We start from the raw sequence: 57,671 nt of genomic DNA, 5'->3' as shown, positions 1-57,671 counted from the left end.
GCATGGTGATGAGCGCCCGACGAGCGAGAGGCAGGAGAGTCGCGGATGAAGCAGGAAATTGATCAGCCACGTTGATCTTCTGCGCCCGACATCTCGCTTTGGATGCGCGGAAAATTTTGTTCACCGGCTTGCGCCCATTCGATTCCGCTCCGGCGACGCATCCAAAAGTTGCTGTCATCCGCAGTATAAACGTAATGAAGATCTCGCATCTCGTTCGTTATATGTCGTTTCTCGCTTTTCTAGGACTGAAAACTGCCGCTGCCATCGATATCGGGGCGCCGGCTCCAGCGGTCACGGCTCCCGATGAAGCCGGCCAACCGGTGCATTTCGCGGATTACTACAGCAAGGGGGTGACCCTCGTTTATTTCTATCCCAAAGCCGACACCCCGGGCTGCACCAAGGAAGCGTGCAGCCTGCGCGACTCGTTCGATGGATTGAAGGCGCGCGGTTTGCAGATCCTCGGAGTGAGCGAGGACCAGCCCGACGCGCAAAAGAAGTTCCGGGACAAATACCATTTGCCGTTCGTGCTGGTGGCCGATTCCGATGGCGCCGTGGCGAAAGCCTTTGGCGTGCCGACGTTCCTCGGGTTTGCCAAGCGGCAGTCCTTCCTCGTGAAGGAAGGCAAGATCGTCTGGCGCGACCTGAGTGTCTCGCCGGGGACGCATGTCGCCGAGGTGAACAAGGCGCTCGATACGCTGAAGTAAGCAAATTCTACGTCCCCGCGACAGCGGTGGCCTGGTCGGGATAGATGCTGAAGATCTGGTCGAGTCGAGCGATCTCGAAGATGTTGCGCACGCTGTCGCGCAGGCCAAACATGGCAAACTTTCCGCCGTAACTTTGGATGCGCTGCAGCGTCTCGATCATCGTCGCGAGGCCTGAGCTATCGATGTAAGTGACCTGCGAAAAGTCCACGAGGATGCGGGGCACTTTCTGCGAGACGAGCGGTTCCAGCGTCTCCTTGACCTGCGGAGACCGATGCAAATCGATTTCCCCCTCCAGCGCGAGGATTCCGGTCTGGTTTTGAGGAGCGGTGGGCATGCGGTCGGAGTGTTAGCAGCAAAACCCGTACGCTGCAACGCCGTTGCACGATGCCCCTTATCGGACCGCTAGGCGAAGATCAGTTCGATTCGCAAGCCATTTCCCAAGGCGCTACTTCTTGGGCATTTTCGCCCGCCGGGAGGTCCGCACGTGGCCGTCGGCGTACAAAGCGTAGATCATTTTGCCCGCGCCGACGTTCCCGTCCGAGGCGTAATGCACCGCGCTCCAGTCGGTGCACAACTGGAGACGCGAAGGCGGAATCTGCATGAGGACGCCGCGGCGCCGGGAGAGAATCGACGGCGTGTTTTCGTTGTTATCCTCGGAATAGGGAGACCACATGTAGCTCGAGTGCGGGGTCATCTGCGCGTATAAGTTCGGGCCCCTCAAATCGGCCGGGCACTGGAGATTGACCGGAGTGATGCCATAGGGCGCCAACGCCTGATCAATCGGCTTGGCCGGAACGCCCAAGGCATCCGAGACCACGTTGCCACTGGGATCGATCTCCACGATCGGGTAGACGTTGTCGTTATCCGTGGCCGCGGCATTGGCCGAGACGCCAATCTGCCGCAGGTTGTTCATGCACTTCGTATCGTACGCCTTGGTGGTCATGTTCTGCACCACCGGCATGAGAATCCCGGCCAGGATGGCGATGATGGCAATGACGCACAGCAACTCGATGAGCGTGAAGCCGCGATTCTTGGATGACTGCAACATAGGACGCTTCATTACTTGCCGGTGGCCGCCGCCATGCGCCCGAGATAGGCGCCGGCGCGCTGAATGCGCTGCTGCGGGGTGCGACGGGAATCGCGGTTATTGCTCGCGTTATCGATCTTATCCTGCACGGTCGGATCGCTCATCATCTGCTGGATCGCGGCGGCCCGCTGCTCGGGCGTCATGTCGCGGAGCGAATCAAAGAACTGCTTGCGTTGCGCATGTTCCGCAGCAAGGGCGTCGTGCTCGGCCTTGGGCAACTTGGCGATCTCATTTTGGAAGCGCTCCTCCACGGCGTCACGGTCGAAACCGCCGCGGCCACGGCCGCCATCTCCGAAATTACCGGCAAAACGCGGCTCGCCATCGTCCGCCCCACGGTCACGGCGATCCTCGCCCCGGTCGGCACGCCGCTCGGAACCCTGCAGCAAAAAGACCTCTTCATATTTGCCATGCGCGGAGCTGACCAGCTTCGGCAGGGCGGAAGTGATCGCGCCCGACTTCGGCGCTTTCACCGCCGGATTGAAATTCTCCGGCACATAGAAAGTGGCGGACACATTCTTGGCCGCTTCCTTCAGGTAACCTTGCAACGTCGCATCCGAAATGGTTTTGACCGTCCACGTATCCTTGCGCGGATCGGGCAGCACGTCCGGCTCCTCGCCCGTAGGTTGGAGCGGGACGAAAAGGCGGTGCCAGCCTTCGGTTTTCTGGCCGGCAGTGAAATTGGCCAGGGCGCTGGAGACGGAACTCTTATCCGGCCCGATGTAATAGGTCAGCTGCCAGCGCGAGTCCGTGACCGTGGAAAGCGTTTCCATGGCCTCCGCGACGGAAACGTTGTCCACCCACATGGCTACGGCCTTGTTCAGGTCCATGTTGGTCTTGATCGTGACGTGCCCCTGCTTCTCGATCGTCCGAATCACCTGGCTGAGCGGCTGTCCCTTGGAGTGCACGGTGACGAGCCCCCAATGGGTCCAGAAATAATGGACGACTTGACCTGTGAGGAGGAGCAACAGGACCACGAGCACCCACTGATTTCGGGTAAGTTTTGGCAGCTTCATATGGAGATTACGAGGGATTAACGTCGTACAACCCCCAAGCTGCCTATAAAGTTGCAGGTTTTTTCGCCTCAACCGGCGACGACGATGTTCACCAGTTTGCCGGGAACGACGACCACTTTCTTGATCTCTTTCCCAGCAGTCCACTCGGCGATCTTGCTGGAAGCGCGGGCGGCGGCCTCGACCTCCTCCTTGGAGGCCTCTTTCTTGACGATAATCTTGTCGCGGACCTTGCCGTTGACCTGCAGAACGATCTCGATCTCGTCCTCGACCAGCAGCGCTGCGTCGTAGGCCGGCCAGGGCTCGGTCGCCAGCGGTTTGGCGCCGTTTTCGTCGAAGCCCAGCCGTTCCCAGAGCTCTTCGGTGAGATGCGGGGCAAAGGGGTTCAGGACCTGCAACAGGCTGCGCAAAGCCTTGCGTGGACGCGGGTTGGCGTTCGTGAAGGTATTCACGAAGATCATCATTTGCGAGATGGCCGTATTGAAGCCCAGCGACTCGATGTCTTCGCCCACCTTCTTGATGGTGGCATGGATGACCTTGAGCTGCGCCTTGTCGGGCTCGATGTCCTGCAGGGCGGACGAGAGGACCCATTCGCCAGCCTGGTTTTCTTCCACGGCCAGACGCCAGACGCGGGCGAGGAAGCGGGCCACGCCCTCGACCCCCGCCATGCTCCAGGGCTTGGTCTGCTCCAGCGGTCCCATGAACATCTCATAGCAGCGCAGGGCGTCCGCTCCGTATTCGGTGATGACGTCGTCCGGATTGACCACGTTCCCGCGGCTCTTGGACATCTTCTGCCCATCCTCACCGAGGATGATGCCTTGGTTGACCAGTCGCTGGAAGGGTTCCGGCGTGCTGACGTAGCCGAGATCGAAAAGCACCTTGTGCCAGAAACGGGCATAGAGCAGGTGCAACACCGCGTGCTCCGTACCGCCGACATACAGGTCGACGCCGCCGGGGCGCACTTTGGCGCCGGCCGGTTGCTCGACGGTGCCGGTCATCCAATAACGCTCGGCATCCACCCCGACGAAGCGGTTGTGGTTCACGGGGTCGCAATAGCGCAGGTAATACCAGCAGGAACCCGCCCACTGGGGCATGGTGTTGGTCTCGCGGGTCGCCTTGTCGGAGTAGCGGACCCATTGCGTGGCCTTGGCCAGCGGCGGCTCGCCGGTGCCGGTCGGCTTGAAGTCGTCCAGCGGTGGCGGGTTCACCGGCAGATGGGTGTCCGGCAACGCCCGGTGCTTGCCGTCCTCCCAGACGATCGGGAAGGGCTCGCCCCAGTAGCGTTGACGCGAGAACAGCCAGTCGCGCAGCTTGTAGTTGATCGTCTTCCGGGCGAGCCCGCGGCCGGTGAGCTGCCGCACGATCTCGACCTTGGCGTCCGCTGTGGACAGTCCATCCAACGGGCCGGAATGGATCGCATAACCCTCGCCGACAAAGACTTCCAGCGGCTCCGCCTGGCACGGGCTCGAGCCTCCGCCCAAGCCCAGCGTCGGCGTATCCGAAACGACCTCGCGGATGGGCAGCGCATACTTGCGGGCAAACTCCCAGTCGCGCTCATCGTGCGCTGGCACCGCCATGATCGCGCCGGTGCCGTAGCCCAGCAGCACGTAATCCGCGATCCAGATCGGGATGCGCTCGACGTTCACCGGGTTGATGGCAAAGGCGCCGGTCCACACACCAGTCTTTTCCTTGGAAAGCTCGGTGCGCTCCAAGTCGCTCTTGCGGGCGGTTTTCTCCTTGTATTCCTCCACGGCGCCCGCCTGCTCTTCCGTGACGATGCGTTCGACCAGCGGATGCTCCGGTGCCAGCACCATATAAGTGGCGCCGTACAGGGTATCCGGCCGGGTGGTGAAGACGGTGATCTTCTCTTCCGAACCCGCGACGGTAAATTGCACCTCGGCGCCTTCGCTGCGACCGATCCAATTGCGTTGCAGCAGCTTGATCGACTCCGGCCAGTCCAGCCCGTCGAGCTCATCGATGAGCCGCTGGGCATAGGTCGTGATGCGCAGCATCCACTGGCGCATGGGCCGGCGCTCGACCGGGTGGCCGCCGACCTCACTCTTGCCGTCGATGACTTCTTCGTTCGCCAATACCGTGCCCAAGGCCGGGCACCAATTCACCGGCGCCTCGCTCACATAAGCCAGGCGATGATGATCGATGATGGCCTCGCGCACTGCGCGGCGGCGCTCCGGCGGCAGGTCGCCGCTGTGGGCGCGCAGGCCGGCCAGGTAGTCGTCGTCCTTCCATTCGTCGGTGCGCTTCGGCTCATCGGCCAGCGCATCCTCGAGCAGCGAAATGGGGCGCGACTTCTGCAGGAAAGGATCGAAATAGCTGTGGTAGAGGCGCAGGAAGATCCACTGAGTCCAGCAATAGTAGCCAGGGTCGGTGGTGTTCACCTCGCGCTGCCAGTCGTAGGCAAAGCCAATCTTTTTCAGCTGCGTGCGGAAGCGCCCAACATTCTCCGCGGTCGTGACCGACGGATGCTGTCCCGTCTTGATCGCATACTGCTCCGCCGGCAGGCCAAAGGCGTCCCAGCCCATCGGGTGCAGCACATTGCAGCCACGCATCTTCTTGTAACGCCCGATGATATCCGTGGCAGTGTAGCCTTCCGGATGACCCACGTGCAGCCCCGCACCGCTGGGGTAAGGGAACATATCGAGCACGTAATACTTCGGCCGCGCGGGATCGAACCCGGGGTCCCCGGGATTGGGCGCGTGAAAGGTGCGCGCCGATTCCCAGCGTTCCTGCCACTTGGGCTCAATCTGATCGTAAGGATATGGACGGCGGCGCTCGGTGCTCATGACGGAAAAAGGGCTGAAACTCTGGCGGGGGTCGCCACAAGATGCAAGCAAGCGCAATATTGTTGTCCTCGTTCATGGTCCGTGGTCTCCGTCCGCTTGCCTTGCGGCGTCCCTCTTCGGCATGCTCAGCCATCATGCCTCGTCTCCTCATCGCCACGAAGAATGCCCACAAAACGGAAGAGATCCGCGCGATCCTCGGTGCCGATTGGGACGTGACCGATCTCAACGCGCATCCCGAAGTCCCCGCGCCCGAGGAGACGGGGGCGACCTTCGCGGAAAACGCAGCGATCAAAGCCATCGCCGGCTCGCAGCTCTTCCCGAGCTACGTGTTGAGTGATGATTCCGGCCTTGAGGTCGATGCCCTCGGCGGTGCACCGGGCGTGATCTCCGCGCGCTACGCCGGGCCAGAGGCGACCGACGCCGACAACCGCGCCAGGCTCCTCGGCGAACTCGCCGCCGATTCCGTGCGTGGCAAGGCGCGATCCGCGCGTTTCCGTTGCGTGATGTGCGTGGCCCGCGATGGCGCTGTGCTCGGCACTTTCGACGGCGCGGTCGAAGGGGTGATCATCAACCGGGAGCGCGGCGAAGGTGGATTCGGTTACGACTCGCTGTTTGTGCCTGCGGGATATTGCGAGACCTTCGGCCAGCTCTCCGCCGAGACCAAGAACAAGGAAAGCCATCGAGCGCGGGCACTGGCCAAGGCACGGGAGTTTCTGCAACGATTGAACGCCTGATCTATTGCCGCTGCTGCATTTAAGCGCAGAGGACCGAGGCGGAGGTGGGGAATAGTGGTAGCCGGTAATGGGCGAGCCGCCGAGAACGCAGAGGGCCGCAGAGGAAGAAAAGGATGAAGGCGGAAGGATGAAAAAGCGCGGAACCCGGCGGCGAGGAACCCGGCGGCGAATGTCGATCCCAAAAAAAACGCGTAGCGCACTTCACTTCACTCTTCCTCTGGGGCCGTCTGCGTTCTCGGCGTCCTCTGCTCCGAAAATAGATTGGAGGAAGAAAAAACCCGTCACGGAGGTTTACCAAGGATGAGGTGCATGGCGGCTTCTTGGTTATGGAAACGACCGGACTGGCCAGACCTCGCTTAAGGAGACAATCTGCTCCGCGTGCTCATGGCAACAATCTGTGGTTCGACTGCGAGGCCCGGGTCAGACTGCGTTGCAGGTTCTATCACACCACAGAGATTACGACCTCGGACCAGCCAGGACGTCCCGTAACAGCTTAACCCATTTTCATCCACTGTGCTGAACGAAGTTCATGTGGACTGCGTTAAAACGGGGGGCCGGTCTTAGCAGAGCGCCGCGTTGCTGCACCGAAGGTGCGCGTCGAAGAAATGCAACGCCTGCCGGACGGCGACCAGGCCCGCGCCGGCTGAAAGTAAATGCCGTTCGCCCGGGAGAAAGAGCGTCTGCACCGGCGTGTGTAATTTCTCGCAAAGGCTTTGCAGCTCGAGCGCATTGGTAAACGACACACGCTGATCCTCGCGGCCATGCACGATCAACATCGGCGGCAACCGCCGCACGCCCGCGGCCGTCTCCGCATCGACGCCACCCGCGAGTTCCACGATGGCTTTGACACGCTCGTCCCGCGCGGCCTGCGCCACGGCGAGGTAGCCGCCGAGCGAATAGCCAAACATGCCGATGTGCTCGGTATCGACATCCTCTCGAGACGAAAGGAAATCGATCGCGTCGTGAATCGTCTCCAGCCAGGCCGGCCCATTCGTCTTGATGAGTGTCTCGGTGGCGTACGTAGTTCCCGTCCGGTCGAAATACTCCACGAGGAAAGTGTCGAACCCTTGCGTCGCGACGGCGCGCCCCATGTGCGAGATGTAGCGGTTCCCGGCGTCCGCTCCGCCGGCACCACGCAAGACGAGCACCGCCGGCGAATACGCCCGCTGGCTACGCCATGCCTGGATGCCAATTCTTCGGCCGCCACTGGTAAAGGATAGCTCCTCCTCCTGGATGCGAGCAGAGTCTTTCATGTCCTGCATTCGCATGTCGACAAACCTCTGCGCGTCTCAAAGATGACGGCGCACCGCTCGACAAATAGGAGGAATGGGAAGAATAGGAGGTATAGGACTCCCATAACTCCCATCGCCCCCGCCGACGGCGAAGATCGCCGCCCGCCAATCATCCTCCGGCCAACGCTGCGCTTAAATCGTTTGCGGCCACATGCCCATTCCCTCCGCGCGTTGCCAGGGCCTCACGGACGGTTTGCAGCAGAGTGTCGCTGCCGTAGGGCTTGTTGAGCAGCGCCTGGATATTCATTTGCTCGAGCTCGGCGAGTTGCCGCTTTTCCGCCAGGCCCGTGGAGCCGACGATCGGGATGCCGGGCCTGATCTTGCGCAGCGCGTGGATGAGCGCCACGCCGCCCATGTAAGGCATCATGAGGTCGGTGATGACGAGATCGATGCGGCCCACATTTTGGGCGAACGTGGTGAGCGCCTCCGTGCCATCGGTCGCGACCAACACGGTGTAGCCACTGGCTTCGAGCGACAATTGCACCAGCCGGCGCACGTGTTCCTCGTCATCGACCACGAGCAGGCATTCGCCATTGCCGCGCGGCAATCCGTTGAGCGGTTGGCTGGCCCTGGCGTCCTCGCTTTCCTGGCCCATGGCAGGCAGGTGAATGCGGAACGTCGTCCCGAAGCCGGTTTGGCTGGAAACCCCGACGTGCCCGTGATGACTCTTGATGATGCCCAACACCGTGGAAAGGCCAAGGCCGGTTCCCTTGCCCAAGCCCTTCGTGGTGAAAAAGGGATCGAAGATGCGCTCGACGATTTCCGGGGGGATGCCGGTCCCCTCGTCCTGCACTTCCAGGATCACATTGGGCCCGGCCGTGGCGCCGGGCAGCATGCCCGCGTAGCTGCTGTCGACCATGGCATTTTTACCCCGGATACGCAGCTTGCCGCCGGTGGGCATGGCATCGCGCGCGTTCACGCAGAGATTGAGCATCACCTGGTGCAACTGCGTGGAGTCGCCGACCACCCGCCAGAGGTCCGGAGCGAGTTCCGTCTCGATGCGAATGTCTTTCGGGAAGGTCTGGCCGAGGATCTTGATGATTTCCTGGATGATCGACGCGAGCGATGTCGGACGGCGCACGCCGTCGAGCCCCCGGCCGAAAGTCAGCACCTGCTTGACGATTTCCGCGCCACGGGTGGCGCTGAGTTCGATGGTGGAAATCACGTTCTCGAAAGTTTCCTTTTCCAGGTTCCGGCGCAGCAGCGGCACGGACATCATGATCGGCGAGAGAATGTTGTTGAGATCGTGGGCCACGCCGCTGGCCAGGGTGCCGATGCTCTCCATCCGCTGGGCGCGCAAGAAACGCGCCTCGAGTTCGCGTTGCTCCGTCATGTCGGCGTGAATGAGGAACACCGACTTCGGTTTGCCCCTCTCGTCGCGCACCAGCGTCGCTCGCGAGTTCACGATCACTTTCTTGCCCTGGCGATCGGTCTGGATGATTTCTCCGTGCCACTCATCCTTGATCAGGAGTTCCGCGTTCCGCTGCTCGAGTTGGGCGGAATCGATGTCAATGAATTCGCGGAAATGATTTCCCAGCGTTTCGTCCGCGCTCCATCCGTAGAGATTCTCGGCGCCCTTGTTCCAGAAGGTGATGAGCCCGTCGTAATAGCCGTGCACAAAAATCGCATCGTGCGCGAGATTGAGCATTGCCGCCTGCTCGCGCATGCGTTCCTCCGACAGCTTCCGCGTAGAGATGTCACGAATCACCGCCACCACATACGGCTTTTCCAACTGGACCAATTTCCCATTGAACTCGATCGGGTAGGCAGTGCCATCCTTGCAATAGTGGCGCGCTTCGCCGGTCACCGCCTCGCCGGCTTGCATCTGCTCCATGTACCGGCTCCACACTGACGGTGGGATATCCGGGTTGATATCGAAGACCCTCATCTTGAGATATTCCTCGCGGGTGAAACCGGACTCCGCCGGCCCTTTGGCGCTCACGTCCAAAAAGCGCCCGGACTCCGGGTCGATGACTTCGAAAGTATCGTTGGAGGCGTCGACCAGCTTGCGGAACAACTGGAGATCGAATTGCGCCTGGCGGCGCTCGGTGACGTCCTCCGAAATGCCGGCCACGCGGTAGACATTGCCATCCGCATCGCGCACGGGGAATGCACGGTCGCTGATCCAGCGCACCGCGCCATCGGGGCGAACGATGCGATATTCTTCCTGGTAGCTCCCGTCCACCTGGCGGGTCAGCGCGGCCGCCAGCACGCGCTCGCGATCCTCCGGATGGATCGCTTCCAGCCACTGCTTCGGCGAGGCGTACAAGCTTTCACAGGTGTGACCCCAGATTTTTTCATACGCGTCACTGACGAAAAGCATTTCAGTCTTTTCGACATTGGTCATCCAAAAGACCTGTTCGATGTTTTGCACTACCTCGCGAAACCGTTCCTCGCTCTCGCGCAATTGCGCCACGGTTTTGAGCTGCTCATGGCGCAATCGCCTTTGGGAAATGGCTTGGGTCACGGCGGACTCGAGCCGGCTCAGACACCCCTTCAGCAGGTAATCCGTCGCGCCGCGGCGCATTGCTTCCACGGCCATTTCTTCGCCGATGGAGCCGGAGATGATGATGAAGGGCACATCGATCTCGGCGAGTTGCTTGAGCTCGAGCGCGCGCATGCCGCCGAATCCCGGCATCTCGTAGTCGGAAATAATCAAGTCCAGCGAAGGACTTAGCCAACGAAGAAAGTCCTCTTCCTTGGAGACAACGTGATACTCAAACTCGAACCCCGCACCGCGCAGGGCCCAGATGAGCAGATCGGCATCGTCGGGATTGTCTTCGGCAATGAGTAAGTTCAGGGGGCTGGCCATGTCATGTTATGGAGCAAGTCATAGGCCTAATCAGTGGACAACTTACGTATAAACCCCCTGTGATTTACCAATAAGAACGCGTCATTAAAATCGCTACATGCGCTCGAAGTGAACTTTTACGGGAGCTACCCCGCCATGAAGGAATTGGGCGGTTACAATGATAAGTTCACCACTCATATCGCGGGAGCTGATACTATCTTTATGGTGACGGGGAGTTATCCAAGCTAGATCGGAAAGCCGGTCGAACTTTGCTCCTTACTCTGGAGAGGCATAGGGTCTGCCCTGCCCCGCCGCCAACTCGCGGTGTGCCTCCGTCGGGCGTGTGATGTGCTATCCTAACACCACGTGACGCATTTGCCGTGGTATCCCGATAACATCGACAACTCCCTTGCCTGGATCTTCGGGATTGTCTTCATGCTCGTCGTGATGGGGATTATCAGCTTCTGGCCGGCATCGCGTGGGCACTGGTCGGCGGTGCTGCTCGCGGCGCCCTCGGTCGTGCTCGGCGGCCTGCTCATCTGGAACATTGTCGCTCCCATCCGGCCGGATTCGCCGATGCCGGATTTGTGGTTCCTCTTCCCCGCACCGCTCGCCGTCGGGCTGGCTTCCATTTTGTTTTGGATGGCCGCGCGGCATTCCAGGCGGGAAGCACAAGAGTCGAGCGACGAAGAGCCATCGTAAATTCGCGCACGCCGCGGTGACGATTGAATTCCTCGTTCCGCACACGTTCCCGATTTGCCGCGCGCGGAAATTCATGCGACAAAGTCCGCCCCACTCCATGGATTTGCCGGAATTTTTGATACAGCTTGGTGAGAATGGCTTAGCCGTCGTCAGTGATCAGGAAACGATCGGCGGGGCAGTCGAGGAAATCGTCCGGGGTTGGGATGCCGTGCAGCGCCAGAACCTGCCAGGCACCGCCCCGGATCTGGTCCCCGCAGCCGCAACTTGGGCCGCCATACGCTTGTATCGCGGATGCCAGGCACTCGTCTGCCGGGAGATTCCGCCCGCAGAGATGGCCGCCTTTCTCCGTGAGCCGTGCCCCTGTCCGGAATCTCCGGCGGTCGACTACTCGGTCGATCTCGTTTTCCGTTTTCTGCCCGACCTCCTGGCAATCGCCCGGCGCGTCTCGACAGACGATCCGCTCGTTACGGAACTGCTCGCACTGGCCCGGGCGTGGCCGCTTTCTTCCGTGGGCATGGAGGGCGTAGGCACGGTGAATGCCGCCCGTCTGCTCCGCGACCCTTGCCTGCGCCAGCTTTATATCGACCGGATCCTGCTCAGCGGTGACACCGCGCGACTGAACGACGATGCCGTCCGCGCGGCGGCGAAAGCCGCTCTGGGCGCCTATCCCGAGCTGGCTCCGGAAATCGCCACCGCCTTGCAAACCACTCCATGAGCACCTCTGTCGAACATCCCTCCGCCCTCGAGATAGCCCGCCGGCTCCACGCCGAAGTGCTCGACCCCATGAAGCAAAGCTTCGTGGGTAAAGACGAAATCGTCGACCTGCTCGGGCTCTGCCTCGTGGGGCGGCGAAAACCTGTTCCTGCTCGGCCCTCCCGGCACGGCGAAAAGCGCGCTGGGTTCACGAACTTCGCCGAGCGCATGGGCGGCCACAGCTTTCGACTATCTGCTCACCCGCTTTCACCGAGGCGAATGAACTCTTTGGCCCATTCGATATCCGCAAGCTGCGCGAGGGCGAGCTGGTCACCAACACCGAAGGCATGCTGGCCGAAAGCGTCACTCGTCTTTCTCGATGAGCTGCTCAATGCCAATAGCGCGATCCTCAACAGCCTGTTGCTCGCGCTGAATGAACGGCTCTTTCGCCGCGGCAAGGAGTCACGGCGGATGCGCGCGCTGATGTTCGTCGGCGCAAGCAATCATCTCCCCGAAGACGAAGCGCTGAAGGCGCTCTTCGACCGCTTCCTGCTCCGCGTGCGCTCGAACAACGTCGCTCCCGAACAGCTCATTGCCGTGCTCGACGCGGGTTGGAAACAGCAACGAGCCGAACATTTGCCGCCCGCCACCTTGCACTTCGACGATGTGGAAGCGTTGCAAAAGCTGCTCCCGCTCGTCGATCTCACCGCGGTGCGCGGGCCCTACGCGGAACTCGTGCAGCGCATTCGTCACGCGGGCATCGTCTTGTCCGACCGGCGCGCGGTAAAATTGCAACGGCTCATCGCCGCCAGCGCACTGCTCTGCACGCGCATGGCCGCACGTCTCTCGGACCTGTGGGTGCTCAAGCACATCTGGGATACCGAGGAGCAGTGCGAAGTCCTGCAATCGCTCGTCAACACGGCGCTCGGACAGGAAGCGGCGGCGGGGGGCGATCACCCACGCTCCCGCGCCGGCGAGGAAGCCGATGCCGAACACCTGGCGCGCGATCTTGAGGCCATCGCCGCGCAATTACCGAAAGCCGATGCCACTGAGCTCGCTTATCTGCGCGACCGGCTGGGCATTCTCGATGGCCGTTGCCAATGGGTGGCCGACCAGCAGCAGCGAGAATTCCTGGCGCAGAAAGTCGCGGAACTGTGGACTCAGTTCAAACGCTGAAATCATGAGCACCGCAGCGAATTGGGTGGCTTGTATCGACGCAGCCGGGGCGGAGGGTCTGGCGGCGTTGCGTCTGCTTCCCGGCCTGGAGGTCGCGCCGCTGGCCGACACCGTCTGGCTCCGTGGTCCGTCGTGGAACGATCCCCTGGCCCTCGCCCTGCAAAAAATTTCCGGTCTGCACCGCTTTGCCGTGCAAGCGGACGGGCAATTGATCGCCGAAGGGCACCGCGTGCCGAAAGGCCGGCTCACCGCCACGCAATGGCGTCCGCTGCGCGAGTGGCTGCCGGTCACGCTGCCGCAGGCGCTCGGCGCGACTCAGCCGGACGAACCCGCTCCGCTCCGTCTCATGCGCTCGGCGATCGAGTTGCCCGCGAATGCGTTGCTCACGAATATCGCCTCGTGGCTCGCCTGGGCAGAGGAAGTCTCGGCTGTGCGTTTGCGCCCACTCCGTTTTGCCGCCGCGCGCGATGGGCGCGTGTGGATCGAGGGCACACCCTCGCCGGCCATTGCCGGACAACGTTTTCATTTGCAGGAAGGCGTGGCCGTTCCCTGCGGCTTTGCCTGCGAACCGGCGCTCGAACCGCGAGTGCTCCGCCGCTGGCTGGCGCTCGGCATGGGCGACACTGCTTTCGCTCACGCCGACGGATCATGGGAAATTTTGCGGGAGGAACAATTCGTCCCCGCGCTGCGCAGCGCGGTGCGTTGGACGGCGGAGGCGCTCGGCCATGGATGACCCGCACAAATCGGCAATCATCTATCTCGCATCCAGCCGCCAATCGGCGTGGCATTGGACCGACGATGGCGATGTGCTCGCCTGGAAGGACGGCACCACCATCGCCTTCCGGCAGGAGATCATCCAGATCCTCGAGTGGTTGATCCCACACGAGTGGCCCCCTTTTGACGCGCTCGTCCTTCTGCTCGCGGCGTTTCGCGGCAAGGTCCGACTGCCAGACTCCGGATCATTTGCGAGAAGCTGGGCTCCGACCCGCAAGGAAGGCGAGTTGGATGATGGCAAGCAACTGACGTTTCAGACTGCTCATGAACAGTTCCGGCAGATGCAGGCCTCGGTCGAAAATGACTTGAGCGCCGTTTCCCAGCTCCCGGCGGATTTGCGCGCCTCGTGGAAGGCCAAGGCGACGGTGGCCGAGATGCTTTTTGGCCAAAAAACTGCGGGACGCGGAAAGTATCCACCCGCAGGCAGTGGAAAATCCCCGGAATGCTACCACTCCCTGCTCGAGATCGTCCGATCCGGTGTGCTGACGGACACGATGTTGAATAATGCGATCGCGCCGACGCACTACATCGACTGGTCGTGGCAGATTATGCACGAAGGCTTTGGCCGGATGGATTTGGAGACGCTGGAACTGCGCCTTCGCACCGGCCTCGACGAAGTGCCCCATCCAGCTCCAGTGCCTATCCCCCCGGCGACTCGAGTCCGGCAGGTAATTGAGGAATTGCAGGCCGATGCCGAGCACTCCGGGTTCGCGCGATTGGTGCGCGATTTCATGGCGGCGATCCAGTTGCCCCGCCGGCTCTCGGAACAGGACGAAATGCCGATCGGCGGTTTTGCGGATATCACTAATCGGGGCAACCCCGACCGTCTCCTGTTGAGTGAGCTCGCCCACGACGATCTCACCCTCGCGGTGCGGATCGCGGTGAATGAAGCGCTCTATCTGCGTCGCGAACCTCCGGCCAAAGAGCCGCCCAGCACGCTCGCCATTCTGCTCGATTCCGGCGTGCGGCTGTGGGGAACGCCGCGCGTGCTGGCCACGGCGGTGGCCCTCGCCCTGGTGGCGAAGAGTTCCGTTCACGAGAAGTGTACAATTTTTCGCGCCAGCGGCCATGAGATCGCGGCGGTCGACCTGCTCAGCAGGGAAGGGGTGATCGCCCATCTCGGGAAGCTGGAACCCCATGCGCATCCCGGACTGGCGCTGACTGCCTTTCACACGCGTCTCCAGCAGGAAGAGCGCCCCGAGGGCGTGCTCATCACGCATCGAGAAGTTTGGGAAGATCCCGACTTTCAGAGCGAACTCGCGAGGGCCCATTTCGACGCGCTCTACGTTGCGCTCGTAGAACGCGACGGCCATTTCGCTTTACTCCGCCATCCCCACGGCGGGTCGCCGCTGTGCGCAGCCCAAGTGGATATCGAAGCTTTGTTTCCACCGGCGGCGGAAGCCGGGAAGCGGCCGATGCTGGTTGACCGCACGGCCAATCCCGAATTGCTGTTGATCCTGTCACGAAAGCCTTTTCCCCTGCTCATACCGGTGCTCGGCACGGTTCAGAAATCCATTCGGCGGCGAAACGGCGGCGGCGCGTGTGTGATGAAAGATCGGCGGCTGCTCGTTTGGGATCCTGCTGTCCGAACCCCGAGTTGGTCCCTACGCGGCGCGCGCACCGTCACCACCGAGCTGCCGCTCGGCCGCGCCGTATGGCTGGGAGAGCTTCCCGACGGCTCACTGTGCGTTGCGAAGACCATCAACGGCCTCCGGCACCTCACCTGCCGGGTCTTCTCCCTGGAAGGCGCACTCCTGCACAGCCACGACTGGGAACTGACCCAGCCCGCCCTTCGGGTCGACATTCGCAGCGATGTCATCTTCGTCGTGTGCACCGATCGCGCCCAGGTCCACGACCTGAAAACAGGCGCGATGTTGAGCCTGGCGTTTCTCTCTCCCGGAAATTCTCACGGCCGGTACTTTCTCAACCATCGAGGCGTGTGGTGCGTGCTGAGTTGGAATGGACAGCAATTGAACCTGGATCCGATCGTGTTCCTGAACGAACTGCCAGGAGGAAAGATTCTGCAGGTCTTTCACAACGAGGATTCCGTGATGCCATGGGCCGTGTTGAGCAATGGCAAAGTCTATAACGGAAGCGGCACTCCCATCATGCAGCTGGGCGAGTTGCGGGTCGTCCTGCGCGTCGCCGACGATGGCCGTCGTTTGCTCGTGCTCCTTGCGGACGGCAAGAAAATGTTCGTCGATTTACCCAGCCGCAAAAAATGGCCGGCGCCGCACCCGATTTCGGATAAATTTTGGTTTTCGCCATCATCGCCACTGGCCCTCGCGGTGCGCCGTCGTATTCATCGTCTGGGTTTCACCGGCCAGGGAAAAATCTGCCTGGGGCTGTCGGCGGACAGGTGGTGCTGGCTGGGTTTTGCCCAAGGGAGCGAATCGACAGAATCGGCGATCGTTCTCCATTCGGTTCCCACCGAGCCGCCAAAAGATGTGCAGGATTTCGTACCGGTCCAGACATCCTCGCGGCTGGGTTATTCGTTGAAAATGGCACGGTGGCAGGATGGCCGTCGCGCCTGGATCGATAGCTGCGGGCTGCTGCATCTTCGTTGTGCCAATCCCAAATTACCGGAGCTGACTCTTTGCCTGGGCAACGAACGGCTCGCCGCATGGACAGGGACCGATCTTGCTTGGGGCGATCGGTTCTTCATCGGCGATAATTTTGATGCTCCTGCGGAAGAAATTTGGGCAATTCTCAAGGCCTTCGCCGCCCCCGCACCATGACCCCGCGCGTCCTTCACCTTCGACGCTGCGATTGCGCACAGCGGGAAACGGCCGCGTGGTTCCTGTCCGGCGGCAAGCCGGCGGATTGGCTCGCAGAGCTCAGTCGCTGGCGGATCCCGCTGGAAGGCATGCGCTGCTACATCGTGCCTCGCGAGGCCGGCGATTATCAGCCCAGCGGTCTGCTGGTCGTTCCACCAAAAAGCGCAGCTCAGCCGAAGGACGTACGGGCGATGGCCCTCGGCACGATCGCCGAAAAACTGTTTCTGCCAGTGGAGGCCGAGCTTTTTCCTCCGGTGGCCGCGACGGAGATCGCCACGCTGTGCCGCGCCGCAGTGACGCTGTTTCATCCCGCCATCGGCGTCGTGGAGTTTGATCCCGCAGAGGCCTGCGGCGTCTGGCAACTGCTGGCGTCGGCGGAAGTCGCGTCCTCGGATTGGAATGCCGCGCGGGCCGGTGCGGAGCTGAACTCGCACATCGCCGCAGTAGTGCGGCACACCTTGCCGCAGATCGAAGACATCTTCGGTGACGCGCAAAAGGAGATCGGCTCGGATCCGATCAAGAATCTCCCGCCGCGACCGGACGAGCCCTCTGCCGGGATGTCCGGAAAAATGGGCCGGGCCATGCGCGGGCTGGGCGCCGGCGCGGTGCAAAAGTTTTTCTCGATGCTGCCGTCCGGCGGACCGAAGAACAACTGGATCAACCAGGTGCTCGACTGGGCAAGCGCCAAGCTCAGCGGGCTGACCCAGGAGATGGAAGACCTGCGCCACAGCGAGCTGCTGCGGCTCATGAAAATGCTGGAAAATGATCCGGACCGCGGCTTGCGCCACGCCTTGCCGTTGGGCGGCTCACCCGGACGCGGTCGAACTCCACCCGGCACACGCCTCGGTACGCGCAACGTCAATTTCAACCTCGGGAATATCGGCGGCGGCCGGGCGAGTGATCCATGGGACGTACCGTGGGCCTTGCGCCAGAAGTTGACCAAGCGCTATCGGGAGCTGGCTTTGCACGAGCAGCAACTTGGGAGGTTCAAGCGCGCGGCCTACATTTATGCGGAGTTGCTGGGCGATCTTGCCGCGGCCGCAGCCGTGTTGAAGGAAGGGCGGCTGTTTGCCGAGGCAGCGATTCTCTATCGAGATCATCTTCGCCAGCCGATGGTGGCGGCGGAATGTTTCGTCGCGGGCGGGCTCTTTACGGAAGCGGTGGCGATTTACGAGAAGGAAGGGAAATGGATCGAGCTGGGCGATCTGCAGCGGCGACTGGAGAATGAAGAGGCGGCGGCGGTCGCCTATCGACGGGCGGTCGAGGTGAAGGTGGCGGCGGTCGATTTCGTCGGCGCGGCGGAATTGCTCGAGCAACGACTGCGCGTACCTGACGAAGCGATTGCCCTGCTGCGCCGTGGCTGGCTAGGTGGACCACAGGCCGCGCAATGCCTCGGCGCGGAGTTTACCCTCCTGGGCCGGCTGGCCCGGCATGAAGCGACGAGCCAGCGGCTTGCCGAGCTGCGAAAAGAGACGACTCCAGTGGCCAAGAGCATTCCGCTTGGCGAGGTGCTCGAAAAGTTGCGCGAGTCGTATCCCGACCTCACCGTGCGCGTCGTTGCCACCGACCTGGCGCGCGTAAAGCTCAGCGAGCGACTCGCCGGCGATGACTTGGAGCACATCCGCCGCGGAGTTCAGATCATCGCCCGGCTCGCCCCGGAAGATCGGCTGCTGGCCCGGGATGCTAGCCGCTTCCTCGCCGATCGTACCACGGCACTCCAAAAGGTTCTGGCTTTGCCGCCACCCCCGCCGCCGCCGCGTAAGGCGGGCTCCGGTCGCCTCGGCAAGCCAAACCTTCTCGGCTCCATTCCGCTGCCCAGCGGTCTGCAGTGGCTTGCCGTCCGGCGGGTGGGGTCGCGATTCGTGGTCCTGGCGAACAAGCAAAACCAGATGGTCTTGCTACGGGGCAATTGGCAGGGACAGTTTCAGAACGCCGCCTCCTGGACCTGTGGCCCAAAAGGGGCTCGGACCTTGTTGACCCTCACCGCCGATGAGGCGCGAAGCCAGCCCGACTTTCTCGTCCCGATTCCGCTGCCAACGGATCGAAACGTCCAAGTCATTCCCACGACCGATACGAACCCGGCACAATTACGCGTCGGCGTTCCGAGTTGGGTAGCGAACGATGCGTTCACCCTGAGCATTAGCGGAACCCAATGGTGGGTGCTGCGCATCTCGGATGGACATCTGTTGTTGGAGGAGCGCGCGATGGACGGACGTCTCATCGGCTCCTTCGATGTCTCGTTGGTGCTTCAACTACCCGTTCGAACTTCTTCAGAGGTCATCCTCTTCGCCCTGCGAGGACATGTCTGGATTGCCTGCGGGCCCTTTCTGCTTCTGTTCAAAAATGGGAAGACCGAACGGCGCTGGGAGCTTGAGTCCCCAATTTTGGGCTTCGACGCCTCCGCGCCGTTTCTGCCTTGCGCGGTGGTCGCACGCTGCGAACAAGGCGTCGCGATTTTCTGGCTCGATGCATTGTCGGATGACGTGGAGATGCTGGCCTCACACCTGGCCCGGCCGCGGGCGGTTTTTCTCGGCAACGGCACGCTCGTGCTCCTCGCCGGGACGAGCGATGGCCGCGGATGCGAAGGCGTCGTCGTGGACATCGACCACCGGGGCATTCACAGCGAGGAGAAGTTTTACAAAAACGGCCATCCGCCGATCGCCTTGATTGGCACCGATCGCCCGGACGACTTCGCCGTTTTCGACGGCAGCAATTCCGCCGAAGTCTGGCGGGTAACGACGAAGTAGTCCGCAGAAATACCGCCCTCGTAGCGGCTGCTCCTCCAATAGGAGAAATAGGAAGGAGAGGAACAATAGGACGGATCGAAGTCTTATTCCTCTATTTCCTATTCTTCCTATCCCTCCTGTCCGCGCGGGCGCTCACCGCCTACGATTTCTTCGCCGGCGTTGCCAGGGCGGCGGCCTTGGCGCCTCCACCCTTGATCGTCTCGTAATCGGCGCGGCGTTTGTCAGCTTCGGCCTTGGCGGCTTCCACTTCCTTGGCGGCAATCGCGGCGGCTTTTTCGGCCTCCGTCTTCTGCGTTTCCGCGTCCTTGATGATCTGCGGCATGTCCTTCTGCAAACGCGCGGCGAGCTGGGTCGCGGCCTCGACGTTTTTCTTGGCCTGGGCGATCGCCTTCTCGGCTTCCGCCGCGGCCTTGATGAGCGGCTTCAAGCCACGCTTGGCTTCGTCGAAAGCAGCGCGGGCCTTGTCGGATTCCGCCTGCGCGGCTTTCACTTCCGGGGCCTCCATGTTCTTCGCGCTCGCGGCGGTCAATGCCCGTTTGCGTGTTCGTGATCTCCGCTTTTTTCGCCTGATATTTGGTATTCGCGGCGAGATATTCGGGGCTGCCCTGCGAGTGCGAATTGCGTTCTTCGCGCAGCTTCGCCGCCTCGGCATTCAGACCTTCCATCTTCTTGGTGAGATTCGTGACATCGCCCATGGTCGGCGCGTTATCCGCGACGGTCTGGGCGTTCTTGTCCTTTTCCTTGGCCAGATCTTCCGCCGCGGCGACGGTTTTCTTGGCGGCTTCGACGGCCTCGCGAGCCTTGGCAAAAGCGTCTTCCTTCTCCTTCGCTTTGGCCGGGGCGTCCGCAATGGTCTTCTGCGCATTCGCGAGATCGTTCCTGGCGTTCTCGATCGCCTGCGGGGCATCCTTCGCGGTTTGCATGAGCTGCTCGTACTGGGCCTGCTTGGCGAGCAACGCGTCGTGAGCGTCGTGGGCGCTCTGCAGAACCTGCGCGACTTTCCAACGGTCCGCATTGGCCTTGTCCGCAATGATCTGCGCTTTGGTGTCCTCGATCGAAGCCTTGATCTTCGTGACATCCTGCTCGGCAGCGGTCACGGCGGCAACAGGGGCCGGCGGTTTCTGCGCGGTGGCCAACTGCGTGTTGGCCTGCTGCAACACTTTCTCCGCCGCAGCGATGGCTGCCGGGGTGGACGCACGCAGCTTCGTCAATTCGGCTTCGGCCTTGGTGACTTCGTCTTTACGCGCGGTCAGTTGCTTCTCCGCTTCCGTCTGGGCGGTCGTCTTGTTGGTGACTTCCTGCCTGGCGGTATCGATCTCCGCGCCGGGCGTGTTGATCGCGGCCTGCTTGTCAGCGAGCGTTTTCTGCGCGGCTTCGACCGCCGTCCTGGCATCGGCCACAGTCTTTTGCGATGCGGCGATCTGCGTCTTCAATTCCGTGAGATGCTTCTCCGCGGAAGGCACGGCGGACTTGTGCGCTTCGACAATTTTCTGCGCTTCGTCCTTGTGCTTCTGCGCGGCAGCGAGCGCCGCCTTGTAAGCGTTGTCCGCATTCGTCTTCTCGGTCTGCAGTTTGGCTTCGGCGGCAGTGAGTTGGTCCTGCAACTTGGGCAGGGCGATCTGCGCATCGGCCAGGTCCTTCGCCGTGGCGGTGGCGCGTTCGGCGAGCGTTGGCGGGTTGGCGCTCAGCGTGCCAGCGACGTCGCCATCCATTTTTACAACCTGGATCTTGCCGGTCCAATCGCCGACGATCATGCGATCGTTTTCCAACCCGGCGCGCAGGGCGATATCGTCCGCCGGCTTCGTCTCGCCGAGCTTCTTGCCGGTCTGATCCCACACGCGGGCAATCTTGTCACGGCCGCAGGAGATGAGCTTGCCGTCGGGAGTGAAGTCCACCCATTCCACACCACCAGCGTGGGCGGTCCAAGACTTGATCTCCTTGCCTTCCTTCGCATCCCACAACGTGACTTTGCCGTCTTCGCCGCACGAGGCGAGGACGCCGGGCATGAAGGCGAGGCCGGTGACCATGCCTTTGTGGCCGGGCAGGGTATTGAATTCCTTCCACGTGCCGCTTTCCCAAATCTGGATGCCGCCGGCGCGGTCGGCGCTGGCGAGATATTTGCCATCCGCGGAGAACGCGATCGCTGTCACCCAGTCGGTGTGTTTCTTGATCGACTGGACGAGTTTGCCATCCTTGGTGGAGTAAATCTTGAGCAGCTTGAGCGGTCCGCCGAGGGCGACGAATTGCTGATCGGGGCTGAGGTCCGCGGCGAGCGCCTGGTCGAATTCATTGCCGATGGTGGCGATGCGTTCACCGGTCTTGAGATCCCAGAGCGCGACTTTGCCCGACTTGCCACCCATGCCACCACCGGCCATGAGCACCTGGCCGTTGCGGCTGAAATGGAGGACATCGAGGAACCCTTCCGGGAACGGCAGCACGCCGAGCGGCTGGAGCGTGTCGGTGTTGTAAAGCAGCACCTGCTTCTGGCCGCCGATGGCCACGACCGGCGCCCACGGGTTGACCGCCATGGCGACGATCGCGTTGGTGTGCGTCGTGCGGACATACGGCTCGAGCGGCAGGTCGCCCGGCATGGGCGGCGGGCCGTCGGGACGCGTCAACGACACGGCGGCGACGGTCACTTTGTTGGCCGAGACCGCGACCGCTTTGCCGCTGGCGTTCTCGAGCAACTGGCCGGCGATCCATTTTTCAAAGATCGCGATGTCGGCGTCCGAGAGCTTGTCCCCCTTCGGCGGCATCTTCGGATCGTCGGTCTGCTTGATGCACTTCACGAGCAGGCTCGAGGCCGGATTGCCGGATTCGAGCACCTTGCCGTTTTCACTGCCTTGCAACGCGGCCTGATAAGTCGAAAGGTCGAGGCCGGCCTTCTTCTTGTCAGGGTTGTGGCAGTTGAGGCAGGAGTTGCGGAGGATGGGCATGATCTGCTCATCGTAGGTGACCTTGTCCGCTCCCTGCGCGGTCAGCGCAACCGCAATCGTGGCACTAAGAACAGCGAGTTTCTTCACGGCAAATCAATGGTTGAACATGAACTCCTTGGCGTTAAGCAACGCCCAGAAGATGTCGTGGTAAGCCTGGGGCTGGGTCTCGGTGACGCCCCAGTATTTTTCGAGTTTCACCAGTTCGTTTTCGGTCGGGAATCGGCCGAAGCAACGGAGATACAGCTCGGAGGCGATTTCGCGCGGGGTGCGGTTCGAGTCCATGAGCTTCTTCACCACACCGCCTTGCGTGATCTTGTCTTCAATGGTGGTGCCATTGAGGAGATGCAGCGCCTGGCTGAGCGTGGGGCCGACTTCTTCGCGGCTGCACACGGTCTGGCGATCCTTGCGGCCGAAGGTGGTGAGGAAATAGTTCGTCGTGTTGCCATCGGCGATCTGCACGGAACGGCCGCCGAGCGGCACGCCACGGAACTTTTCCTTGTCCTGCGTGTCGGTCACCTCGGTGATGGCGTCGAGGAGCACCTCGGCGCGCATGCGGCGGATGGTCGCCTTGGCGAAGTTGCGATCGTCGAGCGCGTTGGTCTCGTTCGCGCGTGAGGCCGTCTGATAAGCGCGCGAATTGCAGATGTCGCGGACGATTTTCCGCAGGTCGTAATTATCCGCGATGATCTTCTTGGCCAGCGCTTCGAGCAGTTCGGGATTCGAGGCGGGATTGGAGATGCGCACATCATCCACCGGCTCGACGATGCCACGGCCCATGTACTGCGCCCACACGAGGTTGGCAATGTGCTGCGGGAAGTAGGGATTATCGGGCGAGGCGACCCAATCGGCGAGGACCTGGCGACGATCCTTGCCGGTGCAATCCGGCGCGTCGCCACCGAGGAACTTCGGCGGAACCACGTGGTTGTCCACGATGCTGCGCGATTCGCCGCCACCGCTGTTGAAGATGATCTTCTCGCGCGGATCTTCACCCGGCTTGCGGCCGATCTGCGTGAAGAAGGCGACGAAGCCGCGATAGTCTTCCGTCGTCCAGCGATCGAACGGATGGTTATGGCACTGCGAGCACTGGATGCGAATGCCGAGGAAAGCCTGCGCGGTGTTTTCCGCGAGCTTCAGCGGATCGGTCTCGAGCTGGTAGTAATTCGCCGCGGGATTCTCGAAGTTCGAACCGCTCGCGCTGATCAGCTGGCGGGCGATTTCGTTCATCGGCACGTTCTTTTCGAACTTGTTGCGCAGCCAGGTGTAGTAGAGCTCCGTGGCCTTCGGGCTGCCCTGGTTGTTGTTGCCAGAGCGGACCTGCAGGAGGTCGCTGAACTTGAGCGACCAGAGGTCGACGAATTCGCTGCGGCCGAGCAGTTCGTCGATCTTCTTCGCCCGCTTCTGCGAATCCTGGTCGGAGGTGAACTTGGTCACTTCCTCGCTGGTCGGCAGCGTGCCCGTGATGTCGATATAGGCACGGCGGAGGAAGGTCTCGTCGTTGCAGATCTCGCTGGGCGTGATGCGCAGGTTCTGGAGTTTTTCGTCGACGAGCTTGTCGACGAAATTGCGCTCCTCGACCTGCGGCCATTGGTATTTCAGGCCCTTCGGGATGACGATGACCTGCGTGCCGACGGTGAAGGTGGCGTAACGGGCCATGACGAATGCTTCGCCACGCTGGCCGGTGGTGATGAGGCCGTCCTTGCTGATCTTCGCGGAGCCTTCGTTGCTCGTCAGGAAGAGCGCGAGATTGGTGACATCGCGGTCTGTGCCATCGGAGTAGTGAACGCGCGCCGTGATCTGGAAGTTCTGGCCGGGGCTTTCGAGGACGAGCTTCTTCGGCAGGAGCTCGAGGCTGACCGGCTTGGCGATATCCGCCGGATCATTGGGCGCGCCGGCGGAGAGCCAGCGAATGAAGGTCTTGGCCATTTCGCTGTCCTTCTCGAACAACTTGCCGCCGGTGTGCGGTGCGGCGCCCGTGGCCTTGGTCACGAGCATCGATTCCTCGGGAATGGCGAGGTTGATGCGGCGGCCGGAAAGCTCGTGGGTAAGACGATAGTGGTCGCCCTCGGGATCGAAGCCCCAGAGCGAGAGGCGGAAGCCGTCCTGCCCGCGGGCGGCGCCGTGGCAGTGATTGCACTCGGCCTTCATGAAGACGGGCATGACGTCGAGGCGGAAGCTGACCGCCTGATCGGTCTTCGCTTCCGCGACTTTGACGGGCACGTCGATCTCGTGGCCTTGATACTCCACCTTGAGCGTCGTCTGGCCATCGGCCACCGGATACACGACGCCCTTCTCAACGCGGGCCTTGCCCGGGTCGACGAGGGTGAACTTCGCCTCGGCGGTGACGTTGCGATTCACGCCATTCGCCTCGGTGGTGCGGACGACGAGCGACTGCTTGTCGCGCAGGAATTTCAGGTTCACATCGGCCGGAAAGACCTCGACAGTAGCGGCGCCGGACTCAGCGGCGACGTGCAACAACCCGCCGGTGGCAAACAGGCAGGTCGAGAGGAGCAGCGTGGTGATTTTCGAGGAGCGCATAGGAAAATGGACTCTGGGTTACTTCTTGGCTGTTTCGTTGGGGGTGGCCGCGGCGTCGTTCTTCGCGACGCTGGCCTTGTCGACGCGCAGGATGCCACCTTGAGCAAAGGTCGACGTCATGGGCTCGCCATCTTTCTGCAGGGTGAATGAGCAGAAGACTTGTTTGTGCTGTCCGGCCGGCGTGGTCTTGTCGGCCTTGACAGTGAACTTCGCCTGCTTGTCGTCCTTGGTGATTTCCACGTCTTCCGCGGTGCAGTTTGGTGGAAGGCCGAGAAGCTGGAGCTTGGCCTTGCCATCGAAGGGGGTCTTTTGGTCGAGATCCACCGTCATGGTGGTGGTGTCCCCCTGGTCCACATAGGTGCGGGCCAGCTTGCCAGCGACGAACGGGGCGGCGACTTCGACGTCGATGAGCTGCGTGCTGAACCAGACCGGGCCCTTGCCGAAGTCGGCATTGCCCACGACACAGATCTGCCACTTCTGCAGGGCGGCGTTGGGGTTGGCGCTGATGGTCACCGTACCTTCGTTTTCGCCTTCCTTGATCTGCTGCAAACCGGCGCTGCCGATGCCCGGCGGTGCGTAGAGAAGAGTGATGGTGATCGGTCCCTTGAAATCGCCTTTCCGCTCGGCCTTGATCTTCAAATTCATGGAACCGCTTTGAAGCAGCGGCACCTTGGGCTGCTCGACGCTGATCTTTACCGGAATCTCATCGATCACCGCGGCGGGCAGCGAGTGCAGATGGCGCACATAGAAAGGCCGCTGGTTGTTGTATTCCATGATGTCCACCATGTGATCCACTTCGCTGGTCACCTTCGCGTCCTTCGGCGGGTCGACCAGCTTGGCCTGCATGTCGAAATCATGGGCCGAGATGGCAGCGTCCGGCGCGGCTTCAAACACCATCGGGACGGTATCCACGCTCTTGTCCACATGCGGTGCGCTGGCGGTGATGCCTGCCGGCAGATCCACCGGATTGAGCACCACTTCGCCGCTGGCATCGAAGCGCTTGATGCGGACGAGTGAGGCGTAGCGATTGCCTTTCGGCACCGGGATGGCGCGACGATCCTGATTCTGATTGATCGTCATTTCCGGCAGCCAGGCAGTGAGCTTCGGCTCGATGGCGGTGACTTCCAGGCGATAAACGAAATCCGGTCCGCCACGGCCAAGCTGGTCTTTGATGGAAATGTAATAGTCGCCATCCGCGGGAGCTTTCCAGCGCAGGTAGCTGTCGGGCCCACCGGAGTCGTCATTCAAGGCGAGCCGGGCGCCCTTGCTACTGTGAATCTCCATGACGGAATCGAGCGGCGAATTGATGCGGCGCGCATAGACCGTGAAGTCGAGTTGCTGATCTTTCTTCGCCGTGAACTTGAAGAAATCGATGTCGTCCTTTTGGTCGATGATGCCGTTGATCGCGCAGGGGAATTCCTGGTTTACGACGGTCGCATGTTCGATGTCGTTGTTCGGCTCCGCCTCGAGCACGTTCGGGAAGTACGAGACGCGCATGACGTTCGGCTGCGGCGTGGCCTCGCCTTGGTTGGTATAGAGTTCGAAATCTTCGGTCGCTTTTTCGGGCAGTTTGACCGTTTGATCGAAAGGACCGGAAGCGTCGCCGATCATTTTCACCTTCAGGCTTGCCCCCGCGGGGCCGCCGGCAGGATAGACGGCCATCGGACGCGCGAAGGTGCCGATGTTCATGATGTAGTGGCACTGGCCAGGGCCGGCGTTGGTCGTATCACGAACGGTGATGATGTATTTGCCATCCTCGGGCGCGAGGATGCTCGCCACGGGATCCTGGCGGCTGAAGCCGGTGTCATCGACTTCGATGACCGGGGTGCCGTCGGCCTTGGTGATGGAAAGGAAAGGATCGTAGGGCGTCTGCGTGTGCAGGCGCAGGCCGATGACCTCCACGGAAAGCCGCTCGCCTTTCTTGAGGTCGACCTCGTACTGGGAGCGCTTGTCGTCCGGGGTGCGGCCGTAGACCGTGGTGTTCAGCGCGATGTGCTGTGGCGGGACCGGCTTCTCCTTACTGACCGCTTCCTCGACCATCGGGAACGGCGAAACGTAAAAGGTGCGCACATCCGCGATGCCGGAGTCGGTGACGATACGGAGGGTGTGCTCGCCGAGATGCACGTTCGGGCCCGCCTTGATCTTCGCGGTGAACTTGCTGGCGCTGTCCAGCTTCACGATCTGCGACTCGAAACCGGGTTCATCGAAGACGAACGTCCGGGCATCGGAGAGATTCTGGCCGGAACAGGCGACCTCGATCTCGGTGCCGCGCTGAACGCCGGCGGGATAGATAAAGGAGACGCGGGGCGTGCCGGCAAAGGCGCTGGCCGCCAGGAAACAGGAAGCCATGACCGCCGCACCAAAAGAAATGCGGTGGTTTTTTGAACTGGAACGGACGGGGAACGGCATATTCACGAAAGTAAAACGTGGGCTGGGCGCGGAAAACGCGGCGGCTAGCTTGAGGCCGTGCCGCCGCGTTTCGCGCTGTTCAGAGTTTAGGAGGTCAAACCACGGATGACCTTACGCCAGGAGCTCCGGCACCACCGTGCCGTCGCGGACAATGGCCTGCGGACGGCCACCGGGCGACATGAGCTTCTTGTCGGGCTTGATGCCGAGCTGGGTGAAGACCGTGGCGGCCATATTTTCCACCGTGAGCGGATCGCTGTCGGGTTCCGAACCGGTCGGATCGGAGGCGCCATGGATGTAACCGCGCTTGAAGCCACCGCCGGCGAAGGCCACGGAGAAGACGCGCGGCCAGTGATCGCGGCCGGCGTCCTTGTTGATCTTCGGCGTGCGGCCGAACTCGGACGAGACCATGACGAGGGTCTTGTCGAGCATGCCACGGCGATCGAGATCGGTGATGAGGGCGGCGAACGCCTGGTCGAAATGCGGGAGCTGACGCTCCATGTTCCGGGCGACGTTCTGGTGCATGTCCCAGCCCCCGTAGGTCAGCGACACGAAACGCACGCCGGCCTCGACGAGGCGGCGGGCCATGAGCATGCGCTGGCCGGCGTCGTGCTGGCCGTACTCGTCACGAATCTTCTGCGGCTCGGCCGCGAGATTGAAGGCTTCGCGGGCGGAGGCCGAGGAAACCAGCGAGTAGGCGGACTGATAGAAGCTATCCATCGCGGTGAGCGCGTCGCTCTTCTCGAGCGTGCGGAAATGCTCATCCACCGTGGAGAGGATATCCCGGCGCTGATCGAAACGCTCCCGGGCAATGCCGTCATGCATGTTCAGGTCGCGCACTTTGAAGCCGCGGCTGGCCGGATCGCCACCGAGACTGAACGGGCCGTAGCTCGTGGAGAGATAGCCCGTGCCGGCGTATTCGTTCGGCATGTTCGGCACACAGACGTAGGGCGGCAGGTTGTTCCGCGACCCGAGTTCGTGCGAGACGACCGATCCCATGGACGGGAAGAGGAGCGCCGGCGACGGCTTGTAGCCGGTGAACATGTTGTGGGTGCCACGCTCGTGGGCAGCGTCACCGTGAGTCATGGACCGCACGACCGTGATCTTGTCGGCGATCTTGGCCGTTTCCTGCAGGTACTGCGAGAATTTCACGCCGGGGATCTTGGTATCCACCGTGCCCAGCGGGCCGCGATACTCGATGGGGGCGTAGGGATGCGGATCCCAGGTTTCCTGGTGGGCGCAGCCACCGGGGAGGAAGATGTGAATCAGCGATTCGGCCTGCGGAACGAGACCGTCCACGGTCGCCGCCTCTTCCGCACGAAGTTTGAAGTAATCGCCCAGCGTAAGGCCGAGGCTGCCAACGAGACCGGCGAATAGGAATTCGCGGCGGGAGGTTTTGCGGAAGTGCGACGGATCGTCGAACCAAGTCACAGGTTTGATTTCGCTCATGATGTTCTGATTTGGGTATTTTGGCGGGGGACGCCTCGCTACCAACGAATAGGATCGTCAGCGGCTGAAATCATTCCTGCTAATACCTAGATGAAACTCAGTTCATTCCAGCTATTAACAGGCCGCAGCCTGCGTGCGCTTGCAAGTGAAGACCCCCGGTACCCGTGGGACTTAGAAATATTTGTGGCGTTTTAAATAATTTTCAACCGAAACGATGGGAAAAGTTCGCGCCCCTCTTTTAATTCTGCCCTCATCTAATCTTAATCTCTTTCCGGCGTCTCTCTCTGGAAACCATTTAAGTATCCGACGACCTTCCTGATTAAGAGCTCAATCCCCCTGTGAATATCTATATCCTGCGCGACGGTGAAAAGATGGGCCCCTTCAGTGAAGAGGCGGTGCGCACCTTGATCCAGCAGGGGGATTTCGAAGCGGAGGACCTGGCCTGCCGGATGGGTTCTTCAGAGTGGGAACCCTTGGGTAAAGTGCTGGAAACGTCCGCGGAGCCTCCGGCCGAACCACCGCCTCCTCCGCCCCCGCCAGAGCCGGCCACTGCGGAACAGATCGCTTTCCTCAGTTATTTTGCCATCCCGATCCCGGCCGGTCTGCTGAAGGAGGAAGCCGGGGCGCAGATGGCCAAGGCGAAGGAGGAGCCCAAGAACGCCAAGAAGCTGGCGCTGTGGGACATCGAGAAGCTGCAGCTCCATCCTGATCTTTTCGCCGCGGAGTTGAAGGCGCGAAAGGAAGACCGGGCACAGTTTTTCCACGATCTCTGTCAGACGGCGGGGTCTGATTACTTTACCGGGGTAACCAAGGCGCATTGCCAGGTGCTGGTGGCCTTTCTCGACGTCAAATTTCCCCGCTGGGATGCCAATGAGGCGGACGCCACGGAGCGGTATTTCTTTCCCGCAGTTGCGGAGAAGTTCCCGCAGCTCGTTCACAAGGCATGGCGGGGCAAGTTCCACTATGGGCACAGCCCGGGGGGCGATGGCGGCCAAAGCCGCCAAATCGCCCACAGCGAGGCTGGTCCAACACTCCGTCTCGCTAGTCGGTGCGCTCCTGCGAGGGTTGCTGTTAGGATTGTGCGTTCTGGGGGTCCTCTACCTCGGATATGTCGGCACGCACGGCTGGAAATGGGACCTCGGGATTCCGCCGCTCCATAAAGCCGCGAAACCGGCAGCCGAGCAGCAGGCGCCCGATGCAAGCGGCGCGAAATAGGGATGGTGGAATCTCCCGTCAGCGGAAGATTCCGGCACCACCTTCGGAGCGCATTCGTCTCTTGGATGATTTCCGGTGGTAGCGCTCGTGAGCTCGCTCACCCCCCGGCTACGGCCCACAGCCCTCAGGGCTGAACGGTGATGTTACTGGTATTGGTCGTCACGAAGACATCCAGCGTCAAGGTCCGCGGATCGGTAAACGAGTTATTGAGAATCTCGGAATCCTGGGAGTTGTCCATATAGATGCCGTAGTGGGGGCGCGAATTGTTGAAAGTCGCGCCGGGATCGGCGGTGATCTCATTGTTCAGCAGGCTGATCTCCGCCCCATTGAGCACGCTGATCCCGTACTCCTGCCAGTTGCTCACGACGTTGTCCGAGATCGTGATCCGCTGGTGCCCGCGCCACGCTCCGTAGAGCGAGCCGAGCTTGTAGATGCTCATCTGGATCTGTCCCATCGATACCGCACCGGTGGAAAAGCCGGAGTTGGTGATCGTGTTTCCGCTCACGATGATATCGGTGCTCTGCAGACCGTTGCGCCACAGGTCGGGTTCGTTGCGAAAGATAATCGGCACGTCGGAAATGCCATCGTAGTGATTGTTCTCCACCACCCCAGACGAAGCGCGGATGATGCTGCCGTAGCGGCGGATATTGTGGAAGGTGTTGCCTCGCAGCATGAATCCTTGCGCCAGCTTCGTCCGGGTGAACACCTGGTCGTTGTTCACTGGGTTGGGGTCGGAAGTCTGAATCGCTCCGGTCACCGCCGGAGTGAAGCCGATATCGTACGCGGTCGTCGGACTCCCGACAGCCGTCTTGCTGGTCACCGTCAGATTCTCGGCCACGGGCACGCCGTCGCGCGGATTGAAGATGGTAAAGGTATCGCCCACCGAGAAATTGAAGAAGTCGGTATCGAGCCGGATCGACGTATTGGACAGCTTCTGCTGAATGAAAACGCCCTTCGAATAAAGCGCGACCGAGTCGTCCCCGATCCCGTTGAACTCCGACTGCTCGACCCACGGACCGATCGTGTTGAAGCGCGCGTGCACTCCGTCGGCATTGCCGCCAAACCAGCGTCCGCTTTTGATGAGCGAGTGGCAGTGGAGCACTTTGAAATCGCTGCCATCGAGGCACATGTAGTGCGCGCCGGAAATCGCGTAGTTGACCAGATTGTAACAAGTCACGTCCGCGCCGCCGTTCGCCGTCACGAAAGTCGTACCGCCGTTGTTGCGCGCAAACTGAATGTACTTCCTGCCCGGAATGAAGCAACTGATCACGCTCGGATCGCCGAGTTGCAGCGTGTATTGATTGCCATTCTGCACGACGGATTGAGAGACGGTGCTGATGACGATGGGCGTGCCGGCTTGGATTTTGCCGGGATTCGTTGGGTCGAGCAGCACGCCCCACGTCCAATTGGCCAGCATATGCGGCGCGTTGAAAGGCGGCATTCCGCTATCGAGCGTCATGGTGAAACTGCCGCCCGCCGTCGTCGACACGATCGTGCCCACGCTGAAAGGCACGGGATTGTAGTCGACCGTGAGATCGCGGATGAGCACCCGCTGGCAATTGTTGATTTGGGCCAGCCCGCACATGGGATTCGTGAACGTGATGTTCGCGCCATTGCCATTGATGATGAGGTCGGACTTATTCGTCGCGGTAAAGAGCACGGTCGTCGGCGCGAGCGTGTAACTGGCGCTCGCGGCGAAATTGACCACCGCAGGCGTGACCGCGTTGGCGATGGTGGTCTGAATGTCCGACACCGTCGCGGTCGCGGCGAGATTGTAGGTGTGTGTCGGAGCCGCGATCGTGAACTTAAACGCCGGGCTGTAGGTTCCCACAAGGCCACTGCTATCGTGCCCGCGGACGCGCCAATAGACATCACCGCCCGGCAGCGGCTGATTGGCTACATATCGATTCATCGGCACATTGTCGGTGTAGATCACGTTGGTGAACGCGGCGTCGGTCGCGATCTGGGTATCGTAGCTTTCCGCCGTCGGCGAGCTCGTCCACGTGAACGAAGGCGTGGGAATGTACGCGGTCGTGTTATTGGCGGGAGTGAGTGCCGCCAGCGTAGCCGGCTCGAGGCCTTGCGTTATTTCCACGCTGTCGAGTTGCCAGGGCGCCGTCTCGCCGAAGCCATCCACACCGAATGTCGCAAAATCCACCGCCAACGGATCACGCAACGGCAAGCCCACCCCTTGCGGTGTGGCGGGCAGCGTATCGGAATTCGCAGCGCTCAGATAAATATCGAAAGAAGGCGCCGGCAGGCTGCGCGCCACGAGCCGCACCCGGTACCAGGCATTGGCCGTGAAAGTGAAATTCGGCACGTCCATCCACGCAGTTCCCGTGAAATAGCTCACCTTCCCCGACGAAACACCGAAGGAAAGATACGGCCCCCAGCGATGCGTTTCGTCAAAGATGGTGAGCGTCGCCGTGCGGCCCACGGAGGTCGGATAGACCTTCGCGTCGATCGTCACCTCATCCGCCAGCGGGAAAGGATGTTCGATCCGATTCGTCGTCTGATACAGGCTCACACTGCACACCGTGCCATCCGCGCCCGAGGCCAGAATCTGCGGCACGGTCGTTCCGGTATTCGTCCAACCCGCAGGGGTGGCGAACCCGGGCGCGTCGCTGTCGAATCCATCCGTCACCGGCAGTTGCACCGCCGAGTCATCGAAATAGGCGGCGTTGGAGAACCCATACGTCCCCGCGTGGACAGTCGTGAAATCGACCGTCGCCGCGTCGCGCACCGGCAGATTGCGGCCCTGCGGCAAATCCGGCAATGCCCCACCGCCCGCCGCGCTGAGATAGAAATCAAAAGTCTTCGCCGGATCGAGACGCCCGACGAGCCGGACGCGGTACCATTGATTCGCGACGAAGGTGGCGCCCGGAATCGTGTTCCAGGTGTTGTTCGCATAGTAGCTGACCTGCCCGCTTGTATTTCCGAAGGTCAACCAGATGCCGTAGCGATTTCCCGAATCGAACGTGCCGATCGTCAGGCTTCGCCCGGTGCCCGTCGGTTGAATCCAGAAATCCCACTGCAGCGCGGCGTTCGAACCGACGTTCGTCTGCATTCCTTGATTCACCGCCGTGAACACGACGCTTTTCGCATCCGCCGGCGCGGCCTGAGCGGTCGTCACTGCGGGATTGGCCGTCAGCGCGCCCGACCATCCGGCGGGCAAACCGCCCACGGTATCATTGGCAAACGTCGTGATAAATGGCAGCGACGCCGCGCGCCCGTGGCCGGCAAGGAGAAAAATCGCGCCCAAAAAAACGCGAACGCCCACTGAAATTGAGGAGAGGTTCATAGGGGGACGAAGGGGGCGCTCATTGGCGTAGGCCTCGTTCCGGTCGTCAAGTTTCAAATCTTTTCTGACTGCCGGGCGGTCGTCCTGACCGCCGCGGCCGGGTCCCAGGGCCACGCGTCCACCGTGACGGCGAAGATCGCCGCCCTACCATCGCGCGCTCTGCCAACATGCTGCGACAGAAGTTCGTTGAATAATGGAATCGGCCTGGCCCAGCGGACCGGTATGGCGTCTGGGTGGATCGCGCTCTCCGAGCGCGATGGGTCCCCACTCGCGCGCAGCGCCGCTCTTCAATCCTTGACCTTAGTCTTTAATCTTAATCCCTAATCGTTGATCCTCACCGACGGTCGGGATTAACGATTAACGATTAAGATCAAAGATGGATGCCATCACCACCCTTCCCTCATCGCTGCACCTTCCAGCGGGTCTCGGGCTGGAGATTGACGTCGTCCTTCTGCACCTCGAAGCCGCACGCCTGCAGCAGATAGGCCACGCCTTCGCGGCTGCTCATGGTCTGCTTCAAACTGTGTGCGAAGAGCTCGATGTATTCCTTGTAGCTATCCAGCGCGAGGCTGCCCTCGGCGACATACCGCGCCAGTTCCTGATCGTGGCTTTCGATGAGCTCGAACAAGGCCCGCCGCAAGCGCACGCGCATGACGGGATCGACGACGAGACGGAACGGATTGGCCGCCGGATCGGTCGGCACCGGTTCCTTGGAAATATCGAAATCGAGCGGCGTGAGCGTTTGAGCGCGAATGGGATCGTTCATGGTCGTGGAATGTGTCTATTCGTCAGCCGCAAACCGGGCGGCTGGATGGATCGAAAAAATCAGCGCTTCTTCTTACTGCTCCCCTTCGGCGCGGCGGGCTGCGACGCCGCGACCTGCTGTCCGTTGGCATCGTAGTCGATAACCTGCTTGGTTTTGTCTCCGTCGTAGACAAAGACCCGCTTGCCGAGATAACGGCCGTCCATGGAATTGAAAGCGGCCTCCGTGATGTGCCCGGCGCCGTCACGCGTGTAGGTCGCCTTGTAAGTCGCCGTGCCCTTCGCATCGAAAAACGTGGCGCTCAGGGCCACGTTGTTGTCGCCGAGCGCGTAGACGGTCTTCCGCAGCATCTTGTCCGCCGCATCGGTGGTCATCTCCTCGGCAGTATGGCTGTCCGGATCCATCTTGGTCGTCACCTTCGTGCCATCGGGCATTACCTTGGTGATGACGTGGATGGTCCCATAATTCTCCTGCGCCGAGACAAAGGGCGCGGCGAGGAAGAAAGCGAGGCAGAGGAACGCTAGTGTTTTCACGGGGCGGTTACATCTACACCCACTCCGGCCAATTCCGCCAGCGGTACCTCACCACCGTGGTGACGATTGAATTGGAGATCGTAGAGCCGGCGGTAATAGCCGCTCTTCGCGAAGAGCTCGGCGTGGGTGCCGACTTCCTTGATCTCGCCATTTTCGAGCACCACGATCTGGTCGGCGCGCTGGATGGTGGAAAGACGATGCGCAATGGCCAGCACGGTGCGGCCCCTGGCCAGCTTCTCGAGATCTTCCTGGATGTATTTCTCCGTCTCGGAATCGAGCGCGCTGGTGGCTTCGTCGAGCAGCAGGATCGGCGCGTCTTTCAAGAACGCACGCGCAATGCACAGGCGCTGCTGCTGGCCGCCGGAAAGCTGGCAGCCACGATCGCCGATGACCGTCTGATACCCGTTCTCCCGGCTGATGATGAAATCGTGAATGTGCGCGCGGCGGGCCGCTTCCTCGATCTCCGCCTGCGTGGCATCCAGCCGGCCATAGCGGATATTGGCGGCGATGGTGTCGTGGAAAAGGAACGTATCCTGGTTCACCATGGCGATGTGCTCGCGCAGGGAGGACTGGGTGACGGAGTCGATGTTCTGCCCGTCGATGAAAATACGCCCGGCAGACGGCTCGTAGAGGCGCTGCAGCAGCCAGAAGAGCGTGCTCTTGCCCGCACCCGTGGCGCCGACCAGCGCGCAAGTCGTCCCCGGGGGAACTTCGATGCTGAGACCTTGGACCGCCGGCCGGATGGAGTCCTTGGTCGGGTAGGTGAAAGTGATGTCCTGAAAACGGATCCCGCCCTGGGAGACGGCGAGCGGCTTGGCGTTCGGCGCATCGTTGATGGCCGGCGGACGATCGATGAGCACAAACACCTTGGTCGTCGCCGCGAGGCATTTCTGCATGAGGATATTGACGCGCCCGAGGGTCTTCGCCGGGTCGTAGAGCAGGACGAGGCCGGCGTTCAGCGCGGTGAAGCGGCCGTAATCGAGATGGAAACGGTAGGCGTAGATCAGCGCGGCGATGATGCCGAGCGAAGCCACGGTCTCCACCGCGGGCGTGACCAATTCCTGCGCCTTCCGCCAGCGCATGGCGAATTTCAGCATCTCCAGGTTGGCCTTGTTGAAACGCTCAGACTCGTACTCTTCGCGCGCATGGGTCTTGACCACGCGCACCCCGGCGAAAGCTTCCTGCATCACGACCATGAGCTGGCCGGCTTCCTCTTCTTCCTTGGCCCCGGCACTGCGCACTTTCTTGCCGATGACCAGCACCGGGATCAGGCAGAGCGGGAACACGGTAAAGGCGAAAAGGGTGAAGCGCGCATCCGTGGCGAAGAGGGCCACGAGACCGGAAATGATGGCGATGGGCTGCTTCACGAGGTCGCCGGCGATCTGGGTGAGGGCCTGTTGGGCGACACGGGTCTGGTTGAAGACGGTCTGCACCAGTTCGCCGGACTTGGCGCGATTGAAGAACTCGAGCGACTGCGAGAGCAGGTGCCGGAAGAGCGACTGGCGGATGTCGTCGAGCACGTGCTGGCTCACCCACAGCATGCAGTAGGCGTTGGAATAGGAAAACACGCCGCGGACCAACATCAGGGCCGGGATGGTGGCGCTGACGAGGATGACCTGGGTGAGCGTGGCGTGCCCCGGCGTGATCGGCGCCAGATGCATCCAGGCCGGGAATTTCAGGGTGTGCGAGCCGTCATCCGGGAAGATCAGCGGGACGACCTTGCGGATCAGGAAGACGAGGCCGCCATTGGCGACACCGAAAAGGGCGCCGCAGAGCATGCCCAGCAGGAAGCGGCCGCGATACGGTTTCAGGTAGCTGGCCAGCCGCATGTACGGTTCCCGGCTCGCGCGCAGGAAATCGCGCAGGGACATCTTGGCTATGTCTTTGCGGGAGATCTTTTTAGAGGACATGTAGAGTGGTCACGGTTGCGCGAGGAGGGAATCGATAGCACGAACCACCGCTGCGGTCGAGATTTGGTCCATGGGGGCGCCTTTCATCCGCGGGGTGAACTCGGTGAGGGGGGCGTCCGGCTGGGCCGCGGAGAAAACGACCGCCCGGTCGTGCAGGGGACGCCAGTGGAAGGGGTTGGTCGGGCCGAAAAGGGCAATTTGTGGGATGCGGAAGGCGGAGGCGAGGTGAACGACCCCGGTATCGCAACTGACCACGATCCGCGCGCCGGCAACCAGCGTGGCGAGGGAAATCAAATCCTTCGGATACTGGATTTCCCATTTCCTATCCTCCTCCAGATGAGGGATTTCCGCGACATGGGCCTTTTCATAGGCATCGGGGCCGCTGGTGATGATCGTCTTCAGCCCGTGCTTCTGGAAGAGGTCGGCGGCGACCGCGCCCCAACCGGCAGTGGTCCAGTATTTCTCGAGCCGGGCGGTGCCGGGGTGGAGCAGGGCGTAAGGCTCTGTCGGGGCGGACGATGCTGCCGGAAGGACGAGTTCGGGCCGGAGATCGGGGTCGATGTCCGCTTTCGCCGCCGCCACCAGGTCCAGATAGTGTTGAGAGGTGTGGACGTCGCGCACCTTCGAGGGGCTCCACGTCTTGTAAGCGAGCGCCCGCAGGCGGTTGCGCCGGACCCATTCGAAGCCGACCCGCGTCTTCGCCCGCGAGAGGGCGGTGGCGAAGGCCGAGCGATCGTTGCCGGTGAAGTCGAAGCACATGTCCCAGCCGCCGGTCAGCACCTGCTGCCAGGGATTCCAGCCCCGGCCACGGCCAAACACGATGCCACCCTGGATCGACGGAATGGCCGAGAGCAGGGGAGCGGTGCCGTCCATCACGCCGAGGACGATCTTCGCCTCCGGCCACGCGGCATGCATGGCGCGCAGGGCCGGGGTGGTGAGGACGAGATCCCCGATGCGCTTGAGCTGCAGGGCGAGGATTCTCAAGGCAATTTAGGATTTAGCATTGGGCTTTTTACGTTCACAAAGACGGCAGGTATGCGGCACTGAGTCCGGACGCCAGACGGCTGGACTGCAATCCTAAATGCTCAATCCCAAATCCTAAATGAAGATCGGACTCGTTCGCCGTGGCTATTCCCGCACCGGGGGTGCGGAGGCGTATTTGCGACGTTTCGCCGAGGCGGCGAGCGAGGTCGGGCATTCCATCGTCCTCTTCAGCGAACGCTGGCCGGTCGAGGAATGGCCCTTCGAACTCGTGCCCGTGGACAGCAAATCCCCGGGGACCTTTGCGGATGCCGTACTCGCCCTGCGCCCACGCGACCGCTGCGATTTCGTCTTCAGCCTCGAGCGTCTCCATACCTGCGACGCCTATCGCGCCGGCGACGGCGTGCATGCCGCGTGGCTGGAACTGCGGAAGAAATTCGAGCCGCCGTGGAAGGCGTGGTTCCGGCGGTTCAGCGGCAAGCACCGGGAAATCCTCATGCTGGAGAAGGAGCTCTTCGGCCCGCGCGGCGCCCGGGCGGTAATCGCCAACTCGGCCCTCATCCGTGACGAGATCGTGCAGCATTTCCAATATCCGCAGACACAGATCCAGGTGATCCACAACGGCGTCCCACCTTTCAACGTGCCGCCCGATGCCCGCGCCCACACGCGCGCCTCGCTCGGACTCAAGGACGACGATTTCGCCATTCTCTTCGCCGGGTCCGGATGGTCGCGCAAAGGCCTGCGCTTCGCCATCGAGGCGATGAACGAGGCGAAGCTCGACCATGCCACACTGCTGGTCGCCGGCCGGGGTAATCACCGCGCGATGCCGAAGAGCCAATACACGCGCTTCCTCGGTCCGGTGAAGGACATGCCTCCACTGCTCGCCGCCGCGGACGCGTTCATCCTACCCACGATCTACGACCCCTTTTCGAACGCCTGTCTCGAGGCGCTGGTCGCCGGACTGCCGGTCATCACCAGCGCACAGAATGGCTTCTCGGAAATCATCGAATCCGGTCTCGAAGGCGAGATCATCCAGGAACCCAACGACGTCCCTGCGCTGGCCGCCGCGATCAAGAGCTGGAGCGATCCCGACCGCCGCGCCATCGCGAAGCTCCGCCTGGAAACGCTCGGCGCCCACTACACCATCGCGGAGAACGTGCGGCAGACGCTGGCGGCCATCCAGGCGCTGCGGTGACGAAGTGTTAAGTGTTAAGTGTTAAGTTGTCAGTTTTAAGAGCAATGCGCGGCAGGCGCTGCCACTTAAAACTTAAACCTTAAAACTTAAGACTCCTCCGCCGGCGTAAACTTCTCCAGCGGCGCCACGAGATTTCCCGGCAAGGGCCACACCCGCTCCTGAATGCGCGGGCCGAGCTGTCGCGAAGTGGCATAGGCCTGGGTCATCATCTCCATCTTCGCATCGAGATTGTCGACGTAGTGCAGCGCCCAGGCCTCCGGCGTCTTCGGCACCACGGGGGAACCAAATTGCAACTCGCCATGATGCGCCGCCAACAGATGCAACAGGTGCAGCCGCACATCCTCACTAGCCGGCAGCAACGCCGCCCAACCCGCTGCCACCTCCGTCGCCAGCACCTTGCGCCACAACGCGTTGACCAGTTCGATACCAATGGTGATATGCCCGAGCATCTCCCCGCGCTCGTCGAACGGCATGACAAAGCCATCCGCCGGCAGTGAGTTCTCCCACAGCTTGCCCGAGTCGTGAAACAGCACCCCGGCGACGAGCAGGTCGCGATTCAGAAACGGATACGCTCCCGCAACAGCCAGGGCCCCGCGCATCATCTGCGCGACATGCTCCACCAGCCCCCCTCGGCGGGCGTGATGATTCCCGCGCGCCGCGGCCGCCCGGCGGAATCGCGGCCCGTATTCCGTAAGAAACAGCACCGCCAGTTCCCGCAACCGCGGATCGGCAATCGCCCCCACCGTCTGCTCGATGAACGCAAAGTCAGCACCCTGCTTTTCCCGCAGCTCCGGCGAGCCCGCCAGCAGCGTGTCCCGCTCCTCGGCGGTCAATTCCCGGCAGTTCCACTGCTTGGCGTCGAGGCCGAAGCCGCCATTGTGGGCAAAGGCCCCGGTCACTTCCAAAAACGTTCCCACCGACATCTCCTCGCACGCCGCAAAGGCCGGCGAATCGCTCCACGCCCGCAGAGTGATTTTCGCCTCTGCGTCCGCCAGGACGAGTTCCCAAAAGGGCTTCCCGTCCCGAGTCTCCTTTTTGGTCAGCGTCTCCACCTGCCCATGCACCGCCGCCTCCAGGCGGCCCTCCGTGGCGCGCTGCTTCAGCACCGAAAGGGGAAGAATTTCCGTGGATTTCATGAGGTTTCTCCCATGCAAACCCGGCTCCCGCGGCTGTCGAGGCGGAAATAAGCGGGGGATGAAGATTCCTCAACTTGGCAGTAGTCAAGTCGCCCAAAATGGGTATCAATGTCATTACATTGCCAATCTAAACCCCCACCCGCATGAAAACGTCCTCCTCCAGAATAAGCGGTTTCTCTCTGATCGAGCTGATGATCGTGATCTTTATCATCATCATCATCGCGGCGTTTGTCGTCCCGGCGGCTTCGACGGTTTTGAGGGGCTCGCAGCTCACGCAGGGCGAGCAAGTTCTCTACGATCAACTCAGCCTCGCCCGCCAGTACGCCCTGTCAAAGAATCACCCCGTGGAAGTGCGCTTCATCCGCTACGCCGACCCGGAAACCCCGGGTGAAAGCGACGCCTCCGGCAATCCGATTATCGCCAACGCCCAGTACCGCGCCATTCAGGTCTTCGATACCCTCGACGCCATCGATCCGACGACGAACGACTTCGTCCGCGCGCCGATCGATAAGCCGGCGATTCTCCCGCAGTCCATCGTCATCGACAAGGGCACGCTTTCCACCATCATCAGCCAGACGGCCAGTGGGAACGCCGGTCCCGCTCAAGGCACCCCCGGTCCCAAGGACCCGCAGATGCCGCGCAACGTCGGCTCCAAATACGACTTCATCTACTTCCGCTTCATGCCCGATGGCTCCACGAACATGGGACAGACCGGCATCTGGTGCGTGACGCTGCATAATATCAACGACGTCATCGCCGGCACCACGCCGCCGGCGAACTTCTACACCATCCAGATCGATCCGGTGAGCGGCGCGATGAAGCAGTATCGCCCGGGCCTAGCTCCCCAGTAACGGCACCGTCCGTTTCTCGCGCGCGCTCAGCGCCGCGCTGTCCACGATCTGCTGCCCGATGCGCGCGATCTCGGGATGCAACGGCCCGCGCTCGAACGGCGCCCCTTCGAGCACCGAGAGCAAATACTGGATCGGATCCTGGAACGGCGAGCGTACTTCATCCACGGGCACTTCGAAACCCTCCGGCCGTTCGGCGGATTGCAGCCGCAGGTGCGTGGCATAGTCGTAACACGTCATCGTCCCGCGCCTCCCGCAAATCACAAACCCGCACTTCGGCTGGGGCTGTTGAATCCATGGATCGCTGAACGTTCCCCAGCGCGTCTGGATCGTCGAAAGCCCATGCGCATAGCGGCAGACCGTCACGCTGTGTTCATCCACTTCCAGTCCTTCTGGCGTATCCATCGTGCACGTCACCTCGATCGGCTTGCGGCCGCCCTGGAACCACGTTCCGAGCGTCGCGCCATAACCGGCGTAATCGAGCAGCGAGCCGCCGCCGCGATCCTTCTTGTAGAACCAGCTCGCGCGCTTCTCCTCGGGCGTCGGCTCGCATACCACCTTGTCCGCGCGATGAAAGAGCGGCCCGCGATTTCCGCCGTAATGATGCACATTGAGCACCTCACCGATCACGCCTTCATCGATCAACCGCTTCGCCGTGATCGAGCACGCTGACCAGCGCGTCGGCCAATTGATCGCCAGCAACTTCCCCTTCGCCTTTTGCACCGCCACCATTTCATCCGCCTCGGTGAGTGACCCCGCGAATGGCTTCTCGACCAGGATGTTCACGTCGTACTCCGCCACGCGCTTCGTCCATAGTCCATGTTCCGCCGCAGCCGGACACAGGATCACCAAATCCGGCTGCGTCTTTTCCAAACAAGCGCGGTAGTCCGTGAACACCCGCTCGTCCGGAATGCCGAACGCGCCGATCGCATTCTGCATCCGCCCGAGTTGCTCATCGCAAATGCCAACGATCTCCGCCTGCGGATGCTCATGCACCCGCCGCAGCAAATCGCCCATGTGCATGTGGTCGAAGTTAATCCCCGCAATCTTCCAAGTCTTGCTCATAGGTGTTTCGAATTCCGCGCTCCTCGTCGACTCAAACAAAAAGTAGCCCGCGAATCACCCGGATCACACGAATAGACCCATTCGTGTGATTGGCGTGATTCGCGGGCCAAAATCTCTAGGCAACTTTCCATTGCCCGCGGTACTCCCGCGTCAGCCACGCCGGGTTTCCCGTGCCGCCCGCGAAATTATTCTTCGCCGGATCCCACTGGATCTTCTCGCCGTGGTAATAGCCGAGGTTCAGCAGATGGCAGCAGGTCACGCTGCGCGCACCGATCTCCACGTCGCAAATCGGCCGGCTGCGCTTCTGGATCGCATCGAGGAAGTCCTGCTTGTGATCCGCGCTCGAGTAGAGCTTCACCTTCGCGTCGGCGAGGAATTCCTTCTCCAGGTTATCGAGCTGGGCCGTCAGCGCCGGCTGATCGTTCTTGTCCATGAACTTCGCCTTCTCCGCGCCCTTCACCTGCACGCGAATCTTCCCGCGGTTCACATACACCTCGCCGTCGCTGCCGAAGAACGTCACGCCGTTTTCCTTGATGTGCGTCACTTCCACGCCATTGGCATAGCGCAGCTTGCCGCCCGCCTCCGCCGTCTGCCAATCGCTCGGCGGAATGACTTCCACCGGACCGCTGTCATCCATGCCAAGGCCCCACTGCGCGATATCCAGATGGTGGGCGCCCCAGTCCGTCACATAGCCGCCGCCGTATTCACGATACAGGCGCCAGAGTGGGAAATGCGTGTGCACCCCACGCGGGCTGAGGATCGAATTGTAGCCGCGCATCGGCGCCGGCCCGAGCCACATGTCCCAATCGAGTCCCGGCTCCGCCGCTTCCTCCGCCAGATCGCACGGCACGCCCGGCTTGCCGAAACCCGCTTCCACGCGCGAGATCTTGCCGATCACGCCATTGCGCACCAGTTCGCACGCTACGCGGAACTCGCGCATCGAGCGCTGCATTGAGCCGGTCTGGAAGACGCGATCGTGCTTGCGCACCGAATCCACCAGCGCACGTGCTTCGTGCAACGTCTCGGTCAGCGGTTTCTCGCAGTAAATATCCTTCCCGGCTTCCGTCGCCGCGATCGCAATCAGCGCGTGCCAGTGGTCCGGCGTGGCGATGACCACCGTGTCGATGTCCTTCCGCCCGAGCAGTTCGCGGAAGTCCTTATACATCTCCGCGCCCTTGAAATCGCTGCCGCTCTTCTTCGCATAGTGCTCTCCGATGATCCGCTTGCCTTCGTTGCGCCGGTTGTTGTCCACATCGCACACCGCCACACCCTGCACCTCATCCTTCCCCAGGAAACCCCCCATCAGTCCATGCATCTGCTTGCCGATGCCGATGAACCCGAAGGTCCGGCGCGAATTCGGCTTGGTCTCCGCCGCCCAGATATGCGACGGCAAAATGAGCGGGGCGATACCGGCCGCGAGAGTGGACTTGAGGAACGAACGACGGGAAGAGCGAGGGAGGTTCATGAGATAAAGAGTGAGCTTGGGGACAATCCCCGCGCAAGCGATTCATTGGGGGAGGAATGCGGAACGCAGCCGCCTACAAGTAATAATCGAAATCCTTCTCGCTATGCGTCTTCCGCCGCACGCGGAAAACGTGGGCGGGCTTGTCGGGATGCAGGCGCACGAAATTGCGGCGGCCGGTCCAGAGGTAGCGCTCGTCGTTGAGGAGGTCGTGCACTTGATACTGCTGGTCTTCGACCCAGCCGAATTGATCGACCGGCACATCGATATATGCGTCCTGGAAATGGAACGGATCGAGCGAGACGACGACGAGGATGATGTTATCCCGCGCGGCGGTCATCTTCGAGTAGTAGAGCACCAGGTCGTTCTCGGTGCGCTGAAACTGGAGATTGCGCAACTGCTGCAGCGCGCGGTTCTCGTGGCGGATGCGGTTAAGCCGCGTGATGATCTCCTTGATGTTCCCCGGCGCATTCCAGTCGCGCTGCTTCCACTGGTATTTCTCCGAGTCGAGATACTCCTCCTTGGCCAGCTGTTTGTAGTCGTTGTCGCAGAGATGGAGGAAATGGCCGACGTTCGAGGCGGCGTCCCACGGCTTCTTGTCGAGGCCGAGGTTTTCGCAGAGCTCGAAACCGGAATAGATGCCGTAGACCGGCGAGAGCGTGGCGGCGAGCACGGCACGAATGATGAACGCGGACCGCCCGCCGAATTGCAGGAAGCTGGGCAGAATATCCGGCGTATTCGGCCAGAGATTCGGGCGCATGTATTCCGAGCACTCGGTCTGGGTGATCTCGGTGAAATACTTGGTGAGGCCTTCCTTGGTATTGCGCCAGGTGAAGTAGGTGTAGCTGTGGGTGAAGCCGGCCTTGGCCAGGACCTTCATCATCTTCGGACGGGTGAAGGCTTCGCTGAGGAAGAGCGCGTCGGGGAAGCGCGCCTGGACGCGGCCGATGAGGTATTCCCAAAAGGCCACCGGCTTGGTGTGCGGATTATCCACGCGGAAGATGCGCACACCGTGCTCGCACCAGAACTCGATGACGCTGGTGAGCTCATCCCAAAGGGTGCGCCAGTCGGCGTTGTGATAATTCAGCGGATAGACGTCCTGGTATTTCTTCGGCGGATTCTCGGCGTATTTGATCGTGCCATCGGGCCGCTTGTAGAACCAATCGGGATGCTCGTGAACGTACGGGTGGTCGGGCGAACAATTGAGCGCGAAGTCCAGCGCCACCTCCATGCCGCGGGCGTGAATCTCTTTCACCAGCCAGCCGAAGTCTTCGAGCGTGCCGAGCTCGGGGGCAACGTCCTTGTGGCCGCCGCCGTTCGGGCATTTCTGGTGACGATTGCCGATGGCGTAAGGCACGCCGGGTTCGCCCGGCTGGCAGTTCACCGCGTTGTTCTTGCCCTTGCGTGCGGTGATGCCGATGGGGTGGATTGGCGGGAAATAAATCACGTCGAAGCCCATGGCGCGGGCGTCATCGACGCGCGGCAGGCAATCGCGAAACGTCGAGCCCTTGTCGCCACGGCCTTCGGCCGAGCGCGGGAAGAACTCGTACCATTGCGAGAAATTGGCCCGCGGACGGTCGACGTAGACTTGTGGGTAGCGTGGGGTGAAATGAAACTCGGGTTCGGGTGCGACGACCGGTGCAGCGGCGGCTTTCGGCTCGGCTACGGTGGCGGGCTTTTTCTTTTTGGATGCGGCGCCTTTCTTTCCGGCGGGCGAGGATTCGGTGGGGAAAGCGATGACATTGCCCGCGCCCTTGCGCGCCGGCGCGGCAGCATTTTCCAGCGGAGCCGATGGCGCGGAGAGCGCGATGAGCTTGGCGACAGGCGGCGGGTTCAGCAGGTATTCGGCGCTCTCGCTGCGGTCGGCATAGGCGGTCATCAGCGCTTCCATCTCGGGCGAATGGGCCAGCGCGTTGACGGTCTCAGGATTGCCCTCGCGGACTTTGTCCGACAGGACCACGAGGCGTTCGGCATCGCGTTTCTGGCCTTGGTCCTGGGCCAGTTTCGCCGCGCGGCCGACGAAGCTCGCGCCTTCCAGGATCTCGCTGGTCAGCTCGGTGAGGCCGGCCTCGAATTTCACCTGAAACTCGTGCTGCCACGACCGGAAGTAATCGCCCCACGCTTCGATGGTGTATTCGTAGACGGCGTTTTCGAAGACGGAGAAGACCCCGCTCCAGCGGTCTTTGTTGTAAGGGTCGATGCATTGCATCGGCGTCTCGTGCCAGCGGTGGTGGCCCTTTTTCCGCCACTTCAGCACGGCCAGGACGATGTCGTGTCCGTCCTTAAAGACATCCGTCTCGACGACGATGTCCTCGCCGATGGCGCGCTTGATCGGATACCGGCCGCCTTCGACGAGCGGCGACAAAGCTTCAATCACGACAGACGGCGGGCGAGGTATCATGCCGGGAAGGATGAAGGAGGAAGGCGGAAGGAGGAAAGGCAGAACATCCACCTCCTAATCGGAGGGACGCGCTCCGTCGCGCTCCCACTTTTGTGGTTCAGACGGAAAGGAAAGTGGGAACGCGCGGGAGCGCGCCCTCCGAGTCTTTCCGCCGGCGCCGCCCGTTACGGCACAACCGCGGTGACGAAGCCCACGTCGTCGATGTGCGTGGTATCCCCGCGAGTGGTATTGGAGGTCAGCGCGACGGAGACGATATAGGTCCCGCTCGGGGCGACGAAGCCGAAGAAGGTATCGTAGACCGGGCTGGTGGTGTTGCGGTTTACCGTGCGGGTGACCGTGGAGGTGCTCTGGTCGGAGAACGTCGCAGTCACGGTCACGGTGAGGCCGTTCAACACCGTCTCGGTAAGGTAGGTGAAGGCAAACTCCGTGACGTGTTCGCTGGCCTGACCACCGGTGATGCTGCCCAGGGTGAAGGAGATATCACCCAAGGCAGAGCCGGTATCCGGCGCGGTGAGGCAATTGGTCACGCCGGCGGTGCCGGAGGGCGGGGCGAGCGGCGAGATATCGAGCGCAGAACCGGCGGTGAGGCCGATGCTCAAGGTCTTGGTGCCGCCCCCGTAGCTGGCCGCGATGGCCGGCGCGGAAGTCAGCGCATCGCCAGAGACATCGAAGCTCACCACGCCACCCATGTGATTGGTGAAGGCCGAGGCGACCGCCGGGGCAAACGTCGTCTGGTCCGTCTGGCCGGCATTGGCCGTGGACGTGCCCTGGACCAGCGTGTGGCCATTCGGGTCGACGACGTTGGTCGTATGGCAGGTCACAGTCGCGGTCGGGTTCCAACGAAAGATGACCACCTTGTTCGTGTTGTAGTCGTCCTTGGTGATCATGTATTCGCCGTTTGAGCGGACGTAGGCGTGGAGGCTGTACATCGAGTCGGTGTCGTTGCCGGTGAAGACGTTGTTATTGCTGACCAGCGTCAGCACCAGGCTGCCGGTGGTGAGGCTGAAGACGTCGACATTCGGTATCGCGTAGTAGCCGACGAAGAGATACGAACCGGCGGCGGCCATCGATTTGGCGGTGCCGCGGCTGAGCGTGATGACGTGGTTCGGTGTGCGGTTGCCGGCGAGCCAGCTGTTGTAGACTTCGACGCGGTTGCCGATGGTGGTCCAGTCCGTGGCGCCGCCGGCGAGGATCATCGTGTCGGTAGCCGGCAGGTAGCGCAGTTGGTTCAGCGGCGCCATGGTTGAAGGCGTGGGCGTGGAAACCGCCGCGCCCCAGATCGGTGAACCGTTGGCGTTGAAACCGGTCAGCGGGTATTCCTGGATGGCGTTGGTTTTGTCGAGGCCGGTCCAGACGTTGCCCGCGGAGTCGAGGCAGAAGCCGTTCCGCACCCGGGCACCGGAGATGCCGAAGGTGGTGGTGCCGGGAATGGCGACATAGCCGTCGGTCGACTGGTTGAAGTAGTAAGTGTAGAAGCCGTCCGGATTTTGCCCGCTGGCGATGAGGATACGATTGCCGTTCACGGTCGTCGTTTGCCCGAAATGCAGCCCGCGATCCTGACTGCTGGTGTTGAGCCGTGGATCCGTCGGGTAGCGGAAGGGGTTCACCGTGTTGGCGAGCAAGCCTGCCCCGCTGGAGCCGCTGAAGAGCAGGTCGCCGCTGTAGAGGTTCACGCCGTCGGTGCCCGGATCGGGCGCGGCGCTGCCCTCGAAGTTCAGCCCCTGGATCATCCAGAGCAGCTTGCTCGTGCTGTCGTAGCAGTGGATATCGGTCTCGCCATTGCGGCCGAGGTCCCAGGTGCCGCCCCACGGGTTGTTCAGCACATACATATTGCCCGCCGAATCACCGCCGATGCCGACGACGCGAGTGAAGCGGCCAACGCCGGTTTCACCCATGATGCCGGTGGTGCTATTGAGATAGCCGCCGGTATCGCCGTAGGTGAAGGCGAGCGTGGGCGTGCCGCTGAGATTGGTGTAAACCTTGATGTTCATGTCCGGTCCCTGGTCGCCGACCCACAGGCGATTTTGCGAGTCGATGTAGAGCGAGGACGGACGCGAGGTGGAAGCCATCTGGATGACCGTGCCGGCGGTGCCGGTGGAACTGAACCGGCAGATCTTCCCGCTGCTCTGCTGCGCCACCCAGACATTCGCGCCGCCATTTTCCACGGCGACAGCACCGGGGCCGGTGATGGTCCAGCCGCGTTCGAAGACGCCACCGGTGGTGTAGACCTGGATGCGATTGCCGGGGAAGTCGCTGATGTAGAGCTCGCCATTGTAATCGGCGAGGCCGGTGATGGCGTCGCCCGTGCCAGTGCTGACGGTGAACTTCAGGTCCTGGGCGAGCGAGGTGCGATTGTAGCGGCCGACGGCGCCGGAGTTCGGCGAAGCGAGTGCGGCGAAGATGTCGGTGGCATCGCCGGTGATCGCGGAGCCCTGGGTTTGATTGGTGCCACCGGCTTTGCCGATGGTGACACCGTTCTGGTAGATGCCGATGTTGCGCCCGTTTTCATCCCAGTTACATGAGGTGTAGACGATGCCTTGGGGGGAGACCCACATGGCGCGGGCACAATTGCCGGCGTAGCTGGTGGACGTCGGGTTGGAATTGCCGACCCAGTCGGTGGTGTAGGTGAGGTTTTCGCCTTGGGTGGCAGTGGCCGCGCAGCACAGCGCGGCGATGAGCAGGGTGATTTTCTTGTTCATGTTGGAGGAGGGGGTTGGGGGTTTTACGAACCGCGGTGACCGGAAAAGGAAGAGGGCGCTCGAGCGAGCGCGAGAGATGCGGAAAGCCGTAGGGGCGGAGCCGCGCAGAGGAGGTGATCGGCAATTCATTGGGGGGAGATGCGAATCGCCAGCACGATGTCAGAACGTGAACAACCTCGCCTATTGTCCGAACGGCCAAGGACCAGAGCGGCGCCCTTTATTCGAATTCACACCCCGCACGCTCCCTCATTGGATGTTCGATGTTGGGTGTTGGACGTTGGATGTTCTCCTACCCCCGTCGTCTCCCGTCCGCACCTCGTTCGATGAAAGCTTGCCCTCGGCGCAACCTTTTGCATCCTCCAGCGTTTCACCCGCCACACCCAATGAACAAAACCATCCTCACCCTCGTTCTCACCGCCGCCCTCGCTGCTTTTGCGCAGGCGGAAACCACCGTCAAACTCTCCAACGTGCATCTTTGCTGCAACAGCTGCGTGAAGGGCGTCGACAAAGCCGTGGGCACCGTCTCCGGCGCCAAGGCCGCATCCGATAAAGACGGCGGCACCGTGACGGTCACCGCGTCGGATGACGCGACCGCGCAGAAGGCCGTGGACGCCCTCGTTGCCGCCGGTTACTACGGCAAGAGCGACAACTCGGCGATCAAGGTCAGCTCCGAAACCGGCGCGAAAGACGCGAAGGTTTCCGCGCTCACCATCAACGACGTGCACCTCTGCTGCAAGAGCTGCGTCAAGGCCGTGAACGGCGCGCTCGGCGAAGTGAAAGGCGTGGCCAGCAACACCGCCGAGAAGGGCGCCAAGTCTTTCGAGATCAAGGGCGACTTCAACGCCAAGGAAGTGGCCGAGGCGCTGCAGAAGGCCGGCCTCACCGGCAAGGTTCAGTAAGCGCGCCGCTTTAGAATTCGAACTTCTCAAAGCCTCTCGCGTCTCCGGACGCGAGAGGCTTTTTTGCGGAGGGATGCACTCCGGCGCGTTCCCCATTTTCCGCGGGCCGCGTTTACAAACACGAAGGGGCGGGCCACGGACGCATGCGTTCTTGGAGATGCGGTAGTCCTCCACCGCTTTCGAGAGGTGACTCCCAAAGCGCCAAAGGACAGGCGCCCTCCAAAACGCGGTCGCGCCAAATCTCGATTCATTTTCCCACTTAGGTTCTCACCTTGAATTTGATCTTTCTCCCGACATGAAACATCGCCTCGCCCCTTTCCTTGCTCTCAGTCTTTCACTCGTTTTCGTTACCGCGTGGACGACCCGGGCCGCGGATGCCCCTTCCACCGCAGCGAAAGCCCCGAGCAATCCGACCGGACCGATGTGGGATGTGGAGGCACTGGGAAAAGCGCCGAAGACCTATCCCGCGGATCCGCTGCGCGCCGAGGGAATGAAAGGCATTTTCTTCGAAGGCCTGCCTTATCGAGGCAAACCGACGCGCGTCTTCGCCTGGCTGGGGATTCCCGCGACGGAACCCGGCAAAAAGGTCCCGGGCATCGTGCTCGTGCATGGCGGAGGCGGGACGGCGTTTGAAGCGTGGGTGCGGCTGTGGACGAGTCGCGGCTACGCGGCGATTGCCTTCGATACCTGCGGGGCGATTCCGGTCCACACTGCCGATCCGAAGAAGTGGCAGCATCACGATGCCGGTGGTCCGCAAGGCTGGGGTGGTTGGGACCAAATCGATAATCCGCGAGAGGATCAATGGACCTATCACGCCGTGGCCGATGCCGTGCTCGCGGACTCGCTCCTGCGCAGTCAACCCGAGGTCGATCCGGAGCGCATCGGGGTCACGGGAATTTCGTGGGGCGGCTATCTCACGAGCATCATTGCCGGTGTGGATTCCCGGCTGAAATTTGCCGTGCCGGTCTACGGCTGTGGTTTCACCAATGAACATGGCTTTGCCAAAAACGTGGAGGCGCTCGGGCCGGAGCGGGCTACACGCTGGATGCTCTGGTGGGATCCCTCGGTTTATCTGCCCGCCGCGAAGATGCCGATGCTATGGGTGGACGGTACGAACGACTTCGCCTACACGATGAATGCCTGGCAGAAATCGTATCGTCTGCCGCAGGGCGCGCACACCTTGTGCCTGCGCCCACGCATGCCGCATGGCCACGGCCCCGGCGAGACTCCCAAGGAGATCCAGGTTTTTGCCGATAGCATCGTCAATGGCGGCAAGCCCTTGGCGAAGATCACGGCGCAGGGCCGCGACGGCCGCAACGTGTGGGCGGCCATCGCCGGCGAGACGAAGATCACCAAGGCCGAGTTGGAATTCACCAAGGACACTGGTCCCTGGCAGAAGCGCCTGTGGGAAGCCGTCCCCGCCGAGATCGGCGCCGATGGGAAAATCCACGCCACTCTGCCGGAAGGCACGAAGGTCTATTATCTGAACCTCACCGACGATCGCGATTGCATCGTCAGCACCGAGCACGAAGAGGTCGATCTTTGAGAGTTCGCGAAAGGGGGCATTCTTCGGTGCTCTCTGTCCAGTCCTCGCACGGCGCCTGCTAAAGCAAGGCCGCCCCATGAAGAAGAAGCCTGAATTACTGGTCCTGCTCATCGCCCTGCTGGCGATGGCGGCAAAGCTGTATTGCGCCTCCACAACCTACGGGACGGTGGACGAGGTTTTCTTTTACCGGTTTGCGCAGAACATCGCCCACGAAGGCGTCGTGAATAACTACCTGCACGACCCGCTGTTCAATCACCCGCCGCTTCTCGGAAACTACCTCGGCTTCATCTACGAACTCGCTGGCGGCAGCAACACCACGCGAGCCAGCGGCCAGCGCTTTGCGTTCTATCAACGCCTGCCGGGGATTATCGCGGACTTCATCGTCGTGCTCGGGCTGCTCTGGGTTCGTCGACGCACGGGACGTCCGCCGTGGTGGGCGATCGCTGTGCTCGCGGCCAGCCCGATCTCGTTCATGGTCTCCGGCTATCACGGCAACTTCGACCCGCTGATCCCACTCGGGTTGGTGCTTACCGTGCTGGCCTGCATCCACGGCCGTGCCTTGCTCGCCGGCGTATTGCTGGCCGTGGCCTGCCAGGTAAAGATCATCCCGCTCATCATGAGCCCGGTGCTCTTTTTCTTCTGGTGGCATCGCAGCAAGGAAAGAGCGGTAACCTTTGTCGTGGCCAATGTGCTGACGCTGCTCCTTTGCTGGAGCGCGCCGCTGCTGGCGATCCCCGGAGTCTTTGCCCGCCACGTTCTGGTTTACAACAGCATCTGGGGTTGGTGGGGCATCACCTATTTGTTGAATATGACCGGCATCCCGGCGTTCGCAGGCATCGTCTCCATGAAGCGCTCACCCCGGCCGAAACCTGGGTCGTGCAGGCGCTCAAGCTGCTCATCATCGTCGGGACGCTGGTGGTCGCGTGGCGGCGGCGCAAGGGCAGCGCGGCGGACTTGCTGGCCACGATGGCCGTTGTCTGGGCGCTGTTCTTCACCTTCGCACCCGGGTTCGGCGTCCAGTATCTCGTCTGGGTCAGCCCGTTCCTGATCTACTACTCCGCACGCTGGTTCCTGGCGTTCACGGCTGCGGGCTCGGTCGCACTCTTCGTCTTCTACAACTCGATCTCCAATGGCATGCCGTGGCAAAAAGGCATCGGCCTCGAGCGATTCTTCCCCGTCTGGGGACCACCGCTCCTCCTGCCATGGGTGGTCTTCGTCGCGTTCGTCATCTTGAACCGTCGGGAATTCGGAATTGGCGCCGCGCCCCAAAATGGGCAACTGGATGACGCCTCCGGCGAAACCGGCGAGAGCGCGCCCTCAACCGCACCGTCTGTTTCCTAAAAAGCAAACGGACGGACGCGCGGGGGCGTGTCCGTCCGAGTTGATAGCCTTGGTCAGGCTCAAAAAGGGTTATGCTTCTTCTTCTGCTGCTGCTTCCTCATCCTCGTCCCCGTCCTCCAGCGGCGGGAGGTCGCCATCGGTCGAGAAGTTCCGTTTCCGCTTGTTCTGCGGCAACGGGGCGAGAGTCATGGTGACGCTCTTGCCGAGGAGCTTGGGCTCCATCTCCACGTGAGCCATGGTGACGAGATCCGTTTTCACCCGGGCCATGAGCTGCATGCCGAGTTCCTGGTGGGCCATTTCGCGACCACGGAACTGCAACTGCACGCGCACCTTGTTGCCCTTGTCGAGGAACTCTTCGGCGTGCCGCATCTTCGTCTCGTAATCGTGCTCGTCGATGTTCACGCGGAACTTGATTTCCTTGAGCTTGCTCGAGACGTTCCTCTTCTCCTTCTCGTGCTTGGCTGCCTCGTACTTGAATTTACCGAAGTCGACAATGCGACAGACGGGGGGATTGGCACTGGCGGCGACCTCGACGAGATCGAGCCCCATTTCCTGAGCCTTGCGAATGGCGTCTGAAAGCTTCATGACGCCGAGCTGCTGACCGGTGGCAGCGAGAATCACACGCACCTCACGGGCGCGGATTCGACCATTAACACGATTTTGGATTTGAATAGGGAGACACTCTTTCCGAACGGGCGGGGAGCGGGTGCACGCGCGGGATTTTGGACTTCGATTTTCGCAGTAGACTTGGCGGTTCGACGGAAAAATCCGCGAACCGAGGCTCCGGCATCGTCGCGCTTGCGAAGCGCATTCGACGATGAGGCGCTCGGCTATGCGCCGCTCACCCGAGCATTGCATCTACAGAAGGAATTGCTGCCGGGCAAGGCGAATCTTACAAGGATTAGTCAGGCGACGCCCCGACCAGCCAGTGAGGTTAGGCTGACTGCCGGACGGCTGCGGCAAATTGGAGGCCGCCGGTTGTTTAGCCAAAACTCCTGGAATACGGACGCGCACCGGAAAAACCAATCCCACGATCGGGTTGTATCTCCCTCTAGTTGTGCGGGATGGGAAAGAGTGCCCGCCACTGCTCCCTGGTCAGGCGTGGGGTGCCGCCGAGGGTCCCGGTCACCAAGCCTCCGCTGTGGAGGGAGGTCGTTTGCAGGCCGGTGGACCCGGTTGTTTGCTGGGATTTCTGGCCGTTCGACGGGGTCGGAGCTTGCTCGGAATGGGGAGCCGGCTTGGGGTCGTCGTTCTGGTCGCTGTTGTCGCTATTCAGCATCTTCAGCAACTGCGAGATCATCGGCGCCACCTTGGCGGGGTCCACATTGCCGTTCGGCGCCGTGCCGGCCGGCGCCGGGTTGCCAGCCTGGTTGGTGCCCAAGGTTTTGAGCAATTGGGCCAGCGTCGCCTGCATTTCCGGAGTGAGTTTGACCTCCTGCGGAATGTTCGGGACTTGAGGGTCGGATAGCTCATCCGCGCGAGCGGTCAGCGCGAAGACGGTGCACGCCAGGGCCATGAGCGAAACGAGGGAGCGCATTTTCATCATAATTAGGAGGTGGGTTGATGTTTTCTCCGGGATGACAGCGATTCGACTCTACTCTCGTTAAGTCCGTGTGTTTGTGAAATCGATATTTTGTTAAGGAAGTGTAAATCTCCCCACGCCGCCCACGCGACCAGCTAACCTTTGCCCCCAGTCCGCTCATGAACTCCTCCCCGTCCGCAACCCGCCCTCGCCTGCTCGTCATCGATGACGACCGCAAGCTCTGCCGGCTCATCGCCGACTACCTCGACCCGCTGGGCTATGACGTTGCAACGGTGCATACCGGTCCCGAGGGGGTGGAGCGCGCGACGGCCGAGGCGTGGCACGCGGTGATCCTGGACCTGATGCTGCCGGGGCTCGATGGCTTCGAAGTGCTCAAGCGCATCCGCCGGACCAGCGATGTCCCCGTGCTCATGCTCACCGCGCGTGGCGATGAAGCGGACCGCATCGTCGGCCTCGAGATCGGCGCGGACGATTACCTGCCGAAGACCTTTTCCACCCGCGAACTGCTCGCCCGCCTGCGCGCCGTCACCCGCCGCAGTGTCCGTACGCCCGCCACGACCGACAAGGAGACTGAGGCCGAGATCGTGATCGACCGGCTGCGCATCAATCCCGGCTCCCGCACCGCTGCGCTCGGCGACCAGGCCCTCCTGCTTACGCCGGTGGAGTTCGAGTTGCTGCTCTCCCTGGCTCGCGCCAAGGGCCGGGTGAAGACGCGCGACCATCTCCTCGAGGAAATCCGCGAGCGCGAATACGAAGTCTTCGACCGCTCCATCGACGTCCACATTTCCGCCCTGCGCAAGAAGCTCGGTGACGACCCAAAGACGCCGCACTTCATTCGCACCGTGCGCGCCGCGGGTTACATGCTGATCGATCCTGATGCCGACTCCTACTAAGGCCGCCAGCCTGCCGGGATTCCGCTTCCCGCTGTCGCTGAAAATCCTGCTGTGGTTTGCGCTGAACCTCGGGTTCATCGTCGCCGCCGCGGTGATCTTCGCGCGTGGGCAGCTCAAGCTCGGGCTGGATTCGCTGCTCGCCGGGCCGGTGAATGACCGCCTGCAATCCATGGCCCTGGTGCTGTCGCGACAGCTCAATGAGGAAGCCCAGCCAAAATGGGAGCAGAGCATCCAGAGCACGAGTGCGGCTTATCACCTGCAGATGGGGCTCTTCCGTAACGATGGCGGCGCATTGACCACCGGCATGACGCTACCGGCCGAGGTGCGGGCGCGGTTGCTGGAATTGCAGCCGGTCCAGAGAAGCAAGCCCGGCCCGCCGCCGGCCCGTCGCCCCATCGGCCCGGAGGGCCGTCCACCCCCGGAGGACGATCCTTCCGGACGCCCGCCGCCGGATGATTTCAATCGGGAAGGTCGTCCGCCCTCGAATGGTCCGCGTCACGGTCCGCCGCCTCCCCGCCCGGATCCGCCTCCGCCTCACGAAGGTGGCGATGATTCCCCGCCACCGGCGGTGCAGGGAGGTTTTCCCAAGATGATGGTCCACACGAATTCGCCGAGCCTGTTTTGGGTCCTCATTCGCATGCCCGTGCTCGATCGCCAGACGCGTCCGCCGGCGCCGACCACGCTCGTTCTGTCGACCGATGATCTGCGCGGGGGCGGCCTGCTCTTCGATTATCGTCCGTGGCTCATCGGCGGCGGTGCGGTGCTCATCCTTTCCGTACTCATGTGGGCGCCGCTGGTCCGCGGTATCACTCGCGCCTTGCGGCAGATGACGGGTGCGGCGGAATCCATCGCGCAAGGCCGTTTCGAGACGCATGTGGAGGCAAATCGCGCGGATGAAATCGGCCGGCTCGGCGGGGCGCTCAATCACATGTCGGCACGCCTGCGCGAATTCTTCACCGGCCAGAAACGTTTCCTCGGCGATATCGCCCACGAACTCTGCTCGCCGCTGGCCCGCATGGAAATGGCGCTAAGCATTCTCGAGCAGCGGGCCGATCACAAACAGCGCGACTATGTCGAGGACGTGCGCGAAGAGCTGCGCCACATGTCCGAGCTCGTTCATGAGCTGCTCTCCTTTTCCAAGGCCGGCGTGGGCGGGAAGAATGTGGAATTGAAGCCCGTGCCGCTGGCCGAGATGACCGGCCGCGTGGTCGCCCGTGAGGCGAAGGAGCATGGTGGTGTCATTGTGGATGTGCCCGGCACGCTCTCGGTGATGGCCGAACCCGATCTGCTCGCGCGCGCTTTGGGGAATGTCATTCGCAATGCCCTGCGCTATGCCGCGCCGACGCACGCGGGCGGCGAAAATTATTCGTATCGTCCCACCGTGCAGAGCGATGGCCGGCCTTCCGGACCGATCACCGTTTCGGCGCGCGATCGTGGGGAACGCATTTCGCTGATGGTGACCGATTGCGGGCCGGGCGTTCCGGAGGAAGCGCTCCATCGCCTCTTCGATCCATTCTTCCGCCCGGAATCCGCCCGCACGCGCGAGACCGGCGGCACCGGCCTCGGCCTGGCCATCGTGAAGAGCTGCGTGGAAGCCTGCGGCGGCACCGTCGCCGTGCGCAACGTGAAGCCCAGCGGTTTGCAGGTGGAATTCGAACTGCGCAAGGCGCAGCCCCAGGCCGTGGGGAAGAATTGGATGGCGTCGAAGACGTAGTCACCTGGCTGTAGCGGCGCCGTCCCGGCGTCGGAGAGCGAGTGCGCAAAGGATGCGCGATGGCGGGCTCTGGGAGTGGCGACTTTCCAGTCGCCGCCCGACGTAAACGCGCGTAGCGCCATCTTTGGGGCGTCGCTCCGCGACGCAGGGTCTTTTCTGGAAAGTCGCCCCTCCCAGTGAGAGGCAATCGAAAGCGCGACCGCAATCTCGTCAATTTCGCTAGCCTGGCAATCGACGGCGAGGACGGCGCCGTTAGAGACCGGCTAAGAACGCCCCACCAATCCCGGTCAAAGATTCCTGAAAGGCTGCCTCTTCCCAAAATGAAACGACTTCTCCCCATCCTCTTTCTGGCATTCAGCTCCCTCTGCCTGGCCCAGGAAAAAGTGTCCCAGCCGCCGGAGCGCAAGCCTGCCGATGGCCCGTTCATCCCGGCGCCCGCGTTGCCCGGCGGCATTGTGCTCTCGCTTTATCCGCCCGATTCCCCGCTGCTCAACCACGCGCGCATCCACGAAGCCGAGCACTACAACACCAGCGGCAAGAGCACGGACAAGCTGCTCAACACGATCAACATTCACAACCCCAGCATCGAGGTGCACCTGGCGCCCAGTGATGCGCCGGCCACGGGCGCGGCGGTGATCGTCGCGCCGGGTGGCGGACACAAGATCCTCTGGGTCGGGCCCGAAGGCTACGACGTCGTGCCGTTCCTCGGCCGCTACGGTGTGGCGACCATCGTCTTGCGCAATCGCCTCCGCATCGACGGCTACGAGCCCACGGTCGACGCGGTGAACGACGCCTTTCAAGCGATCCGCCTCGTGCGCAGCCATGCCGCGGAGTGGAAGATCGACCCCGCGAAAATCGGCATCATCGGTTTCTCCGCCGGCGGCGAACTTTCCGCGCCCGCCGCGCTCTTCTTCGATGACTTCGCGAAGAAAAATAGCGGCGCCTCCGATCCGCTGGCGAAGGTCTCACCGCGCCCGGATTTCGTGGGCCTGATTTATCCGGGCCCGTCGCCTTTCGCCAAGGCGCCCGATACCTCGATCCCGGCCAACGTGCCGCCGAGCTTCATCACTTGTGCCGGTTCGGGCGACCAGGTGCACGCCGTGTGGGCGACCGAATATTTCACCGCCATGCTCAAGGCCGGCGTGCCGGATCTCGAGATGCACATCTACGGCCGCGGCGGACACGGTGGCGCAATCAGTTCCCGCAACGGCATTCCCTTCGGTACGTGGCAGGATCGATTCATCGATTGGGTCCGCGACCTCGGCTTCCTCGATGCGCCCGGCACGGAAACGAAGGCCGCCAAGGACGTCGCCGCCTACGCGAAGAAGCACGGAAAGTAAGGCGGGCGCCGTAGCGGCGGTCTGTGACCGCCGAAGGATAGGAGGGATAGGAAGAATGGGAGTTGGACCCCGCCTCCCTCGTCCCCGCGGTCTTGAAGTCGGGGCGGATGGTATTGTCCGCGCGTCACGTCCTTGCCATTCACGTAAATGAGCGCCGTGCCACGCGCCCGATCGACCCCCACGGCGACGTGCACCCATTGATCCAACGGGAAGGCATTGGCCGCGGTATGGGCGTCCTTGCCGGCGGTGCCGTTGCCGGTCTCGAATTGAAT

At 62.1% G+C, this 57,671-nt stretch carries 42 protein-coding genes (1 of these 42 running past the window's edge); 18 read left to right on the top strand and 24 right to left on the bottom strand.

Going from position 1 to position 57,671, the window contains the following annotated elements:
* Positions 1-4 carry the start of an acyl-CoA desaturase gene (locus tag CFE428DRAFT_RS25905; RefSeq protein WP_006982650.1) on the bottom strand. It extends 929 nt beyond the left edge of the window, so only the first 4 of its 933 coding nucleotides appear in the window; the start codon lies at positions 2-4; its stop codon lies off the left edge, out of view.
* A 190-nt stretch (positions 5-194) separates the two neighbouring features.
* Here CFE428DRAFT_RS25905 and CFE428DRAFT_RS25900 point away from each other — a divergent pair, with 190 nt between their 5' ends.
* Positions 195-704 (top strand): peroxiredoxin, encoded by a 510-nt coding sequence (locus CFE428DRAFT_RS25900; RefSeq protein ID WP_006982649.1) that lies wholly within the window; start codon positions 195-197, stop codon positions 702-704.
* Positions 705-711: 7 nt separating this feature from the next.
* Here the strand turns inward: CFE428DRAFT_RS25900 and CFE428DRAFT_RS25895 are convergent, their stop codons facing one another.
* The 4 genes from CFE428DRAFT_RS25895 to leuS form a co-directional block, all read right to left on the bottom strand.
* On the bottom strand, positions 712-1,038 hold the full coding sequence (locus CFE428DRAFT_RS25895) for an STAS domain-containing protein (protein ID WP_006982648.1): 327 nt from the start codon (positions 1,036-1,038) through the stop codon (positions 712-714).
* A gap of 111 nt (positions 1,039-1,149) precedes the next feature.
* Entirely contained in the window at positions 1,150-1,752 is a 603-nt protein-coding gene (locus CFE428DRAFT_RS25890; protein WP_042725814.1) for a type II secretion system protein, read from the bottom strand.
* 11 nt (positions 1,753-1,763) lie between these two features.
* Complete coding sequence (locus tag CFE428DRAFT_RS25885; RefSeq protein ID WP_006982646.1) at positions 1,764-2,804, bottom strand: hypothetical protein; 1,041 nt, start codon at positions 2,802-2,804, stop codon at positions 1,764-1,766.
* Between the two features lie 68 nt (positions 2,805-2,872).
* The gene (leuS, locus tag CFE428DRAFT_RS25880; protein ID WP_006982645.1) at positions 2,873-5,602 is read right to left on the bottom strand and encodes a leucine--tRNA ligase; all 2,730 of its coding nucleotides are present in this window, start codon (positions 5,600-5,602) and stop codon (positions 2,873-2,875) included.
* Between the two features lie 134 nt (positions 5,603-5,736).
* Here leuS and rdgB point away from each other — a divergent pair, with 134 nt between their 5' ends.
* Positions 5,737-6,336, top strand: coding sequence for an RdgB/HAM1 family non-canonical purine NTP pyrophosphatase (gene rdgB, locus CFE428DRAFT_RS25875; RefSeq protein ID WP_006982644.1), 600 nt, complete (start codon positions 5,737-5,739; stop codon positions 6,334-6,336).
* Positions 6,337-6,896: 560 nt separating this feature from the next.
* Here rdgB and CFE428DRAFT_RS25870 read toward each other — a convergent pair.
* Both CFE428DRAFT_RS25870 and CFE428DRAFT_RS34510 read right to left on the bottom strand, forming a co-directional pair.
* Positions 6,897-7,589: an alpha/beta hydrolase family protein gene (locus tag CFE428DRAFT_RS25870; RefSeq protein WP_157447634.1), complete on the bottom strand. Its 693-nt coding sequence runs from the start codon at positions 7,587-7,589 to the stop codon at positions 6,897-6,899.
* A gap of 148 nt (positions 7,590-7,737) precedes the next feature.
* A complete protein-coding gene (locus CFE428DRAFT_RS34510) occupies positions 7,738-10,440 on the bottom strand; it encodes a hybrid sensor histidine kinase/response regulator (protein WP_006982642.1) in 2,703 nt (900 codons plus the stop codon).
* 345 nt (positions 10,441-10,785) lie between these two features.
* On the opposite strand from CFE428DRAFT_RS34510, the gene CFE428DRAFT_RS25860 reads away from it, so the two are divergent.
* From CFE428DRAFT_RS25860 to CFE428DRAFT_RS25835, 6 genes are all read left to right on the top strand, one after another.
* On the top strand, positions 10,786-11,121 hold the full coding sequence (locus CFE428DRAFT_RS25860; RefSeq protein WP_006982641.1) for a hypothetical protein: 336 nt from the start codon (positions 10,786-10,788) through the stop codon (positions 11,119-11,121).
* Positions 11,122-11,194: 73 nt separating this feature from the next.
* Positions 11,195-11,836 (top strand): hypothetical protein, encoded by a 642-nt coding sequence (locus CFE428DRAFT_RS25855; protein WP_157447633.1) that lies wholly within the window; start codon positions 11,195-11,197, stop codon positions 11,834-11,836.
* Positions 11,833-12,990 carry an AAA family ATPase gene (locus CFE428DRAFT_RS41575; protein WP_006982639.1) on the top strand — a complete coding sequence of 386 codons (1,158 nt, stop codon included), beginning with the start codon at positions 11,833-11,835 and terminating at the stop codon, positions 12,988-12,990. The genes CFE428DRAFT_RS25855 and CFE428DRAFT_RS41575 overlap by 4 nt, the downstream gene beginning before the upstream one ends.
* A gap of 4 nt (positions 12,991-12,994) precedes the next feature.
* The gene (locus CFE428DRAFT_RS25845; protein ID WP_006982638.1) at positions 12,995-13,723 is read left to right on the top strand and encodes a hypothetical protein; all 729 of its coding nucleotides are present in this window, start codon (positions 12,995-12,997) and stop codon (positions 13,721-13,723) included.
* Positions 13,716-16,502, top strand: coding sequence for a hypothetical protein (locus tag CFE428DRAFT_RS25840; protein ID WP_006982637.1), 2,787 nt, complete (start codon positions 13,716-13,718; stop codon positions 16,500-16,502). The genes CFE428DRAFT_RS25845 and CFE428DRAFT_RS25840 overlap by 8 nt, the downstream gene beginning before the upstream one ends.
* Entirely contained in the window at positions 16,499-19,288 is a 2,790-nt protein-coding gene (locus CFE428DRAFT_RS25835; protein WP_006982636.1) for a hypothetical protein, read from the top strand. Before CFE428DRAFT_RS25840 ends, CFE428DRAFT_RS25835 begins: the two co-directional genes overlap by 4 nt.
* A 221-nt stretch (positions 19,289-19,509) precedes the next feature.
* On the opposite strand, the gene CFE428DRAFT_RS25830 is transcribed toward CFE428DRAFT_RS25835, so the two are convergent.
* From CFE428DRAFT_RS25830 to CFE428DRAFT_RS25815, 4 genes are all read right to left on the bottom strand, one after another.
* A complete protein-coding gene (locus CFE428DRAFT_RS25830; protein WP_006982635.1) occupies positions 19,510-22,311 on the bottom strand; it encodes a c-type cytochrome domain-containing protein in 2,802 nt (933 codons plus the stop codon).
* A gap of 6 nt (positions 22,312-22,317) precedes the next feature.
* Positions 22,318-24,759, bottom strand: a complete 2,442-nt coding sequence (locus tag CFE428DRAFT_RS25825) for a DUF1549 domain-containing protein (protein WP_006982634.1) — start codon at positions 24,757-24,759, stop codon at positions 22,318-22,320.
* An 18-nt stretch (positions 24,760-24,777) separates the two neighbouring features.
* Entirely contained in the window at positions 24,778-27,108 is a 2,331-nt protein-coding gene (locus tag CFE428DRAFT_RS25820; protein ID WP_006982633.1) for a PPC domain-containing protein, read from the bottom strand.
* A gap of 171 nt (positions 27,109-27,279) precedes the next feature.
* Positions 27,280-28,614: a DUF1501 domain-containing protein gene (locus tag CFE428DRAFT_RS25815; RefSeq protein WP_006982632.1), complete on the bottom strand. Its 1,335-nt coding sequence runs from the start codon at positions 28,612-28,614 to the stop codon at positions 27,280-27,282.
* 338 nt (positions 28,615-28,952) lie between these two features.
* Here CFE428DRAFT_RS25815 and CFE428DRAFT_RS25810 point away from each other — a divergent pair, with 338 nt between their 5' ends.
* Positions 28,953-29,774, top strand: a complete 822-nt coding sequence (locus tag CFE428DRAFT_RS25810) for a DUF4339 domain-containing protein (protein WP_006982631.1) — start codon at positions 28,953-28,955, stop codon at positions 29,772-29,774.
* A 179-nt stretch (positions 29,775-29,953) separates the two neighbouring features.
* Here the strand turns inward: CFE428DRAFT_RS25810 and CFE428DRAFT_RS25805 are convergent, their stop codons facing one another.
* The 5 genes from CFE428DRAFT_RS25805 to CFE428DRAFT_RS25785 form a co-directional block, all read right to left on the bottom strand.
* Positions 29,954-33,130: a right-handed parallel beta-helix repeat-containing protein gene (locus CFE428DRAFT_RS25805; protein WP_006982630.1), complete on the bottom strand. Its 3,177-nt coding sequence runs from the start codon at positions 33,128-33,130 to the stop codon at positions 29,954-29,956.
* A gap of 400 nt (positions 33,131-33,530) precedes the next feature.
* Entirely contained in the window at positions 33,531-33,896 is a 366-nt protein-coding gene (locus tag CFE428DRAFT_RS25800; RefSeq protein ID WP_006982629.1) for a hypothetical protein, read from the bottom strand.
* A 59-nt stretch (positions 33,897-33,955) separates the two neighbouring features.
* Complete coding sequence (locus tag CFE428DRAFT_RS25795) at positions 33,956-34,426, bottom strand: hypothetical protein (RefSeq protein ID WP_006982628.1); 471 nt, start codon at positions 34,424-34,426, stop codon at positions 33,956-33,958.
* Positions 34,423-36,336 carry an ABC transporter ATP-binding protein gene (locus CFE428DRAFT_RS25790; RefSeq protein WP_006982627.1) on the bottom strand — a complete coding sequence of 638 codons (1,914 nt, stop codon included), beginning with the start codon at positions 36,334-36,336 and terminating at the stop codon, positions 34,423-34,425. Before CFE428DRAFT_RS25790 ends, CFE428DRAFT_RS25795 begins: the two co-directional genes overlap by 4 nt.
* 9 nt (positions 36,337-36,345) lie before the next feature.
* Entirely contained in the window at positions 36,346-37,320 is a 975-nt protein-coding gene (locus CFE428DRAFT_RS25785) for a glycosyltransferase family 9 protein (RefSeq protein ID WP_006982626.1), read from the bottom strand.
* 118 nt (positions 37,321-37,438) lie between these two features.
* On the opposite strand from CFE428DRAFT_RS25785, the gene CFE428DRAFT_RS34505 reads away from it, so the two are divergent.
* Positions 37,439-38,512 (top strand): glycosyltransferase family 4 protein, encoded by a 1,074-nt coding sequence (locus tag CFE428DRAFT_RS34505; protein WP_006982625.1) that lies wholly within the window; start codon positions 37,439-37,441, stop codon positions 38,510-38,512.
* Between the two features lie 86 nt (positions 38,513-38,598).
* Here CFE428DRAFT_RS34505 and CFE428DRAFT_RS25775 read toward each other — a convergent pair whose 3' ends face one another.
* Positions 38,599-39,648, bottom strand: coding sequence for an HD domain-containing protein (locus tag CFE428DRAFT_RS25775; RefSeq protein WP_006982624.1), 1,050 nt, complete (start codon positions 39,646-39,648; stop codon positions 38,599-38,601).
* A gap of 143 nt (positions 39,649-39,791) precedes the next feature.
* Between CFE428DRAFT_RS25775 and vccD the strand changes: the two genes are divergently transcribed.
* Complete coding sequence (gene vccD / locus CFE428DRAFT_RS25770) at positions 39,792-40,499, top strand: Verru_Chthon cassette protein D (RefSeq protein ID WP_006982623.1); 708 nt, start codon at positions 39,792-39,794, stop codon at positions 40,497-40,499.
* On the opposite strand, the gene CFE428DRAFT_RS25765 is transcribed toward vccD, so the two are convergent.
* From CFE428DRAFT_RS25765 to CFE428DRAFT_RS25750, 4 genes are all read right to left on the bottom strand, one after another.
* Positions 40,485-41,561, bottom strand: coding sequence for a Gfo/Idh/MocA family protein (locus tag CFE428DRAFT_RS25765; protein ID WP_006982622.1), 1,077 nt, complete (start codon positions 41,559-41,561; stop codon positions 40,485-40,487). The two genes, vccD and CFE428DRAFT_RS25765, sit on opposite strands and share 15 nt — an antisense overlap.
* 115 nt (positions 41,562-41,676) lie before the next feature.
* Entirely contained in the window at positions 41,677-43,026 is a 1,350-nt protein-coding gene (locus CFE428DRAFT_RS25760) for a Gfo/Idh/MocA family protein (protein ID WP_006982621.1), read from the bottom strand.
* Between the two features lie 73 nt (positions 43,027-43,099).
* The gene (locus CFE428DRAFT_RS25755) at positions 43,100-45,400 is read right to left on the bottom strand and encodes an alpha-1,4-glucan--maltose-1-phosphate maltosyltransferase (protein WP_049975758.1); all 2,301 of its coding nucleotides are present in this window, start codon (positions 45,398-45,400) and stop codon (positions 43,100-43,102) included.
* A gap of 188 nt (positions 45,401-45,588) precedes the next feature.
* A complete protein-coding gene (locus CFE428DRAFT_RS25750; protein ID WP_006982619.1) occupies positions 45,589-48,123 on the bottom strand; it encodes an NHL repeat-containing protein in 2,535 nt (844 codons plus the stop codon).
* Positions 48,124-48,506: 383 nt separating this feature from the next.
* Here CFE428DRAFT_RS25750 and CFE428DRAFT_RS25745 point away from each other — a divergent pair, with 383 nt between their 5' ends.
* From CFE428DRAFT_RS25745 to CFE428DRAFT_RS38310, 4 genes are all read left to right on the top strand, one after another.
* The gene (locus CFE428DRAFT_RS25745) at positions 48,507-49,022 is read left to right on the top strand and encodes a cation transporter (RefSeq protein ID WP_006982618.1); all 516 of its coding nucleotides are present in this window, start codon (positions 48,507-48,509) and stop codon (positions 49,020-49,022) included.
* Between the two features lie 295 nt (positions 49,023-49,317).
* The gene (locus CFE428DRAFT_RS25740; protein WP_006982617.1) at positions 49,318-50,568 is read left to right on the top strand and encodes an alpha/beta hydrolase family protein; all 1,251 of its coding nucleotides are present in this window, start codon (positions 49,318-49,320) and stop codon (positions 50,566-50,568) included.
* 76 nt (positions 50,569-50,644) lie between these two features.
* Positions 50,645-51,616 (top strand): glycosyltransferase 87 family protein, encoded by a 972-nt coding sequence (locus CFE428DRAFT_RS36180; protein WP_006982616.1) that lies wholly within the window; start codon positions 50,645-50,647, stop codon positions 51,614-51,616.
* A complete protein-coding gene (locus tag CFE428DRAFT_RS38310) occupies positions 51,535-51,909 on the top strand; it encodes a hypothetical protein (protein ID WP_083805344.1) in 375 nt (124 codons plus the stop codon). The genes CFE428DRAFT_RS36180 and CFE428DRAFT_RS38310 overlap by 82 nt, the downstream gene beginning before the upstream one ends.
* Before the next feature lie 69 nt (positions 51,910-51,978).
* On the opposite strand, the gene infC is transcribed toward CFE428DRAFT_RS38310, so the two are convergent.
* A complete protein-coding gene (gene infC, locus CFE428DRAFT_RS25725) occupies positions 51,979-52,575 on the bottom strand; it encodes a translation initiation factor IF-3 (RefSeq protein WP_420196897.1) in 597 nt (198 codons plus the stop codon).
* A gap of 385 nt (positions 52,576-52,960) precedes the next feature.
* The gene (locus tag CFE428DRAFT_RS25720) at positions 52,961-53,446 is read right to left on the bottom strand and encodes a hypothetical protein (RefSeq protein ID WP_237705566.1); all 486 of its coding nucleotides are present in this window, start codon (positions 53,444-53,446) and stop codon (positions 52,961-52,963) included.
* Positions 53,447-53,610: 164 nt separating this feature from the next.
* On the opposite strand from CFE428DRAFT_RS25720, the gene CFE428DRAFT_RS25715 reads away from it, so the two are divergent.
* The 3 genes from CFE428DRAFT_RS25715 (at position 53,611) to CFE428DRAFT_RS25705 (ending at position 57,399) form a co-directional block, all read left to right on the top strand.
* Positions 53,611-54,345 (top strand): response regulator transcription factor, encoded by a 735-nt coding sequence (locus CFE428DRAFT_RS25715; RefSeq protein WP_006982613.1) that lies wholly within the window; start codon positions 53,611-53,613, stop codon positions 54,343-54,345.
* Positions 54,329-56,059, top strand: a complete 1,731-nt coding sequence (locus tag CFE428DRAFT_RS25710; RefSeq protein WP_006982612.1) for a sensor histidine kinase — start codon at positions 54,329-54,331, stop codon at positions 56,057-56,059. Before CFE428DRAFT_RS25715 ends, CFE428DRAFT_RS25710 begins: the two co-directional genes overlap by 17 nt.
* Positions 56,060-56,379: 320 nt before the next feature.
* A complete protein-coding gene (locus tag CFE428DRAFT_RS25705; protein ID WP_006982611.1) occupies positions 56,380-57,399 on the top strand; it encodes an alpha/beta hydrolase in 1,020 nt (339 codons plus the stop codon).
* On the opposite strand, the gene CFE428DRAFT_RS25700 is transcribed toward CFE428DRAFT_RS25705, so the two are convergent.
* A partial coding sequence (locus CFE428DRAFT_RS25700) for a LamG-like jellyroll fold domain-containing protein (RefSeq protein ID WP_042725808.1) occupies positions 57,375-57,671 on the bottom strand: 297 nt, incomplete at its 5' end. The two genes, CFE428DRAFT_RS25705 and CFE428DRAFT_RS25700, sit on opposite strands and share 25 nt — an antisense overlap.

It is taken from the genome of Chthoniobacter flavus Ellin428 (assembly GCF_000173075.1).
GTDB classification, from domain to species: domain Bacteria; phylum Verrucomicrobiota; class Verrucomicrobiia; order Chthoniobacterales; family Chthoniobacteraceae; genus Chthoniobacter; species Chthoniobacter flavus.
This window is presented reverse-complemented; position numbering and strand designations above follow the sequence as displayed.

Coding starts and splice junctions, on each gene's coding strand:
- CFE428DRAFT_RS25900 (WP_006982649.1), top strand. CDS start 195: ATGAAGATCTCGCATCTCGTTCGTTATATGTCGTTTCTCGCTTTTCTA.
- CFE428DRAFT_RS25895 (WP_006982648.1), bottom strand. CDS start 1,038: ATGCCCACCGCTCCTCAAAACCAGACCGGAATCCTCGCGCTGGAGGGG.
- CFE428DRAFT_RS25890 (WP_042725814.1), bottom strand. CDS start 1,752: ATGTTGCAGTCATCCAAGAATCGCGGCTTCACGCTCATCGAGTTGCTG.
- CFE428DRAFT_RS25885 (WP_006982646.1), bottom strand. CDS start 2,804: ATGAAGCTGCCAAAACTTACCCGAAATCAGTGGGTGCTCGTGGTCCTG.
- leuS (WP_006982645.1), bottom strand. CDS start 5,602: ATGAGCACCGAGCGCCGCCGTCCATATCCTTACGATCAGATTGAGCCC.
- rdgB (WP_006982644.1), top strand. CDS start 5,737: ATGCCTCGTCTCCTCATCGCCACGAAGAATGCCCACAAAACGGAAGAG.
- CFE428DRAFT_RS25870 (WP_157447634.1), bottom strand. CDS start 7,589: ATGAAAGACTCTGCTCGCATCCAGGAGGAGGAGCTATCCTTTACCAGT.
- CFE428DRAFT_RS34510 (WP_006982642.1), bottom strand. CDS start 10,440: ATGGCCAGCCCCCTGAACTTACTCATTGCCGAAGACAATCCCGACGAT.
- CFE428DRAFT_RS25855 (WP_157447633.1), top strand. CDS start 11,195: ATGCGACAAAGTCCGCCCCACTCCATGGATTTGCCGGAATTTTTGATA.
- CFE428DRAFT_RS41575 (WP_006982639.1), top strand. CDS start 11,833: ATGAGCACCTCTGTCGAACATCCCTCCGCCCTCGAGATAGCCCGCCGG.
- CFE428DRAFT_RS25845 (WP_006982638.1), top strand. CDS start 12,995: ATGAGCACCGCAGCGAATTGGGTGGCTTGTATCGACGCAGCCGGGGCG.
- CFE428DRAFT_RS25840 (WP_006982637.1), top strand. CDS start 13,716: ATGGATGACCCGCACAAATCGGCAATCATCTATCTCGCATCCAGCCGC.
- CFE428DRAFT_RS25835 (WP_006982636.1), top strand. CDS start 16,499: ATGACCCCGCGCGTCCTTCACCTTCGACGCTGCGATTGCGCACAGCGG.
- CFE428DRAFT_RS25825 (WP_006982634.1), bottom strand. CDS start 24,759: ATGCGCTCCTCGAAAATCACCACGCTGCTCCTCTCGACCTGCCTGTTT.
- CFE428DRAFT_RS25820 (WP_006982633.1), bottom strand. CDS start 27,108: ATGGCTTCCTGTTTCCTGGCGGCCAGCGCCTTTGCCGGCACGCCCCGC.
- CFE428DRAFT_RS25815 (WP_006982632.1), bottom strand. CDS start 28,614: ATGAGCGAAATCAAACCTGTGACTTGGTTCGACGATCCGTCGCACTTC.
- CFE428DRAFT_RS25805 (WP_006982630.1), bottom strand. CDS start 33,130: ATGAACCTCTCCTCAATTTCAGTGGGCGTTCGCGTTTTTTTGGGCGCG.
- CFE428DRAFT_RS25800 (WP_006982629.1), bottom strand. CDS start 33,896: ATGAACGATCCCATTCGCGCTCAAACGCTCACGCCGCTCGATTTCGAT.
- CFE428DRAFT_RS25790 (WP_006982627.1), bottom strand. CDS start 36,336: ATGTCCTCTAAAAAGATCTCCCGCAAAGACATAGCCAAGATGTCCCTG.
- CFE428DRAFT_RS34505 (WP_006982625.1), top strand. CDS start 37,439: ATGAAGATCGGACTCGTTCGCCGTGGCTATTCCCGCACCGGGGGTGCG.
- CFE428DRAFT_RS25775 (WP_006982624.1), bottom strand. CDS start 39,648: ATGAAATCCACGGAAATTCTTCCCCTTTCGGTGCTGAAGCAGCGCGCC.
- vccD (WP_006982623.1), top strand. CDS start 39,792: ATGAAAACGTCCTCCTCCAGAATAAGCGGTTTCTCTCTGATCGAGCTG.
- CFE428DRAFT_RS25765 (WP_006982622.1), bottom strand. CDS start 41,561: ATGAGCAAGACTTGGAAGATTGCGGGGATTAACTTCGACCACATGCAC.
- CFE428DRAFT_RS25760 (WP_006982621.1), bottom strand. CDS start 43,026: ATGAACCTCCCTCGCTCTTCCCGTCGTTCGTTCCTCAAGTCCACTCTC.
- CFE428DRAFT_RS25750 (WP_006982619.1), bottom strand. CDS start 48,123: ATGAACAAGAAAATCACCCTGCTCATCGCCGCGCTGTGCTGCGCGGCC.
- CFE428DRAFT_RS25745 (WP_006982618.1), top strand. CDS start 48,507: ATGAACAAAACCATCCTCACCCTCGTTCTCACCGCCGCCCTCGCTGCT.
- CFE428DRAFT_RS25740 (WP_006982617.1), top strand. CDS start 49,318: ATGAAACATCGCCTCGCCCCTTTCCTTGCTCTCAGTCTTTCACTCGTT.
- CFE428DRAFT_RS36180 (WP_006982616.1), top strand. CDS start 50,645: ATGAAGAAGAAGCCTGAATTACTGGTCCTGCTCATCGCCCTGCTGGCG.
- CFE428DRAFT_RS38310 (WP_083805344.1), top strand. CDS start 51,535: ATGGCCGTTGTCTGGGCGCTGTTCTTCACCTTCGCACCCGGGTTCGGC.
- CFE428DRAFT_RS25720 (WP_237705566.1), bottom strand. CDS start 53,446: ATGCGCTCCCTCGTTTCGCTCATGGCCCTGGCGTGCACCGTCTTCGCG.
- CFE428DRAFT_RS25715 (WP_006982613.1), top strand. CDS start 53,611: ATGAACTCCTCCCCGTCCGCAACCCGCCCTCGCCTGCTCGTCATCGAT.
- CFE428DRAFT_RS25710 (WP_006982612.1), top strand. CDS start 54,329: ATGCCGACTCCTACTAAGGCCGCCAGCCTGCCGGGATTCCGCTTCCCG.
- CFE428DRAFT_RS25705 (WP_006982611.1), top strand. CDS start 56,380: ATGAAACGACTTCTCCCCATCCTCTTTCTGGCATTCAGCTCCCTCTGC.